Source organism: Neoroseomonas eburnea, from assembly GCF_018129005.1.
Classification (GTDB): Bacteria; Pseudomonadota; Alphaproteobacteria; order Acetobacterales; family Acetobacteraceae; genus Neoroseomonas; species Neoroseomonas eburnea.
In genome coordinates this window covers 1-53,289 of record NZ_JAAEDL010000033.1, presented here as the reverse complement: position 1 = coordinate 53,289, position 53,289 = coordinate 1, and the positions used below count along the sequence as shown (strand labels likewise).

Genomic DNA, 53,289 nt, shown 5'->3' with positions numbered 1-53,289 from the left:
CCGGCGGCGCGGCGGGAGCCGCCGCGAGGTCGAAGTTCCAGTCGTCCGGGATGCGCCCCCCGCCGCCGGCGGGTGCGGGCGGCGATGGCGCCGCCGGTGCCGCCGGCGTCGGGCCGAGATCCCAACTGTCCGGGATGACCGAGACCTGCTGCATCGGCTTGGGCGGCAGGAAGGCGTCGGAGGTCGAAGGCCGGTGGTCCGGCATGGCCGGCCCTTCGGCGAAGGGATCGAAATCGGCCGGCAGGCCGGAACCGCTCGGCAGGCCGGGCGTGCCGGCGGCCGGTGGCCGGGCACCGAGGAAGGGATCGCCAGGCAGGCGCGGCTGCAGCGGTTCGTCGCGCTGCGGTGGCGCGCCCCAGGCCTGGTCCTGCGCACCCCAGGCGGGCGGCGCGGCGGGTGCGGCGGGGCCGGCCGCCCAGGACGGCGCGGCGGGTTGCTCCCATCCGCCGCCAGGCGGTGTCGCCGCCGGCTGGTCCCATGCACCGCCAGGTGGCGTCGCCGCCGGCTGGTCCCAGGCGCCGCCGGGCGGCGTGGCCGCGGGCATCCCGCCGCCCCAGCCGCCGGGCTGCGCGCCGGCCTGCTCGACCCGCACCTCGATCTCATAGGCGCCGAGCCGCAGCCGGTCGCCATCCTCCAGCATCTTCACCTGGTCGCGCCCGACCGGCGTATCGGCGTGGTTGACGAAGGTGCCGTTGGTCGAAAGGTCGCGCACCTGCCAGCCGCCGCCGCGGAATTCGAGCACGCAGTGATGCTTGGACAGCAGCCGGTCGGGATCGGGCAGCACCCAGCTGGCGTCGGCGCCCCGGCCGATGACGTAGTCGCCGCCAGGCACGCGGCGCTGTTCCGGCACCACGCTGTCCGGGCAGCGCAGGACGGTGAGGGTCAGTTCCATCGGCGGACTCCTCCGCGCGCGGCGAAGCGGCGGGCGATCTCGGCGGGGATGCCATGGTCGGTCATGGCGGCGCAGCATACCGGTTCACGGCACGCGGTGGCACGGGCGACGCGCGGCCGCGCCACGCTCCGCGCACGGCGCAGCGCGCCGGTCCGAGTCGACCGTGAATCCTCACCGATACCGAAGGTCATCCACCTTCCTCCGCCCCGCCCACACCATAGACGGGATCGTCGCCACCCTGGAACAGCCCGGCCCGAACCACAATCGCATCGCGCGATGACACATCCGCGTCGTACCACTCGATCCGCGTCGAAAAGCCCGCGGCACTTGCGCCAGCGCAAGGCGTGCGGCGGATCACATTGCACATTGCCGGCCATGTCCGCGACCCTCGCCCCGTCCGCCCCGACACTGCTGCGCCATGCGGCGGCACCCCTGCCCCGCTACACCAGCTACCCGACCGCACCGCATTTCGTGCCCCTCGACGCTGCGGCCTATGCCGGCTGGCTGGGACAGGCGGGGCCGCGGGACGCGCTCTCGCTCTACGTCCATGTGCCCTTCTGCCATTCGCTCTGCTGGTATTGCGGCTGTCACACCACCGTCACCCGCTCAGCCGCGCGCATCGCCCGCTACGGGGCGGGGCTCGCCGCCGAGGCGGCGATGGTCGCGGCGCTGTTGCCCGCGCATGGCGGCGTCGCCGCGCTGCATCTCGGCGGCGGCACGCCGACCGCGCTCGGCGCCGAAGGGCTCGCGGGGCTCGCCGCCATGCTGCGGGCGACCTTTCCCTTCCGCGCCGGCGCCGAGATCGCCGCCGAGCTCGACCCGCGCAGCCTGGACGAGGACCTGCTCGGGGCGCTGGCGGGGCTGGGGCTGACGCGCGCCAGCCTCGGCGTGCAGGACATCAGCCCCGCGGTGCAGGAGAAGATCGGCCGCGTGCAGCCGACCGCGCAGGTGGAGGCCGCCGTCCGCGGCCTGCGCGCGATCGGCGTCAGCGGCATCAACATGGACCTGATCTACGGCCTGCCCGGCCAGGGCGTGGCGGAGGTCGTGGCGTCGGCCCGCTTCGCCGCCGAGTCGGGCGCCGATCGTGTGGCGGTGTTCGGCTACGCCCACGTGCCCTGGATGAAGGCGCACCAGAAGGGCATCCGCGAGGACGAGCTGCCTGACGCGGCCCTGCGCATGGCGCAGGCGGAAGCCGCGTCGCGCGTGCTGACCGGCGCGGGCTATGTCGCGATCGGGCTCGACCACTTCGCGAAGCCGGGCGATGCCATGGCCGCGGCGGCGGCGGCCGGGACGCTGCGGCGGAACTTCCAGGGCTACACCACGGACACGGCACCCTTCCTGCTCGGCTTCGGGGCCTCCGCGATCGGCCGCACGCCGGACGGCTTCGTGCAGAACGAGGCGGAGGAGAAGCGCTGGCTCGCCTCGGTCGAGGCCGGCCGGCTCCCGGTCGCGCGCGGCCGCGCCCTGACCGTGGAGGATCGCCTGCGCGGGGCGCTGATCGAGCGGGTGATGTGCGACGGCGCCATCGACCTCGCCGCGGTGCCGGTCGCCGTGATGGCGACGGCGGAGGAACGCCTCGCCAGGCTGGTCGACGACGGGATGGTCGCGCAACGCGACGGGCGGCTGGTGGCGACGCTCGCCGGGCGGCCGTTCCTGCGGCATTTCGCGGCCTGCTTCGACGCCTACCTCGCACCCTCCCCGCGGCGGCACAGCGCGGCGGTGTGATGCCAGCGGCACGAGGTCTTGACTCGTGCCGAGGCCGCGACGGGCACCCGGTCACCTTGCCTTGCAAGCTGACCGGAGATCCGGAATGCGGCCCGCAGCCAGTCCGGCGAAGTCAAACAAGCCGGAGGTTTGCGCCCGACGCCTGAGGGCACGAAAAGCCCCATACCAGCGGTCGCGAATAGCGGCCGTTGGTACGACGCCGCGGCCGGCACTACCGGCCGGCGCAGAGCTTCTCCAGCGCCGCGGTGAGATCCGCCGGATCGTATGGCTTCGGCAGCACCGGGACGTGCCGGTGCGCGGCCGGCAGCCCGGCGGGGCCGTAGCCGGTGGCGACGACGAAGGGAACACCGCGCGCCACCAGCGCATCGGCGACGGCGAGGGAGGTCTCGCCGCCCAGGTTGAGATCCAGCACCGCCGCGGCCGGTTCCTCGCGCGCCAGCAGCGCCAGCGCCTCGGAAACCGAGCGCGCCGGCCCGATGACGCCGAAGCCGGCATCGAGCAGCGCGTCCTCGACCAGCATCGCCACCAGGGCCTCGTCCTCGATCACGAGAACGCGCCAATGTGCCGGGGGTGGGGTCATGCGGGCTCCTCCTTCTCGGCGGGGCGGCGAGCCGCGTCCGGGTGTAGTGGCCGCGACGTCACTCCGCGCGGAACCACTTTTGGTGGTACTCCTGGTCCCGCTCACACGCCAGCAGCCAAGAGAGACGCGACGGCCGTGTAGCGCGCGCGGCCCGGCACCATCAACCGGAGGAGGAGCATCCCCCGGCATCACCTCCGCGTGACGGACAGGACGGCCGCCAGCGCCGCCAGCCCCGCGACCGCCATCCCCGCGATGGCCGCCCGCGGACCGAAGCCGTCGGCCAGCGCGCCGACGACGAGCACGCCGACCGGCCCCATGCCGATGCAGGTGGTGGTCAGGCCGAGAATGCGGGAACGCGCCTCGATCGGTGCCTCCATCATCACCAGCCCGGTCTGGAGGCTCGCGAAGGCGGCGGTGCCGATGCCGCCCAGCATCAGCAGCGCCGCCGCCTGCCACAGCCCCGGGGCGAGCGCCGCCAGCGCCAGCACGACGAGGAATCCCGCCGAGCCGATGGCGATCGCCATCCGCCCCGGCGGCGCGCCGCGCCGCAGCGCGAGGGCGAGTCCGGCCAGCAGCGCGCCGAAGGGCTCGGCCGCGGCGAGCAGGCCGATCTCCGCCGGGTTCGCCTCGAAGGCGATGGCCCCGAAGGCCGGCAGGACGGCGGTGTAGGAGAAGCCGAAGACGTTCATCGCCACCGTCACGCCGAGCACCAGGCGCAGCGACGGGTGCGCGAGGGCGATGCGCACCGCCTGCATCACGTCCGAGACCAGGCGGCGGGGCATCAGGATGCGCCGTTCCTGCCGGTGCTCGACGCCGGCGACCAGCAGCAGCGCGCAGACATAGAGCAGGGCCGCGATGCCGTAGGCCGCGGCGACCCCGACCGTCTGGTAGAAGACGCCGCCCACCAGTGGCCCCACCATGCGCGTCGTGCTGCCGGTCATGGTGTCGAAGGCGACGGCCTGGACGATGCGATGCGGGCCGGCGGCCTCGGCCACCATGCGGCGGCGCGTCGCCAGCTCGTTGGTCCAGACCAGCCCGCCGAGCATGCCGTTGAGAAAGAGGTGCCAGAGCGCCAGCCCGCCCGTCGCGGCCAGCATGGCGATGATGATGGCCCCCGCCGCCGTCGTCGCCTGCCCGGCCATCAGCAGCTTCTTGCGGTCGAGGCTCTCCGCCACCGCGCCCGACAGGGCGCCCGCCGTCAGCATCGGCAGGGCGCGCGACATCAGCACGAGGGAGACGGCGAAGGCGGAGCCGGTCAGCTCGAAGGCGAAGAGCCCGCTGACCAGCATCTCCACCCAGCGCATCGAGTTGGTGAGCCCGCCCGCCCCCCAGAGGCGGAGGAAGGCCGGGTCCGCGAGCAGCTCGCGGACCGGGCTTCGGCCCCCGGCCGGGTCCGGCGCGCTCAGTAGCCGGAATCCTCCAGGCGGAGCAGCGGAAAGGCGCTGTGCACATGCGGCAGGGTGGTCGGCATCGCCGCATGCACGAAGGACGGGCCGAGCTCCGCATAGGACGTCGCGCCGAGCAGGCCGAGGCAGGAGCGGATCTCGTTCTCCAGGATCTCGAGCAGGCGGACCAGCCCGGCAGCGCCGTCGGCGGCCAGCGCATAGCAGTAGAGCCGGCCGAGGCCGACCATGTCGGCACCCAGGCAGAGCGCCTTCACCACATCCGTGCCGCGGCAGAAGCCGCCATCCACCCACACCCTGGCGCGGCCCGCGACGGCCTGGACGACTTCCGGCAGCACCTCGATGGCGCCGCGGCCGGCATCGAGCTGCCGCCCGCCATGGTTGGAGACATAGACCACGTCGACGCCGTGCCGGCAGGCGATCAGCGCGTCCTCGGCGGTGGCGATGCCCTTCAGGATGAGCGGCAGCGTCGGATGCCGGTCCTTGATGCGCTTGACGTCGTCCCAGTTCAGTGCCGCCTGGTGGCGCTGCGCGTCGCCGGTCGCGGTGGCCCGCCAGGGCTTGGCGAAGCGGCGGACGATGTCGCGCTCGCGGCGGCTGTAGATCGCGGTGTCCACCGTCAGGCAGAAGGCGTCGTAGCCGGCGGCGAGGGAGCGTTGGATGCTGTCCTCGATGAAGGCGGCATCGCCGCGCACGTAGAGCTGGAAGATCTTCATCCCCGGCGTGGCGGCGGCGGCCGGTTCCAACCCCGGCTGGGTGACGCTGCTGACCATGATCGGCACGCCGAAGGCGCTCGCCCCCTCGCCCGCCGTGGCGGCGCCGTTGGCGCCGACGGCGATCGATTCCAGCCCGCCCACCGGGGCGAGCAGCACCGGCAGGCGGATCGGCCTGCCAAGGGCCTTCGCAGTCGTGTCGATCGTCGAGACGTCACGCAGCACGCGCGGCCGGAAGGCGAGGGAATCGATCCCCATGCGGTTGCGGCGCATGGTCGTCTCGGTCTCGGTCGCGCCGGTCAGGTAGTCCCAGATATTGGCGTCGAGCCGGTACCTCGCCGCCTTCACGAATTCATGCAGCGTCAGGTACTTGGCTTCCATCGCAGCCATCGCTTCGGGCGTGACGGTGTTCGACATCGGTGCGGGCGCTCCGGCGGGCAGGTCAGAGGAAATCTCGGGTCCAGGCGGCGTAGTCGGCCTCGCGCGTGACGGTCTTCATCAGCGCGGCGGGGGCGACGCCCTTGAGCTCGGCGGGCGGCGTGCCGTCGCGCAGTGCCTTGAGCGTCGCGTGAATGGCGGCGACCGCGGCGGCGAAGGGCTGGTGGCCCTGCAGCGCCACGCGCACGCCATGGGCGGCGAGCCGCGCGCGATCGGCCATCGACGCCGGCGTGCCGCCGAGGATGATCGGCAGCCCGCCGGCCGCGGCCTGGATCGACGCGAGCTGATCCCAGTCGTTCACGCCGGTGAAGAACAAAGCGTCCGCACCGCAGGTGGCGTAGGCCCTGGCGCGGCGCACCGCCTCATCCAGGTTCACGAGGTTCAGCGCGCTGGTGCGCGCGACGACGACGAGGCCGGCATCCTCCCGCGCCGCCACCGCCGCACGCATCTTGCCGAGGCCGGCCTCCAGGCTGAGCAGCCCGGGCTCGCCCACGCCGTGGCCGCGCGGCAGGTCGGTGTCCTCGATGGTGAGCGCGGCGATGCCGGCGGTCTCGAGCTCCTGCACCGTGCGCATCACGTTGAGCGCATTGCCGTAGCCATGGTCGGCATCGACCAGCAGCGGCGGCGCGCCGGCACGGCAGATGCGACGCGCCTGGTCGGCGAATTCGCTCAGCGTCAGGACGATGATGTCGGGCGCGCCCAGCACCGTGAGCGACGCGACGGAGCCCGCGAACATCGCCGCCTCGAAGCCGAGGTCGGCGGCGATGCGCCCGGCGATCGGATCGTGCACGGAGGCCGGATGGATGCAGGCCTGGCCCGCAAGGATCGCGCGAAAGGCCGCGCGGCGCTGCGCCGTGCTCGGTGGACGTTCCATCCCGGATGATTCCTCGATCTTGTCACGCGCACTCTGCAACCGGTCGCGGCGACGGTCTAGGCTACCCCCCGGACATGGCATGGAGTGCGTGATGAGCGATGTGGTGGCCGCGGCACTGGTGGCGCGCAGGGACGAGATCCTGGAACGGCTGATGGCGCTGCTGCGCCTGCCGAGCGTCAGCACCGACCCGGCCTATGCCGAGGGGATGAAGGCGACGCGCGAGTTCCTGATGGCGCGGCTGAAGGAAGGCGGGCTCGAGGACGTGCGCCTGCTGGAGGGCGGCGGCCAGCCGGCGGTGACCGGCGCCTGGAACGGCGCGCCCGGCAAGCCGACGCTGATCATCTACGGCCACTACGACGTCCAGCCGCCGGACCCGCTGGAGCTGTGGAAGACCCCGCCCTTCGAGCCCACCATCCGCGACGGGCGGATCTATGCCCGCGGCGCCTCGGACGTGAAGGGATCGACGCTGATCGCGGTCGAGACGGTGATCGAGTTCATCCGCGCCGGTGGCTGCCCGGTGAACATCCGCTTCTTCCTGGAAGGCGAGGAGGAGATCGGCAGCCCCTCCCTGCGGAGCATCATCGACCGCCACCCCGATGCGCTGGTGGGCGATGCGATGATCTCGGCCGATGGCGGGCGCGCCAGCACGACGCTGCCCACCGTCAGCGTCGGGTCCCGCGGCCTGACCGCGCTGCGCTTCACGCTGCGCACCGCATCGAAGGACATGCATTCGGGCCGCTATGGCGGCGCGGTGCGCAACGCGAATCACGAGCTCGCCCGGCTGATCGCCTCCCTGCACGACGAGGACGGGCGCATCGCCGTGCCGGGCTTCATGGACGACATGGCGCCGATCGGCCCGCGCGAGGCCGAGGATGCCGCGGCGCTGCCGGTCGACGAGGCGGAATTCTACGGCGGCATCGGCGCCGCGCCCTATGGCGATCCCCGCTACAGCGTGCGCGAGCGCATCACCCTGCTGCCGACCATCGAGGTGAACGGCATGTGGGGCGGCTATATCGGCGCCGGCTCCAAGACCGTGCTGCCTTGCGAGGCGCACGCCAAGCTGACCATGCGTCTCGGCCCCGGCATGGATCCGGTGCGCGCCCAGGCGCGCGTGCGCGACCACCTGCTCGCCAGGGCGCCGAAGGGCGTGACGCTGGATTTCGAGGAATCGGGCAACGGCACGCCGGCCTTCACGCTGCGCGAGGGGCACCCGCTGCTCGCCGCGGCCGAGACCGTCATCCGCCGCACCCGCAACCGCGCCCCGGTTCGCGCGCGGGCCGGCGGGACCATCCCGATCACGGCGATCTTCAAGGAGCGGCTCGGCATCGACACCATCACCTTCGGCTTCGCGATGCCGGATGAGGATGTGCACGCGCCGAACGAGTTCTTCCGGCTGTCGTCGCTGGAGGAAGGGCTGCGCGCCTGGCCCCTCCTGCTCAGCGAGCTGGGCAATGCCTCGCCAGAGGCGCTGCGCGCGGGGTAGCGCGAAGAGCGAGGCACCGTGCAGGCCGCGCCCCGCGGTCCGGATGACCCGCCGGTCGCGATTGGAGGGGCGCCGCCCCTCCAAACCACCCCGCCAAATGCCAGGGGCATTTGGAATGCCGATCGCGGGCGCCGGGCGGAACGGTCGGGGCCGCGCCCACCAGGCGCGCTTCGTGCGCAAGGGCGGGTCCCGGCACTGGCCGCCCGCTGTCATGCCCGATGCGGGGGCGCGGTTTGCAAGGCCTCGGTGGGGAGGGTCCGGCCCCTCCCGGTTCAGTGCCCCTTCAGCGCATCCACGAACACGTTGCAGTAGCGCGCCGCCGTCACGTCGAACACCGCGCGCCGGAGGACCGCGTGGCGTTCCTGGCGTTCCTCGAGCGACATCTCCAGCGCCGTGCTCATCGCCTCCGCGATCGCATCCGGGTCATAGGGGTTGACCATCACCGCGTGAGTCAGCTCCTCCGCCGCGCCGGCGAACTGCGACAGGATCAGCACGCCGGGATCGGCCGGATCCTGGGCGGCGACGAATTCCTTGGCGACCAGGTTCATCCCGTCCCGCAGCGGCGTCACCAGGCCGATATGCGCGATGCGGAACAGCCCGGCGAGCTTGGTGCGGGCGACGGTCTGCGTCATGTAGCGCAGCGGCATCCAGTCGAACTGGGAGAACCGCCCGTTGATGTCGCCCGCCAGGCGGTCGAGCTCGCGCCGCAGCGCCTGGTACTCCGCCACGTCCTCCCGCGAGCGCGCGGCGATCTGCAGCAGCGAGATCTTGCGGTGGTGCTGCGGAAACCGCGCGAGCAGCCGGGCGAACCCCTCGAAGCGGTTGGGCAGGCCCTTGGAGTAGTCGAGCCGCTCCGCGCTGATCGCCAGCGACCGGCCGAGCAGGCTTTCGCGCACGCGCTGGATATAGGCGGTGCCGGCCGCGCGCGCCGCCACCCGGGCGAAGCCCTGGGCATCGATGCCGATCGGGTCGGCGATCGCACGGACGCGGCGACCATTGGTCACGACCTCCTGCCCCTCCACCGCGAAGCCGCTGAAGCGGCGGGCGCAGTCGAGGAAGTCCGACAGGTGCGTCTGCGTCTGGAAGCCGACCACGTCGTGGGCGCAAAGGGCGAGCAGCAGGTCGCGCGCCGGCGGCAGCGCCTCCAGCACCGAGGCGGGAACGAAGGGGATGTGCAGGAAGAAGCCGATGCGGCCGGTGAAGCCGCGCTCGCGCATCGCCGCGGCCAGCGGGATCAGGTGGTAGTCGTGCACCCAGACCATGTCGTCGGGGCGCAGCATCTTCAGCAGCACGTCCGCGAAGCCGGCATTGACCGCCAGATAGCCTTCGAAATCCTCGCGCCGGTAGCGCATCAGGCCGAGGCGGAAATGCAGCAGCGGCCACAGCGAGGAATTGGCGAAGCCGACATAGAAGCGGTCGTAGTCATCGGAACCGAGGTCGATGGTCGCGTAGGAAACACCCTGCCCTTCCACCACGCGCGGCTTGCCGGAGGGCTTGTCGACGACGCGGCCGCTCCAGCCGAACCACAGCGTTCCCGGCGCCACGAAGGACTGCAGCGCGACCGCGAGGCCACCCGCGCTCGCCCCGCCCCGCCCCGCGCGCGGCGGCGGCACGCGGTTCGAGACGATCACGAGGCGCGCCACAAGCCCTCCTCCCACGAACGGGACAGGCGCATGGCCGACAGGATCAGCCCGACCTGCGAATAGGTCTGCGGGAAGTTGCCCCAGAGCGCGCCGGTGGCCGGATGCACGTCCTCCGAGAGCAGGCCGACATGGTTGCGCCAGGACAGCGCGCGCTCGAACAGGGCGCGCGCCTCCTCGCGCCGGCCGATGCGGGCCAGGGTGTCGATGTACCAGAAGGTGCAGACGAGGAAGCCGACCTCGGGCGTACCGAAATCATCCGCGTGGTCGTAGCGCAGCACGATGCCGTCGCGCACCAGGCGGCGTTCCAGCACCGCGACGGTGCGCAGGAAAAGCGGATCGGTCGCCCGCATCAGCCCGAACTCGGGCAGCAGGAAGGTGGAGGCATCGGCCACCGCATCGCCGTTCAGCACGCCGGAGAGCCAGCCTTCGCCCGGCACCGTCGCGGCTTCCAGGATGCGCGCGCGCAGCGCGGCGGCGCGGCGTTCCCAGTCCTGCGCTTCCGCGGTCAGGCCCATGCGCTGCGCGATGGCGCCGAGCCGGTCGAGCGCCGCCCAGCACATCGCCGCCGAATGCGTGTGGGCCGCGGCGCGGCCGCGATATTCCCACAGGCCGGCATCGGGTTCGAAGGCGGCGCGCTCGGCCTCGCGGCCGAGGGTGCAGAGCTGATGATACATCGTCAGGTCGCCGGTGCGCTGCAGACGCTGGTCCCAGAACATCTGCGTCGCGGTCATCACGATGGCGCCGAAGCCGTCATTCTGCCGCTGGGAGACGGCGGCATTGCCGATGCGCACCGGCCCGTCGCCGCGGAAGCCCGGCAGGGCAGCGGCGATGCGTTCCTCGACCTCCGCCCCGGGCGCGATGGGGAAGAGCGGCTGGATCGGCCCCTCCGGGGCCTCCGGCACGGCATCCATGATGAAGCGCAGGAAGCCTTCCATGGTGCGCGTCGCGTTCAGCCGGTTGAGCGCGCCGACGGTGAAGAAGGCATCGCGCAGCCAGCAGAAGCGGTAGTCCCAGCAGCGCCCGCTGCCCGGCGCCTCCGGGACCGAGGTGGTCAGCGCGGCGACGATGCCGCCGGTATCCTCGAAGGAACAGATCTTGAGCGTGATGGCGGCGCGGATCACCGCCTCCTGCCAGTCGAAAGGCAGGTTCAGACCGCGGACCCAGTCGCGCCAGTATTCCTCGGTGTTCGCCAGCGCCTCGCGCGCCACCGCGTCGGGGTTCTCGGGCAGCGACTCGTCGGCGCCGAGCACCAGGCTGACCGGGCGGTCGAGGGCGAATTCGGCCTCGTGCGCGATGTAGGTGAGCGGTGCGTCGGTGGTCAGCCGCAGCACCGCGTTGTCGCCGACATAGCGGATATGGTTGCTGCCGGAGCTGCGCCGGCCGGTGTCCGCTCCGTAGCCGAAGGAGGGGCGGACACGGATGCGGATGCGCGGACGGCCGGAAACCGGCTCGATCCGCCGGATCAGCGTCGGCGGACGGTACATGCGGCCGAAGCGGCGGAAGCGCGGCGCCAGGTCGAGCACGCGGACGCAGCCACCCCCGCGGTCGGTGAGCAGCGTTTCGACCACGGCGGTGTTGCGCAGGTAGGATTGCCGGCAGCCGGTCTGGTCGCGCAGCACCACGTCCATGTAGCCGCGATCCGGCTCCACCCCGCCCAGCAGGGAGTTGAAGACGGGTTCCGCATCCAGGCGCGGGAAGCAGAACCACTCATGCCGCGCGGAGCAGGAGATCAGCGAGGCGACGGCGCAATTGCCGATGACGGCGTAGTCAAGATTGGTCATGGGTCGCCTTCTCGATCGGGCGGGCAGTGGCCCGGGCGAGCCAGGCGCGAACCTCGGCCGGGCCGCCGGTGAAGTCGCGGCCGACATGCAGGCCGAAGCCGCCGAAGCGGCGCGCCGCGGCCATGCCGTCCTCATCCGTGACGTCGTCGCCGACGAAGACGGGGCGGCGGCCGCGAAAGGGCGGCGTGGCCATCAGCGCCTCCACCGCGCGCGCCTTGGTGGCGGCACGGGGGCGGATTTCGAAGGCCATGTGGGCGGGGAGCAGCATGAATCCGACCGCCTCGCTCACGAGGTCCTCCATGATGGCCCTTACCGCCGCGCCGTATTCGGGTACGGCACGGAAATGCAGCGCCAGGCCGTGCGGCTTGCGCTCCAGGATCAGGCCGGGGCGCCGCTCGACGAAGCGGGAAAGGTGGGCCGGCCAGTCGTCCGGCAAGGGCGGCATGGAATCGGTTTCGGCCGGGCGCCCGTCGGCATCGCGCAGTTCGGCCCCGTGGCCGAAGCCTCCTGGCAGGGCAAGCGGCGCGAGGAGGCGGTCCACGTTGCCGCGCGCGCGCCCGCTGACAATCGCGAGCGCGCCGCCGAGCCGCGCCGACAACCCAGCCAAGGTGCCCGGCAAGGTGGCAGGCACCACCACAGCGTCGGGTTCGGGCGCGATGTCGAGGAGCGTGCCGTCAAGATCGAGGAAGAGCGCCCAGCCGGCCTCGATCTCGGGAACACCGAGGGAAGTCACTCGCCATAAGTGGGGCATATTGCAGAGAATTGCACCCCGGTAACTTTCCGTGAGGCCGCGTCACGCGGGGACCGCAGGGCCGCCCGGCGCGGGGAACCCGCTGGCCCGGGCCGCGGCGCACCAGATCACCCCGATGCCCGGCGTCGCGCTGGAGACGGCAACGATCCGCGCATCGCCGTCCCGACAGGGCGGATGGCGGTCGTCGGGATGGCGCGGGTCGGAGCGCGATCCGCACCCCATGCTCCCGGTTTGCGCGTGCCGTTTCGATTCAATGACTTCAGATGCCTGCAGACCGTTCGAGAATGCCGGCACCAGCGCCGGGGAATGCGCCGCTCGGCATGCTCCCGAACGATATCCCGGATGCGGAGCGGATCACCCGTGAGGATGGGGCCGCCAACCCATATGCAATCATCCTTCCGATGGCTTTCCGGTCGCGGCTTGGGCGAGGTCCGCGCCGGTCCGCCCGGTGCGACGATAAGCGGCGCGGGCGATCCTCAGGCGTCGTGCGCCAGCGCCAGGGCGTCGGAGCCTGCGGGGAAACGGAGCTGACCGGAGAAGTCGTTCGCAGCCCGCCACACGGCTTCGGCGACGTCCGTCTCCTTCGTCACCAGGGTCGGCCGGGCGATCGCGGCAAAGATCGGGGCAGCGAAGGCGGCATAGGCATCCGGGATCAGGTCTTCGGCGCGCACCTCGGTGTTGTGCGCGAAGCGCGTCGTCGGGGCATAGCCGGGTTCGACCAGCTTCGCGCGGATGCCGAAGTGCCCGAGTTCATGGGCGAGCGATCCCGTGAAGCCTTCGATGGCCTGCTTGCTGGCGGTGTAGGCGGCGGCCAGCGGCATCGGGGCAAGCGTCACGCTCGATGTGACGTTCACGATCGCGCCCGACCGCCGGGCGCGGAACCGGGGGATCACGGCCTGCGTCATCGCCATGACGCCGAAGGTGTTGGTCTCGAACACCTTGCGCACATGCGACATCGGCGTCGCCTCGAAGGCGCCGAACACGCCGATGCCCGCATTGTTGACCAGCACGTCGAGCGGCCCGGCGGCATCGAGCGCCGCCTCGATGCTTTCGGTCCTCGTCACGTCCAGCGGCAGCACGCGCAGCCCTGCGGAGCGCGGCAAGACGTCCTCCCGGGGGACGCGCATGGTGGCCACCACGTTCCAGCCCAGAGCATGGAAGTGGCGCGCAGTTTCGAGGCCAAAGCCGGCCGAGCAGCCGGTGATCAGGACGGTCTTCATCGCGGGTTCCTTCTCCTGCGTGGTTGACGAGGGAAAGATAGGTCCGCCAATTTGGACCATCATCAATCAGAAATCCGAATTCTGTTGGCATAAGTCCGAAATGGCAGACCCGCTCGCACAGGTGATCGAGCTCCTTCGGCCCCGCTCCGTCTTCTCCAAGGGGATCAGCGGCGCGGGGCCTTGGGCCGTGAGCTACTCCGAGTTCGGGCATCCGGGCTTCTGCGCCGTGATCGAAGGACGATGTCGCCTCGCTGTCGCGGGCGAGCAACCTGTCATCCTCCAGGAGGGCGACTTCGTGCTGCTGCCCGCGACGCCGGCCTTCACCATTTCGGGCTTCGAACCTGCGACGCCCCGGCGCATCGACCCCAAGGAAGCGCCGGCGGCGGGCGAGGAAATCCGCCACGGCCGTCCCGACGGTCCGGCGGATGTCCGTCTGCGCGGCGGCTACTTCGTCTTCGACTCCCCCGATGCGGGGCTCATCGTGTCGCTATTGCCGGCGATGATCCACATTCACGGCAACGACCGGCTCGCCACATTGGTGCGCCTGTTCGGCGACGAGGCGAATGAGGAGCGGGCCGGACGCGATCTCGTGCTCGCGCGCCTGGTCGAGGTGCTGCTGATCGAATCCCTGCGGGCGGCGCAAGGCAAGGATGCCCCGCCTGGCCTTCTGCGCGGGCTTGCGGATGGCCGCATTGCCGAAGCGCTGCGGTGGATGCATGGCGATCCGGCACGCTCCTGGACGGCGGACGAACTCGCAAGGGAGGCGGGCCTTTCGCGCTCGGCCTTCTTCGATCGCTTCACGCGCAGTGTCGGGCTCCGGCCGATGGAGTACCTTCTCGCGTGGCGCATGGCCGTCGCGAAGGATCTCCTGCGCAGCAGGACCATCGCGCTGGATGAGGTTGCGAGACGCGTCGGCTATGGCTCGGCAAGCACCTTCAGCACGGCCTTCAGCCGTCATGTCGGGCAGCCGCCGGGGCGGTTCGCGCGCGGCGGCGCCGAGCAGATGCGGATGGCGGTCGCGGGGATGCCGAGGATCGGCTAGCGGCCGCAGCCTCACACGCGGGCCGTGCACGCGCCTTGTATGGCATTGATTTCGTGGAAATATGGCGCGCCCGGGAAGATTCGAACTCCCAACCCCCAGATCCGTAGTCTGGTGCTCTGTCCAGTTGAGCTACGGGCGCTGATCTCGCGCAGCGCGGCTGCGCGGGATGCCTCGACGGCGGCGGGAAAGGTGGAGTGGCGCGCCCGAAAGGATTCGAACCTCTGACCCCCAGATTCGTAGTCTGGTGCTCTATCCAGCTGAGCTACGGGCGCCCTTGCCGCCACCGCGGCGAGGCCGGGGGAATAGCGGAGGCTGCGCGGCTCCGCAACCCCCACTCCGCGCATCGCGGACGAAGCGCCTCAATGACCCGCGCCGGTGGCGGCGACCCCGGCCGCGGCAACGAGCAGCGCGACGCCGATCGGCGCAGCAAGCCGCCGTCCCCAGCGGCTGTTCTTCTCCAGCGCCATCAGCGCGCCGAGCGCCAGCATCCAGCCCAGGCTGCCCGTCCCGACCACGAACATCAGCAGCATCAGCAGCCAGCAGCAGCCGACGCAGGACAGGCCATGCGCGAATCCGATGCGCAGGCTCTCGAATCGCGGCCGCCGGCCGGCCCAGCGCGCGAGCACGAAGGCCAGCGGCGAACGGCAGCCATCCAGGCACCGGTACTTCAGCGGCGAGAACTGGAAGAGCCCGGCGGCAAGCAGGATGACGAAGCCGACCGCCCAGCCGTTGAACGCCAGCCAGAGCGAGGCGCGCGCCATGCCAAGCACCACCATGCCGAGCAGGTGCGCCGCGACGCCGAATCCGAACCAGACGAGCAGGTAGCCGCCGAAAAGAAACGCCATGAGACTCCCGCCGTCGGGGCGGCCCATCGTCATCCGACGGAACATCGTGGCGAGCGGCAGCGTGGTGGGCAGCATCATCGCCGCCGTCATCAGCATCCAGCCGCCCGCATAGAGCATCGTCGGCACGAGCAGTTCGCCGGCCGGCACGGCGGTGCAGAGGCCGGCCGCGAGGCCGAGGCGCGTCCAGTCGTGCTCAAGGTAGCGGGCGTAGGGCGACAGGTCCCACACCCCCAGCGCGGCCCAGGCAATCAGCATCGTGCCGGCAAAGAGCGGCAGGAAGTGTCGGTCGTGCGGCGTCAGTCCGCCAAGCCTTAGTGATGACCTGGTCATCGGCGATGCGACCGATGGGGCGCGCGGGGCAGGTGGGGCGGCCGCGCGCGAAACACGAGCCCTGATACCGGGTCAGCCGAAAAGCTGTTCGGTATCAGGGCGCCGGATGCCCGGGCACGGCCCATCGGTCCCATCCGCCCGCCATGCCGCGGGTCAGCCGCGGAGCTCGAAGAGCCCCTGGATCGCGTTGTGGCCCTGCAGCTTCAGGTCGATGCCGAGCTCCGGCTGGGTCAGGCGGAACTCGGAGGCCTTGCTGACATAGGCGGGCGATCCGGGAATGGTCGAGAAGATGCTCTCCACCAGCCGCGTCGGCTCGCCGGTCGGGCCGCGATAGGGTTCCATCTCGGCATGGACGGTATCGCCGATCCGCAGCGTGCCCTTGCCCTGCCGGACCTCGAAGGTGATGGGCGCGCGCCGCGCCGCGACCTCCTCGCCGACCAGGCTGACGAGATCGGCGATCGGCCCCCCCAGCTCACCGCGGAACGCCTTGAGCAGGGCAGCTTCCTGCTGCGGCGTGGCGCGGTCGTCGACGTAGCGGATGACGCGCCATTTGCCGGCCAGGACATTGCCCGGAATGAAGACCGCGATGCCGAAGTTCAGCCCGGAGACGTCGAGGCCGTCGATCTCGCCCTTGTCGATGTGATAGGCGAGCGACGAACGGCAGGTGCCATTGTCGGGATCCTCGCCGATCCAGCACGGGCAGAGCGTGTTGCAGTCGCAGACCTCGAGCAGTTCACCCTTCAGATCGTAGCCCATGGCGATCCTCCTCCGGCTGGAAGGGCCGCGGCTGGCGCACGGCCCGAAGACATTCAACTCGATGAATGCCGATCAATGCGGAGAGCGACGGAAGCGCGTGATCCCGAGGAGCTTGAGATCAGTCTGGTCCCGAGACGGTCCACAGTCACGCGGAATCACCCGCGCGCCGCGATCGGGCACGCCGCTCCAACCCCCCGCTGAAAGCAGGAAGGGAAGGATCCATCCATGCGGGAGACGCGGCCCCGGAAGGGGCCGCGCCGCCGGGTCAGGCCGCGAGCTTGTCGAGCTCGCGCACCACCGCCTCACCCATCACCGAGGTGCCGACGCGCGCCATGCCCGGCTGCATGATGTCCGCCGTGCGCAGCCCGCCGGCGAGCACCTTGCCGACCGCCTGCTCGAGCAGCGCGGCGTCTTCCTCCATGCCGAAGGACCAGCGCAGCAGCATGGCGAAGGAGAGGATCTGCGCGAGCGGATTCGCGATGCCCTTGCCCGCGATGTCGGGCGCCGAGCCGTGGATCGGCTCATAGAGCGCATGCCGCCTGCCGCTGGTCGGATCGACCGCGCCGAGCGTCGCCGAGGGCAGCATTCCGAGCGAGCCGGTCAGCGCCGCAGCCAGGTCGGACAGCACGTCGCCGAACAGGTTGTTGCCGAGGATGACATCGAACTGCTTGGGCCGCGAGCAGAGCTGCATCGCGCAGTTGTCGGCGTACATGTTCTCGAGCTCGACGTCGGCATACTCGGCCTTGTGGACCTCGCCGACCACGGCACGCCACAGGCGGCCGGACTGCATGACGTTGGCCTTCTCGACGCTCGTCACCTTGCCGCGGCGCTTGCGCGCCAGGTCGAAGGCGACGCGGGCGACGCGGGCGATCTCGTCCTCGTGGTAGACGTCGGTGTCGAATCCGCGGCGCTTGCCATCGGGCAGGGTTTCGACGCCGCGCGGCTCGCCGAAATAGACACCGCCCGTCGATTCACGGACGACCATGATGTCCACGCCACGCACGATCTCGGGCTTCAGGGAGGAGGCTTCCACCAACGGGTCCATGACCAGCGCGGGACGCAGGTTGGCGAACAGCCCAAGATCCTTGCGCAGTCGCAGGATACCGAGCTCGGGGCGCTGCTCGAAGGGCAGGCTGTCCCACTTCGGGCCGCCGACGGAACCGAAGAGCACCGCATCCGCGGCCTTCGCCTTCGCCACCGTGGCATCGGAGCAGGGCGTGCCCTCGGCATCGATCGCCGATCCGCCCACCAGGCCTTCCTCGATGTCGAAGGAGACGGCGCGGCGGCGGTCCATCCAGTCGATGACGCGACGGACTTCTCGCATCACCTCCGGCCCGATCCCGTCACCGGGCAGGACGAGGAGCTTCTTGTTGGAAGGCATGTGGCTGGGCGTCTCCTGCAAGGGCGGGAGGCGCCCCGGGGAGGAGACGCCGCCCGGGGAAGTATCAGGTCAGGCGTAGAGCCAGGGCTGGGCGGCCTTCTGCTTCGCCTCGAAACTGTCGATCGAGGCGACGTGCTGCAGCGTCTGGCCGATGTCGTCGAGGCCATTCAGCAGCAGGTGGCGGCGCAGCGGATCGATCTTGAACGGGATCTCCTCGCCGTTCGGCCGCACGACGACTTCGCGTTCGAGATCGACGGTGATGCGGGCATTGGCGCCGAGTTTCGCATCCTCCATCAGTTGCGCGCAGACCTCCTTCGGCAGGCGCACCGGCAGGATGCCGTTCTTGAAGCAGTTGTTGTGGAAGATGTCGGCGAAGTCCGGCGCGATGACGCAGCGGATGCCGAAGTCGAGCAGCGCCCAGGGCGCATGCTCACGCGAGGAGCCGCAGCCGAAATTCTCGAAGGCGATCAGGATCTCCGCCTTGCGGTAGGGCTCCTGGTTCAGGACGAAGTCCGGATTCTCGGATCCATCTTCCCTGTAGCGGAAGTTGGCAAACAGGTTCTTGCCGAAGCCGAGGCGCGAGATCGACTTGAGGAAGCGGGCCGGGATGATCTGGTCGGTGTCGACATTCGCCTTGGGCAGCGGGGCGGCGATGCCGGTCAGCGTCGTGAAGGCCTGCATCTCACATGGTCTCCTTCGGCTGATAGTCGCGCACGTCGGCGAGGTGCCCCGCCACGGCGGCGGCGGCGGCCATGGCCGGGGACAGCAGGTGGGTGCGTCCGCCGGGGCCCTGGCGCCCCTCGAAGTTGCGGTTGGAGGTGCTGGCCGAACGCTGGCCCGGCGTCAGCTTGTCCGGGTTCATGCCGAGGCACATGGAGCAGCCGGCCTCGCGCCACTCGAAGCCCGCTTCCTTCAGGATGCGGTCGAGGCCCTCGGCCTCCGCCTGCTTCTTCACCAGGCCCGAGCCGGGGACGACCATCGCGCGCACGCCGTCGGCCACCTTGCGCCCCTTGGCGATCGAAGCCGCGGCGCGGATGTCCTCGATGCGGGAATTCGTGCAGGATCCGATGAAGACGACGTCCACCTTCAGGTCCTGCAGCCGCTGGCCGGGCGTGAGGCCCATGTACTGGACCATGCGCTCCATCTGCGCGCGCTTGGCCTCGTCCTCCACATCCGCCGGGTTGGGCACGGTGCCGGTGATCGGCAGCACGGCCTCGGGGTTGGTGCCCCAGGTGACCTGCGGCGCGATGGCATGGGCGTCGAGGCGAAGTTCCGTGTCGAAATGCGCCGCGGCGTCGGAAGGCAGCGTCTTCCACCACTCGATGGCGCGCGCCAGTTTCGCGCCCTTCGGCCCGTTCGGCGTCTTCGCGATGTAGTCGTAGGTGGTCTGGTCCGGCGCGACCATGCCGGCGCGAGCCCCGCCCTCGATCGACATGTTGCAGACCGTCATGCGGCCCGCCATGTCGAGCGCGCGGATCGCGTCGCCCGCATATTCGATGACGTGGCCGGTGCCGCCCGCCGTGCCGATCCTGCCGATGATGGCAAGCACGATGTCCTTCGCGGAGCAGCCGAAGGCCAGGTTGCCGTCCACGCTGATGCGCATGTTCTTCGCCGGCTTCTGCAGCAGCGTCTGGGTGGCGAGCACGTGCTCGACCTCGCTGGTGCCGATACCGAAGGCGAGCGCACCCATGGCGCCATGCGTCGAGGTGTGGCTGTCGCCGCAGACGATGGTCATGCCCGGCAGCGAGCGGCCGAGTTCCGGCCCGATCACGTGCACGATGCCCTGGCGGTCATCGAGCAGCGGGATGTAGGGCACGCCGAACTCCACGACGTTCTTCTCGAGCGTCTCGACCTGCAGGCGGCTTTCCGGGTCGACGATGCCGGTGCGGCGGCTGTCGTCGGTGGCGATGTTGTGGTCCACCACCGCGAGCGTCGCATCCGGCCGGCGCACGCGGCGCCCGGCGGTCCGCAGGCCGTCGAAGGCCTGCGGCGTGGTCACTTCGTGGGTAAGGTGAAGGTCGATGTAGAGCAGCGCCGTGCCATCCGGGAGCGTCTCGACGACGTGAGCGTCCCAGATCTTGTCGAACAGAGTGCGCGGCTTCTGCGCTGACATCGTTTTCTCCCGAATGGTCAGTCCAGGGCGCCGCGCGAACCGCGGCGCCCCTCATATAGTCAGCCCTCGGTCGTGGCGGCCGGCTTGGCCGCGCCATCCGACTTGGTGCCCAGCTTCTCGGCGATGCGCGCCGACTTGCCGGTGCGGCCACGCAGGTAATACAGCTTCGCGCGACGCACCTTGCCGCGGCGGACCACCTGGATCTCGGCCACGTTCGGCGAATAGAGCGGGAAGACGCGCTCCACGCCCTCGCCGTAGGAGAGCTTGCGCACCGTGAAGTTGCTCTGCACGCCCTTGTTGTTGCGCGCGATCACCACGCCCTCATAGGCCTGGGTACGGACCCGCTCGCCTTCCTGCACCTTGACCATCACGCGGACGGTGTCGCCCGGCGCGAAATCAGGCGTGGTGCGGGCGGCGGTGAGGCGGGCGAGCTGCTCGGCCTCGAACTGCTGCAGCAGGTTCATGACAGTATCCTTTCCTTGCGTCCTTTAGGCGGCGGCGGGGTGGCCGTCCATGCCCCCCGCGCCCCCGTGTTTCGCTTCGTGCCGCGCCCAGAGGTCGGGCCGGCGCTCCTTCGTGATCCGCTCGCTCTCCGCCCGTCGCCAGCGCGCGATCTCCGCGTGGTGGCCGGAGAGCAGAACCTCCGGGATGGCCCGGCCGTTCCATTCGGCCGGACGCGTGTAGTGCGGGTATTCCAGCAGGCCCTCGGCGCCGTGGCTTTCCTCGGTCGCGCTCTCGGCCGCGCCCATCACGCCGGGCAGCAGCCGCACGCAGGCGTCGAGAAGGACCAGCGCCGCCGTTTCGCCTCCGCTCAGCACATAGTCGCCGATCGAGAGCTCCACCATGCCCCGCGCCTCGATGACCCGCTGGTCGATGCCTTCGTAGCGGCCGCAGAGCAGGACGCAGCCGGGGCCGGCGGCCAGGGTACGGACGGTCGCCTGGTCCAGCAGCCGCCCCCGGGGGGTCAGGTAGATGAGCGGGCGGGCGTCGCCCTCCGCCAGCACCTCACCGATGGCCGTGTCCAGCACGTCCGGGCGCATCACCATCCCCGCCCCGCCGCCGGCCGGCGTGTCGTCCACCGTGCGGTGGCGGTCGGTGGCGAAGGCGCGGATGTCGTGCGTGTCCAGCGACCACCTGCCGTCGCGCAGCGCGCGGCCGGCGAGCGACAGGCCGAGCGGCCCCGGGAACATCTCCGGGAACAGCGTCAGGATGGAGGCGCGCCACCGGTTGCCCGGCGGAGTCACGCCGCCGGTGCCCGGCGCCGGCGCCCTGGGGTGACCCGACGGGCTCATGCCGCGTCTTCCTCCCCAGGCTGCGGGGCGACGAGGATCTCCCCCGGCGGCACCACCGTGACGCGGCCGCCCGCCACATCCACCACCGGCACGACGGCCTTGGTGAAGGGCAGCAGGTGCTCCCTGCCCTCGCCTTCCACGATCAGGAAGGCGCCGGCGCCGTGGTCCTCCACCGCGCGGATCGTGCCGAGGCGCTTCCCGCCCTCCGTCACGGCCGCGAGGCCGATCAGATCGGTCAGGTAGAACTCCTCCTCCTCCGGCGGCGGCAGCCGGTCGCGCTCGACATAGAGCTTCGTCCCGGTCAGGCGCTGCGCCGCGTCGCGGTCGGCGACACCCTCGATGGCGGCGAGGTCGCCACCCTTGAGCGTGATCGCGAAGCGGCGCGTGCCGGCGGCATCGGTCAGCGGGGAATAGGCGGCGATGGCGGCCGGGTCCTCGGTGAAGGCGCGCAGGCGCACGAGGCCGCGCACGCCATGCGGCCTGCCGATCTCGCCCACCATCACGCGCTTCACCGCCACCTCACGTCACCCTCTGCGCGAGACGCTTCAGCCCGCCGCGGCGGCGGCCGCGCGCTCCTGCGCCTTCTTCTTCGGCGCGGACTGCTTCGGCTGCTCGCGGAACACCGGCATCGGCGCCAGGCCGGCCTTGCCGAGGAACTTCGCGACACGGTCGGTCGCCACCGCGCCCTGGCTGATCCAATGCGTGATGCGCTCATCCTTCAGCCGCACGCGCTCGGCATGCTCGGCCGGCAGCATGGGGTTGTACGAGCCCACCGCCTCGATGAAGCGGCCATCGCGCGGCGAACGGCTGTCGGCCACCACGATGTGGTAGTAGGGGCGCTTCTTCGCACCGGCGCGGGCAAGGCGGATCTTGAGGCCCATGAGGCTTCCTTTCGTCGTCTGTCTCTAGAAGGGTCGCTTGTTACCGGCCCCGGGGAGCAGCGCGGCGAGCCCGCCACGCATCAGCCCCTTCTGGCCGAGCTTGTTCATCCGCTTCATCATCGCGGACATGTCGTCGAACTGCTTGAGCAGCCTGTTCACTTCCTGAACGGATGTCCCGGACCCGGCGGCGATGCGTTTCTTGCGCGACGCCTTGATGAGGTCGGGCGTGCGGCGTTCGCGCGGCGTCATGCTGCCGATGATGGCCGCCTGGCGCTTGAGGATCGAGGTGTCGAGATTGGCGTCGTTCAACTGCTGCTTGATCTTGCCCACACCGGGCAGCATGCCGAGGATGCCCTGCAGGCTGCCCATCTTGCCGATCTGCTTGAGCTGGTTTGCGTAGTCTTCCAGCGTGAACTGGCCCTTCTGCATCCGGGCCGCGAGCTTCTCGGCCTCGGCCTGGTCGATGGTGGCGGCGGCCTTCTCGACCAGGGAGACGATGTCGCCCATGCCGAGAATGCGCGACGCGATGCGATCCGGATGGAAGTCTTCCAGCGCGTCGAGCTTCTCGCCCGCGCCGAGCAGCTTGATCGGCGCGCCGGTGACGGCCCGCATGGACAGGGCGGCGCCGCCGCGCGCATCGCCGTCGATGCGCGTCATGACGATGCCGGTCACACCGACCTTCTGCTGGAAGGCGGTCGCGGTGTTCACCGCGTCCTGGCCGGTCATGGCGTCCACGACCAGCAGCGTTTCGTGCGGATTGGTGGCGAGCTTGACCTGCGCCACCTCCTCCATCAGCGCCTCGTCGATGGCGAGACGGCCGGCGGTGTCGAGGATGACGACGTCGTAGAGCTCGCGCCGACCCACATCCATGGCGCGGGCGGCGATCTGCAGCGGCGTCTGGCCAGGCACGATGGGAAGGCTGGTGACCTCGGCCTGCTGCGCCAGGGTCTGGAGCTGGAGCTGCGCCGCCGGCCGGTGCACGTCGAGCGAGGCGAGCAGCACCTTCTTGCGGTCCCGCGCGCGCAGCCGCAGCGCGATCTTGCCCGAGGTGGTGGTCTTGCCCGAGCCCTGCAGGCCGACCATCAGGATCGGCACCGGAGACGGCGCGTTCAGGTCGATGCCGCGCTTGCCGTCATCGCCCTCGCCGCCGCCGAGCGCTTCGACCAGCGCATCGTTGACGATCTTGATGACCTGCTGGGCGGGGGAGACGGAGCGGATCACCTCCTGCCCGACAGCGCGTTCCCGCACCTTGTTGACCAGGTCGCGGACCACCGGCAACGCGACATCGGCTTCCAGCAGCGCGACGCGGACCTCGCGCAGCGCTTCCGACACGTCGGCCTCGGACAGCGCGCCGCGGCGGCGCAGCCGGTCGAAGACGCCGTTCAGCTTGCTGGACAATGCCTCGAACATCGGGCGGTCCGTTCAGTCCTTCAACGCGTTGCGGTTGCCCCAAAAGGTTACGCGCCGCTGCGCGAGCCTTCGCGGAGCGACGGAGCCCACCCCATCAGGGGGCGGACAAACGGTTCAGGGCGAACCGGGGAAGCGGGCCAATAGCGCCCTCCAACCTCCAGGTCAAGGAAAGCGCACCGCCCGGAAACAAGGGCGGCCCGAGGCCGTGCCTCGGGCCGGGAGCGCAAAGCGCGACCGCGCCCAGACCGTCAGCGGAGCCGGGCGAGCCAGCCCGCGGCGCGCAAGCCAAGCCCGCGGATGCGGGCGCCGGCGCCTGAGGAGCCTATTTGGGCGCCAGCACCATGATCATCTGCCGGTTCTCCATCCGCGGGAACTGCTCGACCTTGGTGGTCTCGACCAACTCGTTGCGGATGCGCTCCAGCACCTTGGCGCCGAGGTCCTGGTGCGCCATCTCGCGGCCGCGGAACCGCAGCGTCACCTTCACCTTGTCGCCTTCCGAGATGAAGGTCTTCATCTGGCGCATCTTCACATCGTAGTCGTGGTCGTCGATGTTCGGACGGACCTTGATCTCCTTGATCTCGACGACCTTCTGCTTCTTCCGCGCCTCGTTCGCCTTCTTCTGCTGCTCGTACTTGTACTTGCCGTAGTCGAGTATCTTGCAGACAGGCGGCACCGCATTGGGCGAGATCTCGACCAGATCGAGGCCGACGTCATAGGCGCGGATCAGCGCCTCGCGGGCGGTCATCACGCCCTGCATCTCGCCGTGCTGGTCGATCAGGCGCACCTGGGGCACGCGGATCTCGTCATTGATGCGCGGGCCGTCCTTGGTGGGCGGCGTGGCGGGCATAGGACCTCGGGCTATGGTCGTCTCCTGTCGTGGTTGAAACGCAATCCGCGCGCTTTATGGGGCGACGGTCACGCCGCTGCAACTGGATACGCTCGGCATTGTCGCACCGGGCGTATGCGCGCGCGGCTGCCGTGACGGCTGCCGCGCGACATCAGCACCTCATGCCCGCTGGGCTGCCGGCATGAGATCGGGTGGCGTCGCCTCGGCTGCAAGACGGGCGACCGCATCGGCGAGCGACAGGGTTTCCTGCTCCCGCCCCGGCAGGCGGCGCAGCACCAGGCTCCGCTCCTCGGCCTCACGCCGGCCGACCACGGCCAGCACCGGCACGCGCTGGTCGATATGGTCCACCACCTTGCGATTGATCTTCTCATTGCGAAGATCAAGCGAAACCGAGACCCCGGCCTTCTGCAGCGCCGCGGCGGCTTCCTTTGCGAAGGGCGCCGCCTCGTCGACGATGGTCGCGACGACCACCTGCACCGGCGCGAGCCAGAGCGGGAAGCGCCCCGCATGCTGTTCGATCAGGATGCCGAGGAAACGCTCGAAGGACCCAAGGATGGCCCGGTGCAGCATGACGGGGCGCTTCCGGGATCCGTCCTCGGCGACATACTGGGCGTCCAGCCGCTCCGGCAGCACGAAATCGACCTGGTGGGTTCCGCACTGCCAGTCGCGGCCGATCGCGTCGCGCAGCACGAATTCCAGCTTCGGGCCGTAGAAGGCGCCCTCGCCCGGATTCAGCTCGTACTCCACCCCCGCGATCCGGCAGGCTTCCTTGAGCGCACCCTCCGCCTGGTCCCAGACCTCGTCCGTCCCGGCGCGCTTGGCCGGGCGGTCGGAGAACTTCACGCGGAACTCCTCGAAGCCGAAGTCGCGGTAGATCGAGGACAGCAACTCCACGAAGCGGACCGTCTCCTCGGCGATCTGCTCCTCGGCGCAGAAGATATGCGCGTCGTCCTGGGTGAAGGCGCGCACGCGCATGATGCCGTGCAGCGCGCCGGAGGGCTCGTAGCGGTGGCAGGAGCCGAACTCGGCCATGCGCAGCGGCAACTCGCGGTAGGACCGCAGCCCCTGGTTGAAGATCTGCACGTGGCATGGGCAGTTCATCGGCTTCAGCGCGAGGACGCGGTCCTTCTCGCCCTCATCCTCGACCGTCGCGATGAACATGTTCTCGCGGAACTTCTCCCAGTGGCCGGAGGCTTCCCACAGCTTGCGGTCCACGAGTTGCGGCGTCTTCACCTCCTGGTAGTCGGCGGCATCGAGCCGCCGGCGCATGTAGGCCTCGACCGTGCGATAGAGCCGCCAGCCCTTGGGATGCCAGAAGACCGAGCCGACCGCTTCCTCCTGGAGATGGAACAGGCCCATCTCCTTGCCGATCCTGCGGTGGTCGCGCTTCTCCGCCTCCTCGAGCTGATGGAGATAGGCGTCGAGCTCCTTCTGGTCGCGCCAGGCCGTGCCGTAGATGCGGCTCAGCATCGCGTTGCGGTGGTCGCCGCGCCAATAGGCGCCGGCCACCTTCATCAGCTTGAAGGCGGTGCCGACATCGCCGGTGCCGCGCATGTGCGGCCCGCGGCAGAGGTCCACCCATTCGCCCTGCCGGTAGAGCGTGATGGTCTCGCCCTGCGGCAGGTCCTGGATCAGCTCGACCTTGTATTTCTCGCCCTTGGCCTCGAACAGCGCCATCGCCTCGTGCCGGGTGGTGACGATGCGCTCGAAGGCGGCGTTGCGCGCGACGATCTCGCGCATCTTCGCCTCGATCGCGGCGAAGTCGTCCGGCGTGAAGGGCTCGTTGCGGGCGAAGTCGTAGTAGAAGCCGTTCTCGATCGCCGGGCCGATCGTCACCTGGGTGCCGGGGAACAGTTCCTGCACCGCCTCGGCCAGAACATGGGCGGCGTCGTGGCGGATCAGGTCCAGCGCCTCGGGGTCCTTGCGGGTGATGAAGCGGAGCCCGGCATCGGACTCGATGCTCCGCGCCAGGTCCTGGATGACGCCGTCCACCTGCATCGCGAGGGCGGCCTTGGCCAGGCCCGGGCCGATCGCGGCCGCGACCTGCGTGCCCGTCACCGGCCCATCGAAGGACCGGACGGAACCATCAGGCAGGGTAATCGCGGGCATCGCGGGCACATCCTCGCTTCGGCGGGGGGTTGGGGGGGCGGAAATTGCGGTTGAGGGCCCGGCGCGTCAAGGCGAGAGCACGCAGACCACGGCTTCGGCCGCCGCGTGCCTGCCGATCCGCGGCGTTCGCCGGTCATCCGGCGCACGACGCGGGCCGGACATCAGTTCCGGCCGCGGCGCAGCGCCGCGACCGCGTCGCGGACCTCCGCGGCATCGAGCGTCGCGAGCGGCATGTGGCGGATGAACGCCACCGAGGGCCCGCGCGGCGCGCAGAGCGCCGGGTCGCTGTCCTCCCCGAACAGCGCCAGGGTCGGGCAGCCGCAGGCGGCGAGGAGATGCGTCGGCCCGGTGTCGTTGCCAACGCAGAAGGCCGCCCGCCGGCCCAGCGTGGCGATGTCGGCGAAGCCCGTGCGGCCGGTCAGGTCGATGCTGCCGGGCGCGGCCGCGAGAATGGCCGCGGCGAGCGGTGCCTCGGCCGGGCCGCCGATCACCGCCGCCGGCAGGTCGAGCGCGGCGGCAAGCGCCCCGAAACTCTCCGCCGGCCAGCGCTTGGCCGGCCGGCCCGGCGAGGCGCCCGGCACCAGCAGGCAGAACCGCTCCGGCAGGCCGAAGCGCGCGACGTCGGCATCCAGCCATCCGAGGTCCGGTGCCGGAAAATCCCGGATGCCGGCGATCTCGAGCTGCTCCCGCTGGCGATCGACCGTGTGCATCGAATCCCGCGCCGGGTTGGCATGCGGGTGGGAGGCGCCGGGCGCGATGCCCGACCATTCCGCCCGCCGCCCGACGAACCAGCGGTAGCGCGAGGATCGCGCGGAGGTCTGCAGGTCGTAGACCCGGTCGAAGCCCGCCGCGTGCAGCCGTCGCGCCAGGCGGAGCACCGCGGGGATGTCGGTCCAGGACGGGCGGCCATCCTCCCACACCTCGTCGAACCAGGGCGAGAGGCGCGCGAGAGGGGCGTAGGGCCTGGTCGTCAGCAGGGTGATGCGCGCGCCCGGGTGATGTGCGCGGATCGCCGCGAAGGGGCCGAAGGCCTGGGCGAAGTCGCCGAGCGCGGCAAGCTTGATGACCAGCACCCGCATCACAGCAGCTCGCGATAGACGGCGAGCGTCGCCGCCTGCATCCGCGCCGTGGTGTAGCCCTCCAGCACCGCCGCCCGCGCCTGCGCGCCGACCGCCGCCCGCGCTTCGGGCGGCATCGCCAGCACGCGCCCGATCGCCGCGGCGAGCGCCGCAGGATCGCCGGGCGGCACGCGCCAGCCGGTGACGCCGTGCTGCACGGTTTCGGTCGGGCCGCCGAGGTCGCTCGCGACGACGCAGCGTTCCATCGCCTGGGCCTCGATCACCGTGCGGCCGAAGGCCTCGGCATCGGTCGAGGCGTGCACCACCACATCGGCCAGCAGCAACGCCGCCGGCACGTCCGCGGCATGGCCGACCAGGTGCACGCGGCCGGCCAGGCCGAGCGCGGCGATGCGCGCGGCGAGTTCCTCCCGGAAGGCCGCCTTGCCGCCGGCATCGCCGACCATCAGCGCGATCGCCTCGCCGGGCAGGCGGGCCATGGCCTCCACCAGCACGCCCTGCCCCTTCCACCGCGTGACGCGGCCCGGCAGCATCACCACCGGCCTGCCCTCCGGCACCTTCCAGGCGGCGCGCAGGGCGGCGATGCGCGCGGGCGCGATCCGTGCCGGATCGAAGACCCGTTCGTCCACGCCGCGCGGAATGATCCGCAGCCGGTCCTCGCCCACGCCGTGCCGGTCCCTCACCAGCCCCGCGATGAAGGCGCTGATGGCGATCACCCGTTCGCCCCGCGCCATGACGGAGTTGTACAGGCGCTTGCCCGGAAAGCCCTCGTTGTAAGTGCCGTGGTAGGTGGTGACGAAGTGCGCGCCAGTGCGCCGCGCGGCCAGCAACGCCGACCAGGCCGGCGCGCGGGACCGGGCATGCAGCACCGCGATCCCTTCCGCCCGCACCAGCGCCGCCAGCGCGGCGGCATTTCGCCAGATGCCGGCTGGCGACTTGGTGTCGAGCGGCAGCGTCACGTGCCGGGCGCCCAGCGCCTCGAGCGCCGGCACCAGCGGCCCGCCGGCGGAAGCCACCAGGGAGCGCATCCCGGCGGCGACCAGCGCCTCGGCGATTTCCAGCGTGCCGCGTTCGACCCCGCCCGAGACGAGCGAAGGCAGGATCTGCAGCACGGCGGGCGGCGTGGCGCGGCGGGTCACGGTCCTATGGGGTGTCTCACGGCGCGACTACACAAGCCGGCGCATCACCGCCTCGCGTCTTGCGCCGAAGCACGGGGCGGCGCAAGTCTTTCGCATGTCGACGTATTTCCTGGCCATGATGCTGCTGTCGGCGGGCAGCTTCATCCGTACTCGTTCCGCGGCACCGGAGATGCGCCCGGCTTCCGCCGCATCCGACATGGTGTGGGGCTGGGCGGCGACGGCCTCCTTCTGGATGTGGCTCGGCCTGATCGTCTGGGGCTTCCTGACGCTGCACTGGTCGCAGCCGCTGGCGGCGGTGATGGCCTCGCTGGCGGTGAACGCGGTGATCGGCATCCGCGGCCCGATGCGCACCTGGCCGGGACTGTCGATGATGTTCTGCATTGCCGGACTGCTGTCCGGCGCCGTCACGCTGCTGAACTAGAACCGCCCGCCCGCGGCCGGAGCTGGCCTCAGAGTCTGGTTGGCCAGGCGCCGCACGGCGCCTTTCCATGCCCGGCACCGCCGCTCACGCCAGGCGAGCGAAGGTCTGACCTTCACCCCCCGCTCTCACGCCGGGCGAACCGCATCGGCGGCTCCCGGCTCCGCGGTATTTGCCGCGCCGTGCGCCCGGCCCTTCGGACCGCGGGCCGATCCTTCGCGCGACGGGTATCAGCCGTTCGGGGCCAGGTGCAGCGCGACGACTTCTCCGTCCTGGCCCGGAACGGCCGGGAAGCGGTCGCGCACTGCCGGGTCGTGGCCGGGGATCACGCGCGAATCATCCCCTCCCGCGAGCTTCCTCGCCGTGCGCCAGCCCGCCGCCATGGCGCCGAGGTCGAAGATGATCGGGAAGGGATTTCCGCTCAGCGCATTGGCGTAGAAGTGCATGGCGTCGGAGGCCAGCACGACCGGCCCGCGCGCCGTCTCCACCCGCACCACCTGCAGCCCGTCGGAATGGCCGCCGACGCGATGGACGGTGACGCCGGGCGCGACCTCGGCATCGCCGTCGTGGAACTCGACCCGGTCGGCGTAGAGGGCGCGGACCATGGCGACGACGTGATCCGCCTCGAAGGGCATGCGGATGGCGTGGACGCACATGTGCCGGCCGACGGCGAAGTGCATCTCGCGCTCCTGCAGGTGGAAGCGCGCCGCGGGGAAGATGCCGAGCGAGCCCGCATGGTCGTAGTGCAGGTGGGTGATGATGACGTCCTGCACCTTTGCCGGGTCGGTGCCCATCGCCGTGAGGCAGTCCGCGACGGCACGCGACAGCGTCCGCCCGCGCTTCGCGGCGAGCTCGTGGTCGAAGCCGGTGTCGACCACGATCTCCCGCCCGCCGGGGCCACGCAGCAGCCAGACGTAGTAGTCGAGCGGCATGGCCTCGTGCGGGTCGGGCAGCGGCAGCAGGTGGTTGGACTGCGCCGTGCGCTCGTGCCGCCCGTAGCGGATGGCATAGGCCTCCCACACCGGGCCGGGCGCATCGCCGGCACCGGCCATCGGCCCGTCCTTCGCCGCGGTCATGGCGCCTTGTTCCCGCCCAGCACGGTGCCCGACATCTGCTCGGACAGTTTCGCGACGGCGGTATGGTCCGCGCCCGGGCCGAGCAGCGCCGCGGCCGAGGCCCACATCTCCCGGCACAGCGCCGCGAAGGGGGTGGGCGTCGTCGTCTCGCGGCCGACTTCCAGCGCGATCGACAGGTCCTTGACCATCAGGTCGAGGCCGAAGCCCGCGTCGAAGCGGCGGGACAGCACGTATTCCTTGAACTTCTTCTGGGTGGAGTTGTTCATCCCCGTGCTGGCGTTGAGCACGTCCACCATCTTCGCCGGATCGAGGCCGAAGCGCTGGCCGATCAGCAGCGCCTCGATGCCGATCAGGTAGCCGCCGGCGGAAACCAGGTTGTTCAGCGCCTTCATCGCCTGCCCGGCGCCGATCGGCCCGCAGCGGTGGATGGAGGTGCCCATCGCCTTCAGCACCGGCTCGGCGCGGTCGAGATCGGCCTCCTCGCCGCCGGCCATGATGGCGAGCTGCCCGGTCTTCGCGCGCGGCACGCCGCCGGAGACCGGGCAGTCGATCATCGCGACACCGCGCTCGGCGAGGCCCGCCGCGATCTCCCGCGTGCGGCCCGGCTGGCCGGAGGTCATGTCGATGACCAGCATGCCCTTCGCGAGCGAGGCCGACATCGCCTCCACCGCCTCGGCCACCTGCTTGCTGGTGGGGACGATGGTGACGACGCCATCGGCGCCGGCGGCGGCCTCGGCCGGGCTGGCGGCGGCGCGCCCGCCCACTTCGGCGGCGAAGGCATCGGCGCGGCCCGGCACGACATCGCACACCGTGACGTCGAAGCCGGCCTTCACCAGGTTGGCCGCCATCGGCCAGCCCATGTTGCCGATACCGGCGAAGGCGATCTTCCGGATGGCGGCCATGGCGATCACTTCTTCCCCGGGATGGCGCCTTCGGCGATCAGCACCTCATGCGCCGCCTTGAAGGCGTCGAGGCCGGCGGGAATGCCGCAATAGGCGGTGGCATGCAGCAGCGTCGCCTTGATCTCGTCCACCGTGATGCCGTTGTTGAGCGCGCCCTTCACGTGCAGCTTCACTTCCGGGATCTTGCCCAGCGCCGTCAGCATGGCGAGGTTCAGCAGCGAGCGCGTCTTGCGGTCCAGCGTGGGGTCGCCCCAGGCCCAGCCCCAGGCCCAGGCGGTGGTGGCACGCTGGAACGACATCATGAACTCGTCGGCCTTGGCCATGGACGAATCCACGTAGTCCGGCCCGAGCACCGCACGGCGGATGGGCAGCCCCTTGTCGAACAGCGCCTGATCGTCGGACATTTTCGATCCCTCCCACGGGAAGATTGACGCGCGCACGCTGGCGCGGTCCCGCGGGCCGGTCAACCAGCCGCGGCCGAGGAGTCTGCCATGTTCTTCGAAGGGTTCACGCTGGATCGGGCGGCGGTGAACGGCCGGACCTTCCGCCTGCGTCGCGGTGGCGAGGGCCCTCCCGTGCTGCTGCTGCACGGCAATCCGCAGACCCATGCCATGTGGCACAAGGTCGCGCCGGCGCTGGCGCAGCGCTTCACCGTCATCTGTCCCGACATCACCGGCTACGGCTTCTCCGACAAGCCGCCGGTCAGCGCCGACCACGCGCCCTATTCCAAGCGCAGCATGGCCGCCGACATGGTCGCGGTGATGAAGGCGCTCGGCCATGACCGCTTCCAGGTGGTGGCGCATGACCGCGGCGCGCGCGTCGCGCACCGCATGGCGCTCGACCACGCCGATATCGTCGAGCGGCTCTGCACCATGGACATCATCCCGACGCTCGAGCATTTCGAGCGCGCCGACATGGCCTTCGCCATGGGCTACTGGCACTGGTTCTTCCTCGCCCAGCGCCATCCGGGGCCGGAGGCCATGATCCGCGCCGACATCGAGCCGTGGTTCGACTTCCACACCTCCCGCGAGCCCAAGCCGGCCGGCTTCTTCCATCCCGAGGCGCGCGCCGACTACCTGGCCGCGCTGCGCCTGCCCGGCACCATCGAGGCGATCTGCGAGGACTATCGCGCGGCGGCGACGATCGACCTCGAACATGACCGCGCCTCCCGCGCAGCGGGCGAGAAGGTGCGCTGCCCGATGCTCGCGCTGTGGGGGGCGAAGGGCAGCATCCCGAGATGGTACGACGCGCCGGAGATCTGGGGCCGCTACGCTTCAGGCCCGCTGGAGACGGGCGCCGTGCCCTCCGGCCACTACCTCGCCGAGGAAGCGCCGCAGGAGGTGCTGGCGCGGCTGGAGGGATTCCTCAGCCGCTAGCCTCGTCCTGGGCCGGCAGCACCAGGCGCAGCCGGTTGCGGCCGTCCGCCGTGCGCTCGTAACGCAGGTCCTGCGCGGTGCGCCGGATCAGCGGCACGCCGAGGCCGCCGATCCGCGCTTCCGCCAACTCCGGCGCCGGGGCGGAGAGCGGCGCCGCGGTGGGGTCGAAGGGGACGCCGCGATCCTCGAATTCCAGCGTGCAGCGCCCGTCCGCCAGGGAGGCTGCGATGTCGAGCATCGGCTCCTCGCCGGGCGCGTAGCCATGGCGCAGCGTGTTGAGCGCGACTTCCTCGAGCAGCAGCTCGACACGCGCGACGCTGCGCGGCCCGACGCCGTGCGCCGCGAGGAAGGCCGCCACCGCCGACTGGGCACGGGTGACCTCGGAGGCCGCCGTCCCGCGCAGCGCCAGCCGCAGCACCCCCCCGCCGGTCTCCGCGCCGCTCACGCCCCGAGATGCGCGCGCGCGGCGGCCTCGTCCGCGACGATGGGGATCAGCTCGTCGAGCGCGACGGTGGTGAAGACCTCGGACACCGCCGGCTGCGCGCCACAGATGACGAAGCGCCGCTTCGCCCGCGCCACCTGGCGGGCGGCGACGGTCAAGAGCCGGATGCCGAGCGAGCCGACGAAGGTGACGCCGGAGAGGTCCACAACGACGTCGCGCGCCGCGACGCCGACCGCGGTCGTGAAGGCGGTTTCGAGCTTCTCGGCGCCAGCGGCGTCGAGCCGGCCGGCCAGCATGACGCGAAGCGACGCCCCACCCGTGTCGACCACCATGTCCATCTGCCCGTCCTTCCTTTCGCCGGTAGAGTGCCGGAAAACTCGAATAGAGGGGGCGTTGCCCCCTCAAGCTCCCCCACCAGGGGCTTAGGGCCCTTGGAACCCCCAACCTAAAGTATTGGGCTCCAGAGATCTTTCGGCTTCGGGGGTTCCCGTCGCCGAAGTCTTGCATCGGCGGTGGGAACCTTGGCGGAGAGAGTTTGAGAAGGGCGGAGCTCCTCTCGGCCGGTCCGTGCCGCATTTCTCGGCACCCCGCCAGATCGTCGTTGCGCCGACGCAGAAGTGGCCCGTGCGAACGGAGACCGGCATCACGGGACGTCCAGCGTCACCAGCGAAACATCATCCTCCAGCGGCCCGGGGCGGGCCATCCCGCGCACGGCGCGCAGCAACCGCTCCGGCTCAGCCACACCCGGCAGGGGCGGTGCGGAGAGCAGCGGCAGGAAATCCCGGATGGCGAGTTGCCTCCCATCCGGCGCGCTGATCTCGAAGGCGCCGTCGCTGAACAGGTGAATCCGCGCCCCCGCCGGTACGGCCGCCTCGGCGCGGCGATAGGGCCAGTCCGGTGCAAGGCCGATCGCCGGGCTCTTGACCCACAGCGGCCGCGGCGCGTCCTCCCCCGGCGCCATCAGGAAGGCCGGGTGGTGGCCGGCGGAGCCGAAGGCGAGCAGGCGCGTCCCGATGTCCAGCACGCCGTACCAGAGCGAGAAATACAGCCCGCCCTGCCGGTCCATCTGGAAGCGCGCATTGGCGGCGGCCAGCACCGCCGCCGGGTCGGCGAAATCGATCCCGGGCAGGCTGTGCTCGCGCAGGATGTTCATGGCCGAGGCGGCGAGCAGCGCCGAACCTGCGCCATGGCCCGAGACGTCGAGCAGCCAGGCCGCGAAGCGCCGCTCGTCGAGCCAGCCATAGCCGAAGCCGTCGCCGCCGATCCTGGCCGAGGGCACGAAGCGCCAATCGGCGAGCACGGGGCCTGCCGCGATCGGCGGCGGCAGCAGCGCGGCGACATAGCGGCCGGCGCGGGCGAGGTCGCGCTCGACCTCCTCCGCCCGCGCGAGATCGGAGGCGCGGCCGCTCCGGTAGACCAGCGTGAAGGGCCCGAGACGCAGCCGGCTGCCGGGGGTCAGCCGCGTCGGTCCCTGCGCGGCGGTCCCGTCCACGATCGTGCCGTTGGTCGAGCCGAGATCCGTCACCACGGCGGCCTCGCCTTCCACCACCACGACGCAATGGCTGCGCGAGACGTCGGGCGAAGGAAGCACCAGCCCGTTCTGCGGCGTGCGCCCGATCGCAAGCGGCACCGGGCCGAGCGGGACGCGACGCGCCGGCTGCCCCTCCGCCGGTTCGAGATCAAGCAGGTGAAGCACAGGGTCGGGTTCCGCCGTGGCCGGCGCGGCGCGGCGCACCATGGTCCGTTCGGACTCCGGCGCATGGCGCTCCGTCGCGTCGTCGGTCACGGGGCGATGCCCGGGGACGGCAGGTCCACCACCCAGGGCAGGTCCGTATCGCCCGTCGCCGCTCCAGCGCGGGTCAGCAGCGCATGCGCCTGGCCGCGGTGATGGGTCTGATGGTTGAAGAAGTGCGCGACAGTGACCCAGAGCGGCATGGTCAACTCGCGCCCCGTCGCGCCGGACAACCAGGTGAGCGGAGCGGCGAGCCGCGCCTCGTCGAGCCGCCCGGCCCATGCCTCGATGCGGCCGTCGGCCTCGGCGCGCGCCGCCTTCAGCGGCCCCCACTCCCCCACCATGCGGGGGCTGTCCTTCATGCCGACCGGCGGCCTTTCCCAGCCGTCGAAGCGGCTCATCCACATCGTGTCGCCCCAGAGGAGGTGACTCAGCGTGCCGTGGATGGAACCCCAGAAGGCACCCCCATCGGCACGGCGGACGGCATCGTCGAGCGTGTCCGCCGCGGCGTAGAGGCGGCGATTCATCTCGGTGTTGTAGGCCGCCATCACGCGGCACCAGTCGGGGCCGATCATCGTCCGCCTCCCTGACAGGTCAAAGCGCCTTCCAGAAGAACAGCGTATCCTGCGGCACGCGCGCGCCATCCAGTTCGAATCCGGGGATCCGGCCGAGTTCCGTCCAGCCCTCGGCGCGGTAGAGCCCCTCGGCCGCGCTGCCCAAGCGGGTGTCGAGCATCGCGACCCGGCGGCCATGGGCACGCGCGGCCTGCTCGGCGCGGCGGAGCAGGGCGCGGCCGATGCCCGCGCGCCGCGCGGCCGGGTCCACCATCAGCTTCTGGATGCTTGCCACATGCGGCTGGTTCTCGGCCGTGGCGAGGTCGAGCGTCACCGTTCCCGCGAGGCGCCCGTCGAGCCACGCGGCGAGCAGCACGCGATCCCCGGCCGCGACGGCCGCCGAGGCAGACTTCCAGAACGCGGCGGCACGGTCCCTGGCCAGCGGCGGCAGGAATTCGAGTGAAGCGCCCTCGGCGACGCTGGCGATCAGGATCCCGGCGAGGCGCCGTTCGGCCGAGGCGGCCGCGGCGGCGTCCAGCGCCTCGACCACCAGCCCGCGGGCCGGCTTCGCGTAACGGAACTCGAGGGAGTTGGACAGGTCGTCCAGGATCCGGATCGAGCCCTGCCGGACATAGCCATGCTTCTCGTAGAAGCCATGTGCGCGGGTGAAGCGCGTGTCGGTCCAGAGGACGAGGCGCTCGGCTCCCGCCGCGCGGGCGTGGTCCTCGGCGGTGCGCAGAAGGTCCGCCGCCAGGCCGATGCCGCGCGCGCCGGTATCGACATACATGCGGCAGATCTCCCACGCCGCGTCCTCCTTCAGGGGGCGCGTGCCGACCATGCCGAGGATGCGGCCCTCGCGCTCCGCAGCCCAGAGCATGCCGCCCTGGTCGCGGAAGTAGCTGGCGAGGGCGCGCAGTTCCGGCACCTCGCCGTCCACATCCAGTACGCAGCCCGGGTATTCGCCCCAGCAGGCGCCGATGAGGGCGATGAAGCCCTCGGCGTCGGTGTCGCGCCCCTCCCGGATCACGAGAGTTCCTTGCAGAACTCCTGGATACGGCTGCAGGCCTCGCGCAGGCTGTCCATGTCGGTGGCGTAGGAGATGCGGAGATACGGCGACATGCCGTAGGCAGCGCCCTGCACCGCCGCGACGTACTTCTCCTCCAGCAGCGCGAGCGCGAAGTCCGTGTCGGTCTCGATCTTCTTGCCCGCCTTGGTCGTCTTGCCGAGGCAGCCGGCGATGTTGGGGAAGACGTAGAAGGCGCCTTCGGGCTTGTGGCAGGCGATGCCGGGCGCCTCGTTCAGCATCTCGACCACCATGTCGCGGCGGCGGCGGTAGTCCTCGGCGCGCTCGCGCACCAGGTCCTGCGGGCCGTCCAGCGCGGCGGCGGCTGCCGCCTGGCCGACGGTGGAGATGCCCGAGGTCGCCTGGCCCTGCATGTTGATCATCGCCTTGATGAGCTGCTTCGGCCCGCCGCAGAAGCCGACGCGCCAGCCGGTCATGGCGTAGGTCTTCGACGCGCCGTTGACGGTCAGCGTGCGCTCCTTCAGCGCCGGCTCGACCTCGGCGATGGTGCAGAACTCGAAGCCGTCATAGACGAGGTGCTCGTACATGTCGTCGGTCATCACCCAGACATGCGGGTGCTTCTTCAGCACCGCGGCGATCGCCTTCATCTCCTCCCGCGAGCAGGCCGCGCCGGTCGGGTTGTTCGGGAAGTTCAGCATCACCCACTTGGTCTTGGGGGTGATGGCGGCGTCGAGGTCCTCGGGGCGCAGCTTGAAGCCGTTGTTCTGCGGGCAGTTCACCAGCACCGGCTTGCCGCCGGCGACCTTCGCCATGTCGGCGTAGGAGATCCAGTAGGGCGCGGGGATCACCACCTCGTCGCCCGGATCCACCGTCGCCATGAAGGCGTTGTAGATGCACTGCTTGCCGCCATTGGCGACCATGATCTCATCGAGCGCGTAGTCGAGCTTGTTGTCGCGCTTGAACTTGCGCTGGACCGCTTCCTTCAGTTCCCTGGTACCGTCCTGCGGCGGGTACTTGGTGTCGCCGGCCAGCGCGGCCTTGTGCGCGGCTTCGATCGCATGCATCGGCGTCGGGAAGTCGGGCTCGCCGGAGGCGAGGCTGATGACCTTGATCCCCTTCGCCGCGAGTTCCCGCCCCTTCATCGTCATCACGACGGAGGCGGAGATGGAGACGTCGTTCATGCGTGCGGCGAGAGCGGGCATGGGCATTCCCTTCGATGGCGGCGCGACCCTAAGCAATTCCGGAGCGGGGGCAAGGCGTCCCGGCCCCGCGCCCGGCGCGGCGCTGCACTGCCATGAGCACAAGGGCCAGGGCAATGCTCAACAGGGAGAGCCATTCGCCCAGCCGGACCGCCGGCGGCGGCGCCCAGCGCAGCCTCAGCCGGTGTTCGCCCGCCGCCACCCGGAAGGCGAGAAGGCGATGCGGCCCGTATGCCCCGAGCGCCGGTCCCGCCGCGCCATCGGCGGTTTCGAGCCGCCAGGTCGGGAAGTGGAAGCGCCGGAGGACGATCCAGGCCTCCCCGGCGGCCGAGACGGCGAGGTCGAGTTCGCCGGCCTGGCCGGGGATGACCGTGACCTCGGCCGCGCCGGGGGGGTCGGACCAGGCCGGCCCTCGTGCCGCGAGGGCGGCGGACATCGCCCTGAAGTCCCGCAGCGCATAGCCGCCGTCGCTGCCGTAGCGGAAGTGATGACCCGCCGGGAGGTACTCGAGGGCGTCGGGCCGCTCCTCGATGGCCGCTGCGCGCAAGGCATGCCACTCGGCGGTCTCGATGTGGTGGAGGCGGGCCCAGGCACCGGCGCCGAGCACCACGACCGCCGCAGCGCCGAGCAGGAGGCACAGCACTGCCGCCAGGACGCTGCTGCGCTGCCGCCACGGCGCCGCGCCGGACAGCACGACCGCCGTGACGATGGCGAATTCCGCGAGCAGCAGCAGTCGCCACGGGAACTGGATGCGAAACAGCGGCGACCAGGGCTCCCAGAGGCCCGGGATGAGACCGCCCGCCGCAAGGGTCACGAAACCCGCCATTCCCGCCCAGAAGCGGATCGCCGAGCCCCCCGGCCCAGCTGGCGCCTTGCGCCAGACCACGATCGCCGCGAACCCGACCGCCGCGCAGAGCGAGCCGACGAAGACGAGCATCACCTCGTTCCGCCACCGGCCGGGCGCGTAGAGCAGCGAGTTCCGCGGGTCGTAGAAGGCTTCCTGCATCACGTCGAACGCGGCCTGCCCCTGGAGGGTAAGCGCGGGCAGCAAGTAGGCGGCGGCCAGGCCGAGCGCGAGGATCCCGGCACCCGCTGCCAGCGCCGCGGCGCGCGCCAAGGCGGCAAGCCCCGGATCGCGGCGCGACGCCTCGAAAAGGAATTGGGCGGGAAACAGGAAGACCGCGGCGGCCAGAGCCGTCGGCAAGTGGCTGCACATGAGAAGCGCCGCGGCGAATGCCAGCGGCACGACCGCCCTTGCACCCGCGCGGGCGAGGTCCGACACCGCCATGGCCACCAGGGGCAGCACCGCATAGGCCGCGACTTCCCCGACGGACCCCCGGAGATAGAGGTCGAGCAGATGGTAGGGCATCGCCATGTAGATGATCGCCCCTGCCGTCGCCGCGCGCGGTCCGGCATGCCGCCCGAGCCAGGCCCGCATGGAAAGGCCTGAGGCGAGCAGCATCGTCGCCATCGCCGCGCCGAGGACCCGGAAGGTTCCGGCCGCGCCCTCCGCCAGGGGCGTGTGCAGCCAGGCCCAGTAGAACGGGACCGGCGCGTAGAAGAAGAAGGCGGAACTGCCGAAGCCGCCGAAGGAACCCGGCAGCCACCGCGGATAGACCACGCCGGAATTCAACAGTTCGATGAACTGGCTGGCCCAGGTGGCATTGTAGATGGCGCTGTGCGACGGCGGCGCCCCGAACAGCAGCAGCGGCCAGACGAGGAACAGGGCCGCGAGCGCGACGGCGAGAGCCGAGGCCGGCCAGGCCGATCGCGTCTTCACCGGCTCCTCACGCAATCCCGCCTCCTTGCCACGGACAGACGACCTGGCTGGTCGCCACCAAGGCGCGAATCACGCGCCGGTCACGTCCGCCGGCCGCTCGCACAGCCAGTCGTAGGGTTGTTCGGCGACGACGCGGAAGCCCTGCTTCCTCCAGAACGCCAGCACCTCGCTGCCCTTCAGCACCTCGATCCGGGCCGGGAGGCCCGGATGCGCGGCCAGCACGGATGCGGCGATGGCCGCGCCGAGGCCCCGTCCCTGCATCGCCGGTTCAAGGTAGAAGGAATGGATCTCCAGATGACCGGTGGCGGGAACCGCGGCGATGCAGCCGACGAGCCGGCCATCGACCTCGACCGCACTCAGGTTCGCCGGATCGAAGCCGGCACGCATCCGCATGCGCCGGCGCTCCGGGTCGAAGCGGCCGACACGCTCGAGGTCGGCGCGCAGCACGCGGATGGAAAGATCGAGGAGCGGCGCGAAATCCGCGTCGTCCACTGGCCGCAGGCGAAAGGCGGGGGGCATGGCGATCTCCTGCGACGGTGGATTCATGCTGCGCGCCTGAGCCTGACCAGCAGCCCGAGGAGCACGAGGAACCCGAGCAGCGAAACCGCCGCGCCGGCCGCCATGACCGGGGGAGGCGACCAGACCAGCCGCAGCGCCGTCTCGCCAGCGGGCACCTCGAAGGCGGCGAGGCCATCGGGTCCATGCGGCGCGATGACGGGGCCCGGCGCACCGGCCGCATCCTCCAGCCGCCACAGCGGGTAGTAGAAGCGCCGCAGGATGATGCGCGTCCCGGTCGAGGCCCGCACCGCCACGCTGCCTGCCCCGCGGTTGTCCGGCGACAGCGTGACGGTCGCCGTGCCGGGCGGCTCCGACCAGGCCGGGGCGCGGTCGCGGTAGGGCGCGACCAGCGACTCGTAGGTCTCGCCTCGAAGGCCCTGATTGGCCCCGAGGCGGGTGGCGCGGCCGGGGGGCAGGTATTCGAAGGCATCGAAGCGCTGGCTCACTGCCGCGGCCTCCGTGGTTTGCCTCCGCGGCAGCTTCGCGACCTCGTATCTCGTCGCGATCAGGCCGCCCCCGACGACCACCGCCGGCGCCATGGCCAGCACCACGGCCACCATGCCGCCAAGGGTGCGGCGATCGAAGCCCGCCGGGAGGCCGAGCGCCACCGCCGTCACCAGCGCGAATTCGACCGGCACCAACAGCCGCCAGGGAAACTGGAGGCGCGCAAGGGGCGACCACGGCTCCCACAACCAGGGCAAGGCGCCGGCCATCACCGCCAGCAGGACGAGCGCGATCGCCGCCCATTGCCGCGGCGCGGCGGCGTCCCGCGCCCCGCGCAGGAGCGCGAGCATCCCCGCGGCTGCGATCGCATAGGCCAGGGCGAGTGACCCGACGACGACCAGCATCATCCGGTTGGGCCAGCCGCCGGGCGCGATCAGCAGCCACCGGCGCGGGTCGTAGTAGCCCTCATTCATGTCGTGCATCGACACATGCCCCTGAAGCAGCAGGGCAGGCAGCACGTAGCTCGCGGCCAGCGCGAGGCCGAGCAGCACGGAGCCCGACACGCGCAGCGCCGCCATGCCCGCCGCGGCGAGGCGCGGACGGCAGGCGAACAGAAATCCCAGCCCCTGGCACGGCAGCACCAGGACCGCCACAACGAGCGAAACCGGCAGATGACTGAGCAGCAGAGCCGCCAGCGCGGCGCCGAGCCGCAGGACCCCGCCGCGCCGCCCGCGCAACGCATCCTCCGCCCCGGCGGCGACCAGCGGCAGAACGGCATAGGCGGCCAGTTCGCCGAGCGCGCCGCGGGAGTAGTGGTCGAACAGATGGAAGGGCGCCGCGATGTAGAGGAGGCCCGCGAGGGTCGCCCGCCAGGGGCTGGCCGCCCGCGCCACCCAGGCATGCATGGCGAGGCCCGAGGCGATCGCCAGCACTGCCCCCAGCAGGCCGAGCAGCACCGCGTTCGGCAGCAGCCCCAGGGTGAGCAGGTCGAGCACCGCAGCCACCCAGAAGGGCGCGGGCGCGTAGAAGAAAAAGGCCGGGCTGCCCAGGCCGTCGAAGGAATCCGGAAGCCAGCGCGGCCACAGCAGCCCGGCGGCGAACAGTCGGCTGAACTGCTCGGTCCAGGTCCGGTTGAACGTGGCCGAATCCGTCGGCGGCGTGCCGAGCACGAGGCTGGGCCCCGTGACGGCAAGCCCCGCCAGGACGAGCAGCGCCACCGCCGCCCAGGGCCGGCCCACCGTGGCTGCGACGTAGCGCAGGGCACCCGTCACATTCGCACCGCCGCCACCGCCACCCCGATCGGCGCCATCACGACATCGACGACAGCCGTCGCGCGGAACCGGAGCACGATGCAAAGCGGGGCAGCACGAGCGCCGGAGCCCCGAGGCGAGTGCAAAAGCCGGTGCCGATGCTCCCTTCCGCCGCGAACCACGCCGGAAAGCCGGGCGAGGCGGAAGACATCGGCGTCGGGGAGTCGGGCGCGCCGGAGGCGAGGCTGATGACCTTGATGCCCTTCGCCGCGAGTTCACGCGCCTTCATCGTCATGACCAGGGATGCGGAGATGGAAACGTCGTTCATACGGGCGGCGAGGGCAGGCATCGGCATAGTCACTCGCATTGCAAGGGGGTGGGGAACCTATGCCCCTCCCGCCGGCCCGCAAAGGCTCCTTGATCGACCTCAAGCCCCGATGCCCACGGGCGGCGTATACTGTTTTGATTAACATGGGGAGGCAACCATGCCAGCCACCATGCGCGCCGCCGTCGTGCCGGCCCTCGGGGCACCGCTCGAGATCCGCGAAGTCCCGGTGCCCGAGCCGGGGCCCGGGCAGGTCCTGGTGAAGGTCGTGGCTTCAGGCGTCTGCCATACCGACCTGCATGCCGCGAAGGGCGACTGGCCGGTCAAGCCGACCGCCCCCTTCATCCCGGGCCATGAGGGGGTCGGCACCGTCATCGCGCTCGGTGCCGGCGCGAAGGGGGTGAAGGAGGGCGACCGCATCGGCGTGCCCTGGCTGCACAGCGCCTGCGGGTACTGCCCCTATTGCCGTACCGGGTGGGAGACACTCTGCGGCAGCCAGAAGAACACCGGCTATTCGGTGAATGGCGGCTTTGCGGATTATGTGCTCGCGGATCCGCGCTATGTCGGGCACCTGCCGGCCAGCCTCGATTTCGGTCCGGCCGCGCCGGTGCTCTGTGCGGGGGTCACCGTCTACAAGGGGCTGAAGGAAACCGAGGCGCGGCCGGGAGAGTGGGTCGCCGTATCGGGCATCGGCGGGCTTGGCCATATGGCGGTGCAATACGCCAAGGCGATGGGGCTGCACTGTGCGGCAGTCGACATCCATCCGGAAAAGCTCGAACTGGCGAAGTCGCTCGGCGCCGATGCGGTGATGGACGGTCGCCAGCCGGACGCCGTCGCACGCCTGGTGCGCGAGACCGGCGGCATGCATGGCGTGCTGGTCACTGCCGTCTCGCCCGCGGCCTTCGACCAGGCCTTCGGCATGCTGCGGTCGAAGGGAACGATGACCCTGGTCGGCCTGCCCCCAGGGCGGATGGCGCTGCCGATCTTCGACACGGTGCTGAAGCGCATCACAGTGCGCGGGTCGATCGTCGGCACGCGCCAGGACCTCGAGGAGGCGATCGCCTTCGCCGGGGAAGGCAAGGTGGCGCCGCACTTCTCCTGGGCGACGCTCGGCGAGATCAACGACATCTTCGCGCGCATGGAAGCGGGCGCGATCGACGGGCGCGTGGTGCTCAGGATGCAATAGGCGGAGCGGCGCGCTGGACGCCAATGAAAAGGTCGAGGAAGGCCTCGAAATTGCCCTCCTCGACCGGACGCAGCGTGATGCGCGGCGTCACTTCATCCCGGCACAGAACGCCTGGATCCGCGTGCAGGCTTCCCGCAGCGCCTCGTCGGAGGTCGCGTAGGAGATGCGGAAATGGCCGGGCGAGAGGAAAGCCGCGCCATGCACCGTGGCGACGCCGGTCTCCTCCAGCAGCGCGATGGTGAAGTCCTCGTCCGTCTCGATCTTCTTGCCGCCGGCGGTGGTCTTGCCGATGCAGCCGCGCATGTCGGGGAACACGTAGAAGGCGCCTTCCGGCTTGTGGCAGCGGATGCCGGGGGAAGCGTTGAGCATGTCCACCACCATGTTGCGGCGGCGCTCATAGACCTTGCGCATCTCCTCGATGCTCTCCTGCGGGCCGATCAGCGCCTCGACGGCGGCGGCCTGGGAGATGCTGCTGGTGCCGGAGGTGCTCTGGCCCTGCAGCTTGTCCATCGCCTTGATGAGATGCACCGGCGCACCGGCGAAGCCGATCCGCCAGCCGGTCATCGCATAGGCCTTGGAGCAGCCGTTCATGGTGACGGTGCGCTCGCGCAGCCGCGGCTCGACCTCGAGGATCGTCGCCGGCCTGAAGCCGTCATAGACCAGCTTCTCGTAGATGTCGTCGGTGAACACCCAGACATCCGGGTGGCGCATCAGGACATCGGTGATCCCCTTCAGCTCCTCCGCGCTGTAGGCGGCGCCGGTCGGGTTGCAGGGGTTGTTCAGGATCAGCCACTTGGTCTTCGGCGTGATCGCGGCTTCCAACTGCTCGGCGGTCATCTTGAAGCCGGCGTTCTGGCCGCACTGCACGATCACCGGCGTGCCTTCGGCGAGCTGCACGATGTCCGGGTAGGACACCCAGCACGGGGCGGGGATGATCGCCTCGTCGCCCGGATTGATGGTGGCGACCAGGGCGTCGAAGATCACCTGCTTGCCGCCGGTGGCGACGATGATCTCCTCCGGCGTGTAGTCGAGGCCGCTGTCGCGCTTGAACTTGGCGCAGACGGCACGGCGCAGCTCCATCGTGCCGGCGACGTCGGTGTACTTGGTCTCCCCGCGCTCGATCGCCGCGATCGCCGCGTCCTTGACGTTGCGGGGGGTGTCGAAGTCGGGCTCGCCCGAGGACAGGCCGATCACGTCCTTGCCCGCGGCCTTCAGGGCACGCGCCTTCGCCGTCATGGCAATGGTCAGGGACGGCGAGATGCGGTTGAGGCGATCGGCGATCAGGTTCATGGCGGGCCCGGGGAACAGTGCAGGGAAGGGGCGGACCCTACTGCCCCCTCCCCCGCCCATCAACCCGGCCTCACCAGAGGCGGAGAGGGCGGAGCCCCTGATAGGTCCAGCCACCTTCCTGCAGGCAGGCGGCGCGGGCGGCCCGCCGCTGGCCGGTGTTGGCGTCCACCCAGCCATATTGGGGCGGCACGAAGCGGCCTGCGCGGGTGACGCATTCGGTCCGGCCGCGACGGGTGAAGCAGCGGCGCTCGGGCCCTTCCCAGTAGCCGGGGGCGATCACCGTCCAGACCAGGGCCGGCGGGACAAGCTGCGCCGCCCGGGCGGTGCACTCGGCCTGGGCGGCCTCGGAGTCCGCCTCGGTGGCGCCGGGGCGTTCCCAGCGCTCCGCGCATCCGGCCAGCAGCACGAGAAAGAGCAACACCCTTCGCATGACGGGGGAATGTGGCACTGCGCGGCGGCGAAACGATGGCCCCGTGGCCGAGGGCATTCACCCCCGCCGCGGCCGGAGCAGGATGGCCGCCACCGCGAGCATCGCCCCCACCCCGATCACCACCACCGCCCCCAGCGCGTTCACCTCCGGCGTCAGCCCGAGCCGCAGCATGGAGAACAGCGCCATGGGCAGCGTCGTCCCCGCCGGGCCCGAGACGAAGGAGGCGATCACCACGTCGTCGAGCGAGAGGGTGAAGGCCAGCAGCCACCCCGCCGCCAGGGCGGGCGCGACCAGCGGCAGCGTCACCGTGCGGAAGGCAAGGAAGGGCGTGGCGCCGAGGTCCATCGCCGCTTCCTCCAGGCTGCGATCGGTCTCGGCCAGGCGCGCCTGCACCACCACCGCGACGAAGGCGGCGCCGAGGGTCGCATGCGCCAGCAGCACGGTGGTCGCGCCGCGCCCGGCGGGCCAGCCCGTCAGGATGTCCAGCGCGACGAAGAGCAGCAGCAGGGACAGGCCGGTCACCACCTCCGGCAGCACCAGCGGCGCGCCGATCAGGGCGCCGAACACCGCTCGGCCGCGGAAGGGCCCGAAGCGCGCCAGCGCCCAGCCCGCCGCGCCGCCGAGCAGCACCGCGAGGCTCGCCGCCCCGGCGGCGATGCGCAGCGACAGCAGCGCCGCCTCGACCAGACGCTCATCGGCCGCCAGGGCGTGGAACCAGCGGAGCGAGAAGCCGCCCCACTGGAAGGGAATGCGGTCGGCACTGAAGGCATAGGCCACCAGCAGCAGGATCGGCAGCCACAGGAAGGCGAAGCCCGCGAGCATGGCCGCCCGGACCAGGCGCCCCTGCCTCATGGCCGTGCCTCCAGCCGCTGGAACAGCCGGATCGGGACCAGCAGGAGGGCCAGCAGCGCAACCGCCAGCGCCGCCGCCACCGGCCAGTCCCGGTTCTGGAAGAATTCCTGCCAGAGCACACGGCCGACCATCTGCGCCTCGGGCGGGCCCATCAGTTCGGGGATGACGAATTCGCCCGCCGCCGGGATGAAGACGAGCAGGAAGCCGGCCGCCGCCGCCGGGGCGGTGACCGGCAGGGTCACGGTCAGGAACACGGTCGCCGGACGCGCGCCGAGGTCCGCCGCCGCCTCCCCCAGCGACGGGTCGAGCCGCAGGAAGGCGGCAAAGAGCGGCAGCACGGCGAAGGGCAGGTAGGCGTGCACCATGCCCACCAGCATCGCGCCCTCGGTGTAGAGCAGCGGGATCGGCGCATCGGCGAGCCCGGCGGATTGCAGCAGGGAATTGATCCAGCCCTCGTCGCGCAGCAGGCCGATCCAGGCGCCCACGCGCAGCAGGAAGCCGGTCCAGAACGGCAGCATCAGCAGGGCGAGCAGCACCACGCGCCGCCCCGGCGCCGCGCGGGCGATGCCCATGGCCATGGGGTAGGCGAGGAGCAGGCAGAGTGCCGCCGTCGTCGCCGCGACACGCAGCGCCGTGAGCAGCGCATCGAGGTAGTAGGTGTCCTCCGCCAGCACCGCGAAGCCGGCGACGGACAACGCCAGCCTGAACGGCGGCACGCCCGGATCGGAGTCCGCAAAGGCGATGGCGACCAGGATGGCCGCCGGCGCCGCTACGAACAACACCAGCCACCCCAGGGCCGGCGCCAGAACGAGCAACCGCCCCCCGTCCCGGTTCCCAAAGGCCTTTCGGCCTTTGGCGGGGTGGGTGCGGGAGGGGCGGTGCCCCTCCCGTTCGCGCGCCGGGCCGGTCACGACGCCAAGGCCACCACCGCGTCCGCATCCCAGGCAAGACAGACGCTCGCCCCGCGTTCCGGCGGCGCGCCGTCCTCCTCCGCATGAGCGACGCGCAGCGTGGCGCCACCGGACAGCCGCACCAGCACGAGGGAATCGTCGCCGCGGAAGGCGACGTCCTCGACCACCCCCTGCGCGGTGTTCGGCCCCGCGCCGTCGGCGGTGATGCGGATGCGTTCCGGCCGGAGCGCGACGGCAACCGTGCCGGCGGGAATCGCGCCGGCGAAGGTTGCAGCAGCCTCCGCACTGTCGAAGCGCCCCTCGGCCGCCTGCCCTTCCAGCACGTTCGCCGCGCCGAGGAAGCGCGCCACGAAGCGCGAGGCCGGCCGTTCGTAGATCGCCCGCGGCGCGCCCACCTGCGCGATGCGCCCGCCATCCAGCAGGGCGACGCGGTCGGCCAGCGCCAGCGCTTCCTCCTGGTCGTGCGTCACCATCACGAAGGCGGCGCCGGTCTCGCGCTGCAGGGCGCGGAGCTCGAAGCCGGTGCGCTCCCGCAGTCCGGCGTCGAGCGCGCCGAGCGGCTCGTCCAGCAGCAGCAGGCGCGGGCGCATCACCAGGCTGCGGGCGAGCGCAACGCGCTGCTTCTGCCCGCCGGACAGCTGGTGCGGCCTGCGGCGCTCGAAGCCGTCCAGCCCGACCATGGCGAGGGCGGAGGCGGTGCGGGCCGCGATGTCGCCACGCGCCACGCCGGCGCGCCTTAGCCCGTAGGCGACGTTGTCGGCGACGCTCATGTGCGGGAACAGCGCGTAGGACTGGAACATCATGTTCACCGGCCGCGCCCAGGGCGGCGTCGCGGCGATGTCGTGCCCGTCCAGCAGCAGGCGGCCGGAATCCGGCGCCTCGAAGCCGGCGATGATGCGCAGCAGCGTGGACTTGCCGGAGCCGGAGCCGCCGAGCAGCGCGAAGAACTCGCCCTCGGCGATCTCGAGGTCGAGCGCATCAAGCGCGAGCATGGCGCCGAAGCGCCTCGTCAGCGCCTCGGCGCGGAGCAGCATCGGCGGCCCGGCGGAGCGCAGCGGCCCGTGCACATCAACGCCCCGCCTTGAAGCGCGACCAGAGGCGCGTCCGGGCGCGCTCGGCCTCGCGCGGCGGGGTGCCGGCGACGAAGGTGCGCGACAGCGCCTCGGCGGAGGGGAAGACATTGGGGTCGTTGCGCACCGCCTCGGTCACCAGGGGGCGGCTGGCGGGGACGGCGTTGGGGTAGCGGACATGGCTGGTGATGCCGGCCATGACGTCCGGCTGCAGCAGGAAGTTGATGAAGGCCTGCGCGGCCTCGGGGTTCGGCGCGTCGGCCGGGATGGCCAGCATGTCGAACCAGAGCTGCGCGCCTTCGCGCGGCATGACGTAGCCGACCTCGACGCCGCGATTCGCCTCCCGCGCGCGGGCCTGGGCCTGGATGACGTCGCCGGAATAGGTCATCGCCACGCAGGCCTCCCCGGTCGCCAGCGCATCGAGGATGGAGCCGGAGGCGATGATGGCGCGCACATGCCGGCGGACGCCCATCAGCGCCTGCTCGGCGGCGCGCAGATCCTCGGCCGCGTGGCTGTTGGGGTCGCGGCCGAGCCAGCGCAACACCGAGGGCAGCACGTCGGTCGGGCTGTCCATCACCATGATGCCGCAACGGGCCAGCCGCTGCGCGTTCTCCGGTTTCAGCAGGATGTCGAGGCTGTCGAGCGGGACGTCCGGCCCGAGCGCGGCGCGCACGCGGTCCACCCGGATGCCGAGCCCGACCGTCCCCCAGAGGTAGATCGCGCCATGCCGGTTGCCCGGGTCGATGGAAGCGACTCGCTCCATCAGCGTGGCGTCGAGGTTGCGCCAGTTCGGGATCGCCGTGCGGTCGAGCGGCCGCAGCGCGCCGGCGCGCACCAGCCGCGCGAAGCTGGGCTCGCTGGTCGGCACCACGATGTCGTAACCTGAACGCCCGGCGGAGAGCTTGCCCTCCAGCGTCTCCAGGCTGTCGTAGACGTCGTAGCGGACGCGGATGCCGGTCTCGCGCGTGAAGCGCGCGACGGCATAGGGGTCGATGTAGTCCGACCAGTTGTAGACGTTCAGCACACGCTCCTGCGCCGCGGCCGGCAGGACCGGGAGCAGCAGGGCGAGCAGCGGCAAGAGGCGTCGGAGCATCGGCGCGGTCCCTCGGGCGACGGTCGGCGGATGGGGCGGACAGTATCACGCGCACCGCGCCTGCCATCCCCCGACGCGCAACCAGATATAGGACAATTTCCCTTGACTATGGGCTGAAGTTCCTGTACCCACGGCGCACCAAGGGGTGGATTGCGCCCGCCGCATCCCCCCTCCCCGGCTTTTCCGATCAGCCCGCCCCCCGAACACCCCGCCCCCGGCGAGGGTGCGCCTGCGCGCACCCGTCGCCCGGAGCGGCCGAGGAGCCACGCATGCCCTTTTCCGACAGCGAACTCTCGGCCCTGACCTCGGCCAATGGCTTCACGCTCTGGCACTACCGCACGGAGGACGACCGCGCGGCAGTGCTGGCGCCGGGCTATTTCGCCGCCGCCGCGCCGCGGCTGCTGCCCGGCGACATCGTCATCGTCCAGGCGGCGGACGCCACCGCGCTGGTGCCGATCCGCGGCGGCACGGTGCCGGGCAGCGGCGTCACCGTGGATGGCTCGGGCAGCACGCCGGCGCTGTTGCGCTCGGCGACGCTGCTGATCGACATGATGCTCGCCGGCGCGGCAAGCGCGCGCGCCATCGAGCTCGACGCGCCGCCGACGACGCTCTTCGAGGGCGACGTGCTGGCGGTCGGCGCCACCGTCACCGGCCCGATCGCCCAGGTCACCTTCGCCTTCCGCACCGCCGCCGGGACGGATGTCGCGCCGCCGCAGACCGTCGCGGTCGTCGGCGGCCGGGCCGCGGCGAGCTTCACCGCGCCGGCGCCGGCCGGCGGCTTGCGCATCCGTGCCGCCGATGCCGCCGACGCGACGCTCGTCACGCTCTCCCCGCCCTTCGCGGTGACGCAGCCGCCGCGGCTCGTGACCGAAGCCGGCGGCCTGCTGCTGCTCGAAAGCGGCGCCGCGCTGCTGCTCTAGCCCCCCCCTGCCCCGTCCCGCCCCCCCCCGCGAGAGAGAACCCCATGTCCGACACCAAGATCAGCGCCCTCCCCGCCATTGCTTCCGCCGCCGATGCGGATCTGCTGCCGGTGGTGCAGGGCAGCGGCGGCTCGGCCACGACGCGCCGCGCCTCGCTCGCGCAGCTCCGAGCCGGGCTGCTCGCCGACCGCCCTGTCCATGTGCGCGAATTCGGCGCCGTCGGCGATGGCGTGACCAACGACGCCCCGGCCATCCAGGCGGCGATCGACGCGCTGGCGGCGACGGGCGGCGGCGTGCTGCTCTTCGGGCCGCGCCCCTACCGCATCGCGAGCCCGGTCGTCGTCTCCGGCGTCGCCATCGTGCTGCAGGGCGCCGGCTTCACCGAGGGGCCCGGCGTCGCCTCCGGCACCTGGCTGACGATCGATGCCACAGGCTTCACGCCCTTCACCTTCAGCGGCGTCGCGGCGCGCGGTTCGGCGGTGCGCGACCTCGCGGTGCGGCAGCAGCATTCGGCGCCGCTCGATGCGAGCTGGGCGCCGACCGCCTACGACTTCGTCTTCCGCGTGCAGGACTGCCTGGGCGCCGTGGATTTCGAGAATGTCTTCCTCTGCGGCATCAACCGCGGCATCTGGTGCGACAATTCCGGCCGCTTCAACATCCAGCGCCTGCGCGGCCAGGTCTACACGACCGGCATCGAGATCGACCGCGCCTACGACATCGGCCGCATCCACCACGTGCATTTCTGGACCTTCGTCACCGCCGATGACGACGTCGTGCGCTGGCAGCAGCAGAACCAGGACGCGCTGGTGTTCCGGCGGGTGGATGGCGTCTTCCTCGACGACATCTTCGTCCTCGGTGCACGCTCGGCGCTGCGCTTCGCCTCCTCGGCCTCCGGCGTGACGCGGAAGTTCTACCTCGGCAGCCTCTACTCCGACTTCGCGCAGTACGGCATCTGGGTGGACGGCAACGGCGTCGAGGGCCAGATCGCCAACGCCACCACCCAGGGCGAGCTGTGGAACGCCGGCGCCACGCCGCTCACCGGGTCGAGCGGCATCCGCATCGACGGCAACAATGCTCGGCTGCAGATCGGCAACCTCCGCGTCGACGATGCCGAGAGCAACGCCGTCATCGTCAATGGCAGCGGCAACCGGCTCGAAATCTTCTCCTTCCGCGCCGAGTACTACAACCGGCTCAATGACGGCTCCGCGGCGATCCATGTGGCGAATGTCGCCTCGGGCACGCCGAACAAGGTCTTCCTCGGCAGCCCGGCACTGCTCGGCAACGGCAATGGCGGCCCGGTGGTGAACGCCGGCACCAACGGGCATGTCGCGCTCGCCGCGCCCGCCGGGCGCGGCGACCGGCCGGGGCTGATGCTGGGCACGGAGGACACCGGCCTCTACGCGCCGGACGCGACCAGCGTCGCGACGGTCGTCGGCGGTGCCGAAGTCCTGCGCGCCGACGCGACGGGGACGGTCACGCTCGGCGGCGCGAGCGGGGCGCAGGGCTTTACCGTGAACACGCCTGCCAATGCGGTGAACCGCCTCGCGGCGACCGGCGCCGCCTCGGGCGCCGTGCCGAGCCTCGCCGCGCAGGGCTCCGACACCAACGTCAACCTGCAGATCGTTCCCAAGGGCGCGGGCACGACGCGCATCCATGCGCGCAATGCCCTCGGCGTGGAGGTCGCCGCCAATGCGACACCGACGAACTACCTCCGCCTGGTGGCCGGCGCGACCGGCGTCTCGCCGCGCATCGAGGTGGCGGGCAACGACGCGAACATCAGCCTGACGCTGGCGACGAAGGGCAACGGCGTGGTCGCCGCCACCATGCCGCTCCAGCTCCCCGGCTACACCGTCGCAGGCCTGCCCTCGGCAGCCGCCATGCTGCGCTGCCTCGTCTATGTCTCGGACGGCACGGCGAACAAGCGCCTGGCCATCAGCGACGGCACCTCCTGGCGCTGGCCCGACGGCGCGGTGGTGAGCTGATCCCGCGGCCGCAGCGAAGGAACCGAAAGCGATGACCGCCCTGACCGACTACTCCAAGAACCTGCTCGCCCGCGCCCTGGTCGGCCGGCAGCCCAGCCTGCCGGTGGCGGTCTGGGTCGCCCTCGGCACCGGCGGCACCGACGCTTCCGGCCTGACCGGGGAACCGGCCGCCGCCACCGGCTACATGCGCCAGCCGGTGGCCTTCACCGGCAGCGGCAGCCAGCGCAATGCCGCCGCCACGCGATTCGCCTTCACCTCGGGCGTCGGCACGCTGACGCATGTCGGGCTGTTCGATGCGGTTTCGGGAGGCAATGCGCTCGCCTGGGGTGCGCTCGGCACGCCGGCGACGCTGAATGCGGCCGGCACCATCACGGTGCCGGCGGAAAGCCTGACCGTGCTCGCGGACTGATGCCAGCGGCACGAGTCATTGCCTCGTGCCGAGGCCGCGACGGCGATCCGGAATGCGGCCCGCCGGTGGTCCGGCGCAGCCAAGCAGACCGGAGGTTTGCGCCCGGCGTCTGAGGGCTCGAAAAGCCTCATGCCAACGGTCGCGAATAGCGGCCGCGGGTATGAGAAGATGGGCAGGGAAGTCTCCGAGAGGGGCGCCGCCCCTCTCGGACTCACCCCGCCAAAGGCCGAGGGGCCTTTGGAAACCGATACGTGAGTCACCGCGGGTCCAGGGGACCGTGTCCCCTGGCGGGGGAGCTCGAGGGGGCGGCACCCCCTCGATCCGCGCCGCTCAATACCTTGGAGTCCGTGCCCGGATTCCCGCTCCCGCGGACCGCCCCGCATCCAGCAGCGCCTGGGTACGGTCCATCGCCCAGGTGGCGCCCATCTCCGGCCGCAGGTCGCCTTCCCGCTCATCCGTCACGGCATAGGTGACGAGATAGCCGCGTCCCGCCCGCCCGGCGATGATGGCGAGTTCCACCACCATGAAGCTCACATGCACTTCGGGCGTGCAGCTGTCGTTGCGCTCGATCTGCATGCGCGTCTCGCGCTGTACCCCGGCGGAGAAGGCGACGGCATCGTCCCGCGCCTCCGCATGGCGGACGATGTGGATGCAGGATGCCGAGGCCGGGCCCGCGCCCAGCGCCATTGCCACCATCCCGACCCGGAACATCGCCACCCGCACCCCAGCCTCCCTCGCCCGCCCGGGCGAAGGATGCCCTGGAACACCGCGGCCGGACCAGCGCCCGGCCCTCCACCCCCCGAAGGATATCGCCATGGACCCCCGACAGACCCGCGGCTTCCGCAACCGCAACCCCGGCAACATCGACCACCACGACGGCAACCGCTGGCAGGGCCTGGCCGATCCGCCGATCGAGCCTGCCCCGCGGGGCGGCGGGCGCCCGCGCTTCGCGCGCTTCGTCAGCCATGAATACGGCATCCGCGCGCTGGCGATGCTGCTGACCACCTACCAGGACCGGCATGGGCTGCGCACGATCCGCGGCATCATCTCCCGCTGGGCGCCAGGCCAGGAGAACAACACCGAGGCCTACATCGCCGCCGTCGCGCGGCGCATGGACCGCCACCCGCGCCAGGAGCTCGACCTGCACCGCTACGAGGATCTCCGGCCGCTGGTGGAGGCCATCATCCAGCATGAGCTTGGCGGCAATCCCTACGACCGCGCGACCATCGACGCCGGCCTGCGCCTGGCCGGGGTGGTGCCGGAAGGTCACGCCGCGGTGGCGCGCACCGGCACGGCGCGCGCGGCCGCCGGCACCGCGGCGGCGGGGGTTGGCGGCGTCGCG

The 53,289-nt window shown here is 71.3% G+C and carries 54 protein-coding genes and 2 tRNA genes; 10 read left to right on the top strand and 46 right to left on the bottom strand.

Annotated elements, in window-relative coordinates; all coding sequences use genetic code 11:
* Together GXW74_RS23700 and GXW74_RS23695 are read right to left on the bottom strand one after the other, a co-directional pair.
* Window positions 1–892, bottom strand: an 892-nt coding sequence (locus tag GXW74_RS23700) for a type VI secretion system-associated FHA domain protein (protein ID WP_211849067.1), incomplete at its 3' end; no start/stop codon positions are given.
* The gene (locus GXW74_RS23695) at window positions 883–1,083 is read right to left on the bottom strand and encodes a hypothetical protein (RefSeq protein ID WP_211849066.1); all 201 of its coding nucleotides are present in this window, start codon (window positions 1,081–1,083) and stop codon (window positions 883–885) included. The genes GXW74_RS23700 and GXW74_RS23695, both read right to left, overlap by 10 nt.
* A gap of 184 nt (window positions 1,084–1,267) precedes the next feature.
* Here GXW74_RS23695 and hemN point away from each other — a divergent pair, with 184 nt between their 5' ends.
* Window positions 1,268–2,617 carry an oxygen-independent coproporphyrinogen III oxidase gene (hemN, locus tag GXW74_RS23690; protein ID WP_211849065.1) on the top strand — a complete coding sequence of 450 codons (1,350 nt, stop codon included), beginning with the start codon at window positions 1,268–1,270 and terminating at the stop codon, window positions 2,615–2,617.
* 211 nt (window positions 2,618–2,828) lie between these two features.
* Here hemN and GXW74_RS23685 read toward each other — a convergent pair whose 3' ends face one another.
* From GXW74_RS23685 to GXW74_RS23670, 4 genes are all read right to left on the bottom strand, one after another.
* On the bottom strand, window positions 2,829–3,197 hold the full coding sequence (locus tag GXW74_RS23685; RefSeq protein WP_211849064.1) for a response regulator: 369 nt from the start codon (window positions 3,195–3,197) through the stop codon (window positions 2,829–2,831).
* Between the two features lie 188 nt (window positions 3,198–3,385).
* Entirely contained in the window at window positions 3,386–4,558 is a 1,173-nt protein-coding gene (locus GXW74_RS23680; protein ID WP_272877343.1) for an MFS transporter, read from the bottom strand.
* Between the two features lie 41 nt (window positions 4,559–4,599).
* Entirely contained in the window at window positions 4,600–5,730 is a 1,131-nt protein-coding gene (locus GXW74_RS23675; protein WP_211849063.1) for an alpha-hydroxy acid oxidase, read from the bottom strand.
* Between the two features lie 25 nt (window positions 5,731–5,755).
* A complete protein-coding gene (locus tag GXW74_RS23670; protein WP_211849062.1) occupies window positions 5,756–6,625 on the bottom strand; it encodes an isocitrate lyase/PEP mutase family protein in 870 nt (289 codons plus the stop codon).
* A gap of 91 nt (window positions 6,626–6,716) precedes the next feature.
* Here GXW74_RS23670 and GXW74_RS23665 point away from each other — a divergent pair, with 91 nt between their 5' ends.
* Window positions 6,717–8,108, top strand: a complete 1,392-nt coding sequence (locus tag GXW74_RS23665; RefSeq protein WP_211849061.1) for a M20/M25/M40 family metallo-hydrolase — start codon at window positions 6,717–6,719, stop codon at window positions 8,106–8,108.
* 272 nt (window positions 8,109–8,380) lie between these two features.
* Here the strand turns inward: GXW74_RS23665 and GXW74_RS23660 are convergent, their stop codons facing one another.
* The 4 genes from GXW74_RS23660 to GXW74_RS23645 form a co-directional block, all read right to left on the bottom strand.
* Window positions 8,381–9,751 carry an alpha,alpha-trehalose-phosphate synthase (UDP-forming) gene (locus GXW74_RS23660; RefSeq protein ID WP_211849060.1) on the bottom strand — a complete coding sequence of 457 codons (1,371 nt, stop codon included), beginning with the start codon at window positions 9,749–9,751 and terminating at the stop codon, window positions 8,381–8,383.
* Entirely contained in the window at window positions 9,736–11,532 is a 1,797-nt protein-coding gene (locus GXW74_RS23655) for a glycoside hydrolase family 15 protein (protein WP_211849059.1), read from the bottom strand. The genes GXW74_RS23660 and GXW74_RS23655 overlap by 16 nt, the downstream gene beginning before the upstream one ends.
* Window positions 11,519–12,265 (bottom strand): trehalose-phosphatase, encoded by a 747-nt coding sequence (otsB, locus tag GXW74_RS23650; RefSeq protein WP_211849058.1) that lies wholly within the window; start codon window positions 12,263–12,265, stop codon window positions 11,519–11,521. The genes GXW74_RS23655 and otsB overlap by 14 nt, the downstream gene beginning before the upstream one ends.
* 494 nt (window positions 12,266–12,759) lie before the next feature.
* A complete protein-coding gene (locus tag GXW74_RS23645; protein ID WP_211849057.1) occupies window positions 12,760–13,503 on the bottom strand; it encodes an SDR family oxidoreductase in 744 nt (247 codons plus the stop codon).
* On the opposite strand from GXW74_RS23645, the gene GXW74_RS23640 reads away from it, so the two are divergent.
* Window positions 13,409–14,545, top strand: a complete 1,137-nt coding sequence (locus GXW74_RS23640; RefSeq protein ID WP_246523961.1) for an AraC family transcriptional regulator — start codon at window positions 13,409–13,411, stop codon at window positions 14,543–14,545. The genes GXW74_RS23645 and GXW74_RS23640 overlap by 95 nt on opposite strands.
* Before the next feature lie 62 nt (window positions 14,546–14,607).
* Here GXW74_RS23640 and GXW74_RS23635 read toward each other — a convergent pair.
* The 16 genes from GXW74_RS23635 to GXW74_RS23560 all read right to left on the bottom strand — a co-directional run bounded on the left by GXW74_RS23635 (window position 14,608) and on the right by GXW74_RS23560 (window position 28,724).
* Window positions 14,608–14,684, bottom strand: a tRNA-Arg gene (locus GXW74_RS23635).
* A gap of 56 nt (window positions 14,685–14,740) precedes the next feature.
* Window positions 14,741–14,817: transfer RNA gene (locus GXW74_RS23630), tRNA-Arg, on the bottom strand.
* An 87-nt stretch (window positions 14,818–14,904) separates the two neighbouring features.
* A complete protein-coding gene (locus GXW74_RS23625; RefSeq protein WP_211849056.1) occupies window positions 14,905–15,720 on the bottom strand; it encodes a DUF2182 domain-containing protein in 816 nt (271 codons plus the stop codon).
* A gap of 153 nt (window positions 15,721–15,873) precedes the next feature.
* Window positions 15,874–16,476: a DUF1326 domain-containing protein gene (locus GXW74_RS23620; protein ID WP_211849055.1), complete on the bottom strand. Its 603-nt coding sequence runs from the start codon at window positions 16,474–16,476 to the stop codon at window positions 15,874–15,876.
* A gap of 265 nt (window positions 16,477–16,741) precedes the next feature.
* Window positions 16,742–17,857, bottom strand: coding sequence for a 3-isopropylmalate dehydrogenase (gene leuB / locus GXW74_RS23615; protein WP_211849054.1), 1,116 nt, complete (start codon window positions 17,855–17,857; stop codon window positions 16,742–16,744).
* Window positions 17,858–17,926: 69 nt separating this feature from the next.
* Window positions 17,927–18,538 (bottom strand): 3-isopropylmalate dehydratase small subunit, encoded by a 612-nt coding sequence (leuD, locus tag GXW74_RS23610; RefSeq protein ID WP_211849053.1) that lies wholly within the window; start codon window positions 18,536–18,538, stop codon window positions 17,927–17,929.
* A gap of 1 nt (window position 18,539) precedes the next feature.
* Window positions 18,540–19,970 carry a 3-isopropylmalate dehydratase large subunit gene (gene leuC / locus GXW74_RS23605; RefSeq protein ID WP_211849052.1) on the bottom strand — a complete coding sequence of 477 codons (1,431 nt, stop codon included), beginning with the start codon at window positions 19,968–19,970 and terminating at the stop codon, window positions 18,540–18,542.
* A gap of 59 nt (window positions 19,971–20,029) precedes the next feature.
* Window positions 20,030–20,434 carry a 50S ribosomal protein L19 gene (gene rplS, locus GXW74_RS23600; protein WP_211849051.1) on the bottom strand — a complete coding sequence of 135 codons (405 nt, stop codon included), beginning with the start codon at window positions 20,432–20,434 and terminating at the stop codon, window positions 20,030–20,032.
* Window positions 20,435–20,458: 24 nt separating this feature from the next.
* Window positions 20,459–21,262 carry a tRNA (guanosine(37)-N1)-methyltransferase TrmD gene (trmD, locus tag GXW74_RS23595; RefSeq protein WP_211849050.1) on the bottom strand — a complete coding sequence of 268 codons (804 nt, stop codon included), beginning with the start codon at window positions 21,260–21,262 and terminating at the stop codon, window positions 20,459–20,461.
* Window positions 21,259–21,762 carry a ribosome maturation factor RimM gene (rimM, locus tag GXW74_RS23590; RefSeq protein WP_246523983.1) on the bottom strand — a complete coding sequence of 168 codons (504 nt, stop codon included), beginning with the start codon at window positions 21,760–21,762 and terminating at the stop codon, window positions 21,259–21,261. Before rimM ends, trmD begins: the two co-directional genes overlap by 4 nt.
* Before the next feature lie 45 nt (window positions 21,763–21,807).
* The gene (gene rpsP / locus GXW74_RS23585) at window positions 21,808–22,143 is read right to left on the bottom strand and encodes a 30S ribosomal protein S16 (RefSeq protein WP_211849048.1); all 336 of its coding nucleotides are present in this window, start codon (window positions 22,141–22,143) and stop codon (window positions 21,808–21,810) included.
* A 24-nt stretch (window positions 22,144–22,167) separates the two neighbouring features.
* A complete protein-coding gene (ffh, locus tag GXW74_RS23580) occupies window positions 22,168–23,553 on the bottom strand; it encodes a signal recognition particle protein (protein ID WP_211849047.1) in 1,386 nt (461 codons plus the stop codon).
* A gap of 322 nt (window positions 23,554–23,875) precedes the next feature.
* Window positions 23,876–24,400, bottom strand: coding sequence for a translation initiation factor IF-3 (infC, locus tag GXW74_RS23575; RefSeq protein ID WP_211849046.1), 525 nt, complete (start codon window positions 24,398–24,400; stop codon window positions 23,876–23,878).
* A 159-nt stretch (window positions 24,401–24,559) separates the two neighbouring features.
* The gene (thrS, locus tag GXW74_RS23570) at window positions 24,560–26,509 is read right to left on the bottom strand and encodes a threonine--tRNA ligase (protein ID WP_211849045.1); all 1,950 of its coding nucleotides are present in this window, start codon (window positions 26,507–26,509) and stop codon (window positions 24,560–24,562) included.
* Window positions 26,510–26,670: 161 nt separating this feature from the next.
* Window positions 26,671–27,588, bottom strand: coding sequence for a glycosyltransferase family 9 protein (locus tag GXW74_RS23565; RefSeq protein ID WP_211849044.1), 918 nt, complete (start codon window positions 27,586–27,588; stop codon window positions 26,671–26,673).
* Window positions 27,588–28,724 carry a glycosyltransferase family 4 protein gene (locus GXW74_RS23560; protein ID WP_211849043.1) on the bottom strand — a complete coding sequence of 379 codons (1,137 nt, stop codon included), beginning with the start codon at window positions 28,722–28,724 and terminating at the stop codon, window positions 27,588–27,590. The genes GXW74_RS23565 and GXW74_RS23560 overlap by 1 nt, the downstream gene beginning before the upstream one ends.
* A 94-nt stretch (window positions 28,725–28,818) precedes the next feature.
* Between GXW74_RS23560 and GXW74_RS23555 the strand changes: the two genes are divergently transcribed.
* Window positions 28,819–29,145, top strand: coding sequence for a multidrug DMT transporter permease (locus GXW74_RS23555; protein ID WP_211849042.1), 327 nt, complete (start codon window positions 28,819–28,821; stop codon window positions 29,143–29,145).
* A gap of 227 nt (window positions 29,146–29,372) precedes the next feature.
* Here GXW74_RS23555 and GXW74_RS23550 read toward each other — a convergent pair whose 3' ends face one another.
* From GXW74_RS23550 to GXW74_RS23540, 3 genes are read right to left on the bottom strand one after another with little or no spacing between them, the layout of a single operon-like run.
* Entirely contained in the window at window positions 29,373–30,218 is an 846-nt protein-coding gene (locus GXW74_RS23550; RefSeq protein ID WP_246523960.1) for an N-acyl homoserine lactonase family protein, read from the bottom strand.
* Window positions 30,215–31,120 (bottom strand): NAD(P)-dependent oxidoreductase, encoded by a 906-nt coding sequence (locus tag GXW74_RS23545; RefSeq protein WP_211849041.1) that lies wholly within the window; start codon window positions 31,118–31,120, stop codon window positions 30,215–30,217. Before GXW74_RS23545 ends, GXW74_RS23550 begins: the two co-directional genes overlap by 4 nt.
* Before the next feature lie 5 nt (window positions 31,121–31,125).
* On the bottom strand, window positions 31,126–31,524 hold the full coding sequence (locus GXW74_RS23540; protein WP_211849040.1) for a carboxymuconolactone decarboxylase family protein: 399 nt from the start codon (window positions 31,522–31,524) through the stop codon (window positions 31,126–31,128).
* Between the two features lie 87 nt (window positions 31,525–31,611).
* Here GXW74_RS23540 and GXW74_RS23535 point away from each other — a divergent pair, with 87 nt between their 5' ends.
* Window positions 31,612–32,496 carry an alpha/beta fold hydrolase gene (locus GXW74_RS23535; protein WP_211849039.1) on the top strand — a complete coding sequence of 295 codons (885 nt, stop codon included), beginning with the start codon at window positions 31,612–31,614 and terminating at the stop codon, window positions 32,494–32,496.
* Here the strand turns inward: GXW74_RS23535 and GXW74_RS23530 are convergent.
* The 10 genes from GXW74_RS23530 to GXW74_RS23485 all read right to left on the bottom strand — a co-directional run bounded on the left by GXW74_RS23530 (window position 32,486) and on the right by GXW74_RS23485 (window position 41,828).
* Window positions 32,486–32,941, bottom strand: coding sequence for an ATP-binding protein (locus GXW74_RS23530; protein ID WP_211849038.1), 456 nt, complete (start codon window positions 32,939–32,941; stop codon window positions 32,486–32,488). The two genes, GXW74_RS23535 and GXW74_RS23530, sit on opposite strands and share 11 nt — an antisense overlap.
* Window positions 32,938–33,276 (bottom strand): STAS domain-containing protein, encoded by a 339-nt coding sequence (locus tag GXW74_RS23525; RefSeq protein ID WP_211849037.1) that lies wholly within the window; start codon window positions 33,274–33,276, stop codon window positions 32,938–32,940. The genes GXW74_RS23530 and GXW74_RS23525 overlap by 4 nt, the downstream gene beginning before the upstream one ends.
* A gap of 305 nt (window positions 33,277–33,581) precedes the next feature.
* Entirely contained in the window at window positions 33,582–34,724 is a 1,143-nt protein-coding gene (locus tag GXW74_RS23520) for a PP2C family protein-serine/threonine phosphatase (protein ID WP_211849036.1), read from the bottom strand.
* The gene (locus GXW74_RS23515; RefSeq protein ID WP_211849035.1) at window positions 34,721–35,245 is read right to left on the bottom strand and encodes a DinB family protein; all 525 of its coding nucleotides are present in this window, start codon (window positions 35,243–35,245) and stop codon (window positions 34,721–34,723) included. The genes GXW74_RS23520 and GXW74_RS23515 overlap by 4 nt, the downstream gene beginning before the upstream one ends.
* A gap of 19 nt (window positions 35,246–35,264) precedes the next feature.
* The gene (locus GXW74_RS23510) at window positions 35,265–36,251 is read right to left on the bottom strand and encodes a GNAT family N-acetyltransferase (RefSeq protein WP_338148314.1); all 987 of its coding nucleotides are present in this window, start codon (window positions 36,249–36,251) and stop codon (window positions 35,265–35,267) included.
* Entirely contained in the window at window positions 36,248–37,450 is a 1,203-nt protein-coding gene (locus GXW74_RS23505) for a pyridoxal phosphate-dependent aminotransferase (protein ID WP_211849034.1), read from the bottom strand. Before GXW74_RS23505 ends, GXW74_RS23510 begins: the two co-directional genes overlap by 4 nt.
* A 28-nt stretch (window positions 37,451–37,478) precedes the next feature.
* A complete protein-coding gene (locus GXW74_RS23500; RefSeq protein WP_211849033.1) occupies window positions 37,479–39,242 on the bottom strand; it encodes a hypothetical protein in 1,764 nt (587 codons plus the stop codon).
* 54 nt (window positions 39,243–39,296) lie between these two features.
* Complete coding sequence (locus GXW74_RS23495) at window positions 39,297–39,746, bottom strand: GNAT family N-acetyltransferase (RefSeq protein ID WP_211849032.1); 450 nt, start codon at window positions 39,744–39,746, stop codon at window positions 39,297–39,299.
* A gap of 23 nt (window positions 39,747–39,769) precedes the next feature.
* Complete coding sequence (locus GXW74_RS23490) at window positions 39,770–41,500, bottom strand: hypothetical protein (RefSeq protein WP_211849031.1); 1,731 nt, start codon at window positions 41,498–41,500, stop codon at window positions 39,770–39,772.
* 37 nt (window positions 41,501–41,537) lie between these two features.
* The gene (locus tag GXW74_RS23485) at window positions 41,538–41,828 is read right to left on the bottom strand and encodes a hypothetical protein (RefSeq protein WP_211849030.1); all 291 of its coding nucleotides are present in this window, start codon (window positions 41,826–41,828) and stop codon (window positions 41,538–41,540) included.
* 136 nt (window positions 41,829–41,964) lie between these two features.
* Between GXW74_RS23485 and adhP the strand changes: the two genes are divergently transcribed.
* Window positions 41,965–42,990 carry an alcohol dehydrogenase AdhP gene (adhP, locus tag GXW74_RS23480; RefSeq protein ID WP_211849029.1) on the top strand — a complete coding sequence of 342 codons (1,026 nt, stop codon included), beginning with the start codon at window positions 41,965–41,967 and terminating at the stop codon, window positions 42,988–42,990.
* 87 nt (window positions 42,991–43,077) lie between these two features.
* Here adhP and GXW74_RS23475 read toward each other — a convergent pair whose 3' ends face one another.
* From GXW74_RS23475 to GXW74_RS23450, 6 genes are all read right to left on the bottom strand, one after another.
* On the bottom strand, window positions 43,078–44,280 hold the full coding sequence (locus tag GXW74_RS23475) for a pyridoxal phosphate-dependent aminotransferase (protein WP_211849028.1): 1,203 nt from the start codon (window positions 44,278–44,280) through the stop codon (window positions 43,078–43,080).
* A gap of 70 nt (window positions 44,281–44,350) precedes the next feature.
* Entirely contained in the window at window positions 44,351–44,701 is a 351-nt protein-coding gene (locus tag GXW74_RS23470; RefSeq protein ID WP_211849027.1) for a hypothetical protein, read from the bottom strand.
* Window positions 44,702–44,767: 66 nt separating this feature from the next.
* Window positions 44,768–45,562 carry an ABC transporter permease subunit gene (locus GXW74_RS23465; protein ID WP_211849026.1) on the bottom strand — a complete coding sequence of 265 codons (795 nt, stop codon included), beginning with the start codon at window positions 45,560–45,562 and terminating at the stop codon, window positions 44,768–44,770.
* The gene (locus GXW74_RS23460; protein WP_338148313.1) at window positions 45,559–46,344 is read right to left on the bottom strand and encodes an ABC transporter permease; all 786 of its coding nucleotides are present in this window, start codon (window positions 46,342–46,344) and stop codon (window positions 45,559–45,561) included. The genes GXW74_RS23465 and GXW74_RS23460 overlap by 4 nt, the downstream gene beginning before the upstream one ends.
* A 125-nt stretch (window positions 46,345–46,469) precedes the next feature.
* Window positions 46,470–47,540 (bottom strand): ABC transporter ATP-binding protein, encoded by a 1,071-nt coding sequence (locus GXW74_RS23455; RefSeq protein WP_338148312.1) that lies wholly within the window; start codon window positions 47,538–47,540, stop codon window positions 46,470–46,472.
* 1 nt (window position 47,541) lies between these two features.
* Complete coding sequence (locus GXW74_RS23450; protein WP_211849024.1) at window positions 47,542–48,636, bottom strand: polyamine ABC transporter substrate-binding protein; 1,095 nt, start codon at window positions 48,634–48,636, stop codon at window positions 47,542–47,544.
* 269 nt (window positions 48,637–48,905) lie between these two features.
* On the opposite strand from GXW74_RS23450, the gene GXW74_RS23445 reads away from it, so the two are divergent.
* The 3 genes from GXW74_RS23445 to GXW74_RS23435 are packed head-to-tail and all read left to right on the top strand — an operon-like array spanning window position 48,906 to window position 51,947.
* Entirely contained in the window at window positions 48,906–49,556 is a 651-nt protein-coding gene (locus GXW74_RS23445; RefSeq protein ID WP_211849023.1) for a hypothetical protein, read from the top strand.
* Window positions 49,557–49,600: 44 nt separating this feature from the next.
* A complete protein-coding gene (locus GXW74_RS23440) occupies window positions 49,601–51,538 on the top strand; it encodes a glycosyl hydrolase family 28-related protein (RefSeq protein ID WP_211849022.1) in 1,938 nt (645 codons plus the stop codon).
* 31 nt (window positions 51,539–51,569) lie between these two features.
* Entirely contained in the window at window positions 51,570–51,947 is a 378-nt protein-coding gene (locus tag GXW74_RS23435; RefSeq protein ID WP_211849021.1) for a phage tail fiber protein, read from the top strand.
* Window positions 51,948–52,277: 330 nt separating this feature from the next.
* Here the strand turns inward: GXW74_RS23435 and GXW74_RS23430 are convergent, their stop codons facing one another.
* A complete protein-coding gene (locus GXW74_RS23430; protein WP_211849020.1) occupies window positions 52,278–52,634 on the bottom strand; it encodes a hypothetical protein in 357 nt (118 codons plus the stop codon).
* 127 nt (window positions 52,635–52,761) lie between these two features.
* Here GXW74_RS23430 and GXW74_RS23425 point away from each other — a divergent pair.
* A partial coding sequence (locus GXW74_RS23425; RefSeq protein ID WP_211849019.1) for a structural protein occupies window positions 52,762–53,289 on the top strand: 528 nt, incomplete at its 3' end.

Bases quoted from the DNA above. Each gene is read 5' to 3' on its own strand.
- GXW74_RS23695 (WP_211849066.1), bottom strand. From the start codon at position 1,083: ATGACCTTCGGTATCGGTGAGGATTCACGGTCGACTCGGACCGGCGCG.
- hemN (WP_211849065.1), top strand. From the start codon at position 1,268: ATGTCCGCGACCCTCGCCCCGTCCGCCCCGACACTGCTGCGCCATGCG.
- GXW74_RS23685 (WP_211849064.1), bottom strand. From the start codon at position 3,197: ATGACCCCACCCCCGGCACATTGGCGCGTTCTCGTGATCGAGGACGAG.
- GXW74_RS23675 (WP_211849063.1), bottom strand. From the start codon at position 5,730: ATGTCGAACACCGTCACGCCCGAAGCGATGGCTGCGATGGAAGCCAAG.
- GXW74_RS23670 (WP_211849062.1), bottom strand. From the start codon at position 6,625: ATGGAACGTCCACCGAGCACGGCGCAGCGCCGCGCGGCCTTTCGCGCG.
- GXW74_RS23665 (WP_211849061.1), top strand. From the start codon at position 6,717: ATGAGCGATGTGGTGGCCGCGGCACTGGTGGCGCGCAGGGACGAGATC.
- GXW74_RS23655 (WP_211849059.1), bottom strand. From the start codon at position 11,532: ATGACCAATCTTGACTACGCCGTCATCGGCAATTGCGCCGTCGCCTCG.
- GXW74_RS23640 (WP_246523961.1), top strand. From the start codon at position 13,409: ATGGTGGCCACCACGTTCCAGCCCAGAGCATGGAAGTGGCGCGCAGTT.
- GXW74_RS23645 (WP_211849057.1), bottom strand. From the start codon at position 13,503: ATGAAGACCGTCCTGATCACCGGCTGCTCGGCCGGCTTTGGCCTCGAA.
- GXW74_RS23625 (WP_211849056.1), bottom strand. From the start codon at position 15,720: ATGACCAGGTCATCACTAAGGCTTGGCGGACTGACGCCGCACGACCGA.
- GXW74_RS23620 (WP_211849055.1), bottom strand. From the start codon at position 16,476: ATGGGCTACGATCTGAAGGGTGAACTGCTCGAGGTCTGCGACTGCAAC.
- leuB (WP_211849054.1), bottom strand. From the start codon at position 17,857: ATGCCTTCCAACAAGAAGCTCCTCGTCCTGCCCGGTGACGGGATCGGG.
- leuD (WP_211849053.1), bottom strand. From the start codon at position 18,538: ATGCAGGCCTTCACGACGCTGACCGGCATCGCCGCCCCGCTGCCCAAG.
- leuC (WP_211849052.1), bottom strand. From the start codon at position 19,970: ATGTCAGCGCAGAAGCCGCGCACTCTGTTCGACAAGATCTGGGACGCT.
- rplS (WP_211849051.1), bottom strand. From the start codon at position 20,434: ATGAACCTGCTGCAGCAGTTCGAGGCCGAGCAGCTCGCCCGCCTCACC.
- trmD (WP_211849050.1), bottom strand. From the start codon at position 21,262: ATGAGCCCGTCGGGTCACCCCAGGGCGCCGGCGCCGGGCACCGGCGGC.
- rimM (WP_246523983.1), bottom strand. From the start codon at position 21,762: ATGGTGGGCGAGATCGGCAGGCCGCATGGCGTGCGCGGCCTCGTGCGC.
- rpsP (WP_211849048.1), bottom strand. From the start codon at position 22,143: ATGGGCCTCAAGATCCGCCTTGCCCGCGCCGGTGCGAAGAAGCGCCCC.
- ffh (WP_211849047.1), bottom strand. From the start codon at position 23,553: ATGTTCGAGGCATTGTCCAGCAAGCTGAACGGCGTCTTCGACCGGCTG.
- infC (WP_211849046.1), bottom strand. From the start codon at position 24,400: ATGCCCGCCACGCCGCCCACCAAGGACGGCCCGCGCATCAATGACGAG.
- thrS (WP_211849045.1), bottom strand. From the start codon at position 26,509: ATGCCCGCGATTACCCTGCCTGATGGTTCCGTCCGGTCCTTCGATGGG.
- GXW74_RS23565 (WP_211849044.1), bottom strand. From the start codon at position 27,588: ATGCGGGTGCTGGTCATCAAGCTTGCCGCGCTCGGCGACTTCGCCCAG.
- GXW74_RS23555 (WP_211849042.1), top strand. From the start codon at position 28,819: ATGTCGACGTATTTCCTGGCCATGATGCTGCTGTCGGCGGGCAGCTTC.
- GXW74_RS23550 (WP_246523960.1), bottom strand. From the start codon at position 30,218: ATGACCGCGGCGAAGGACGGGCCGATGGCCGGTGCCGGCGATGCGCCC.
- GXW74_RS23545 (WP_211849041.1), bottom strand. From the start codon at position 31,120: ATGGCCGCCATCCGGAAGATCGCCTTCGCCGGTATCGGCAACATGGGC.
- GXW74_RS23540 (WP_211849040.1), bottom strand. From the start codon at position 31,524: ATGTCCGACGATCAGGCGCTGTTCGACAAGGGGCTGCCCATCCGCCGT.
- GXW74_RS23535 (WP_211849039.1), top strand. From the start codon at position 31,612: ATGTTCTTCGAAGGGTTCACGCTGGATCGGGCGGCGGTGAACGGCCGG.
- GXW74_RS23525 (WP_211849037.1), bottom strand. From the start codon at position 33,276: ATGGACATGGTGGTCGACACGGGTGGGGCGTCGCTTCGCGTCATGCTG.
- GXW74_RS23515 (WP_211849035.1), bottom strand. From the start codon at position 35,245: ATGATCGGCCCCGACTGGTGCCGCGTGATGGCGGCCTACAACACCGAG.
- GXW74_RS23505 (WP_211849034.1), bottom strand. From the start codon at position 37,450: ATGCCCGCTCTCGCCGCACGCATGAACGACGTCTCCATCTCCGCCTCC.
- GXW74_RS23495 (WP_211849032.1), bottom strand. From the start codon at position 39,746: ATGCCCCCCGCCTTTCGCCTGCGGCCAGTGGACGACGCGGATTTCGCG.
- GXW74_RS23485 (WP_211849030.1), bottom strand. From the start codon at position 41,828: ATGCCTGCCCTCGCCGCCCGTATGAACGACGTTTCCATCTCCGCATCC.
- adhP (WP_211849029.1), top strand. From the start codon at position 41,965: ATGCCAGCCACCATGCGCGCCGCCGTCGTGCCGGCCCTCGGGGCACCG.
- GXW74_RS23475 (WP_211849028.1), bottom strand. From the start codon at position 44,280: ATGAACCTGATCGCCGATCGCCTCAACCGCATCTCGCCGTCCCTGACC.
- GXW74_RS23465 (WP_211849026.1), bottom strand. From the start codon at position 45,562: ATGAGGCAGGGGCGCCTGGTCCGGGCGGCCATGCTCGCGGGCTTCGCC.
- GXW74_RS23450 (WP_211849024.1), bottom strand. From the start codon at position 48,636: ATGCTCCGACGCCTCTTGCCGCTGCTCGCCCTGCTGCTCCCGGTCCTG.
- GXW74_RS23445 (WP_211849023.1), top strand. From the start codon at position 48,906: ATGCCCTTTTCCGACAGCGAACTCTCGGCCCTGACCTCGGCCAATGGC.
- GXW74_RS23440 (WP_211849022.1), top strand. From the start codon at position 49,601: ATGTCCGACACCAAGATCAGCGCCCTCCCCGCCATTGCTTCCGCCGCC.
- GXW74_RS23435 (WP_211849021.1), top strand. From the start codon at position 51,570: ATGACCGCCCTGACCGACTACTCCAAGAACCTGCTCGCCCGCGCCCTG.
- GXW74_RS23430 (WP_211849020.1), bottom strand. From the start codon at position 52,634: ATGGCGCTGGGCGCGGGCCCGGCCTCGGCATCCTGCATCCACATCGTC.